37 protein-coding genes and 1 pseudogene are annotated in these 46,814 nt (G+C 71.0%); 20 read left to right on the top strand and 18 right to left on the bottom strand.

Features of this window, described 5'->3' with window-relative positions; genetic code table 11:
• Positions 1-91: 91 nt before the first annotated feature.
• Positions 92-760 (bottom strand): TetR/AcrR family transcriptional regulator, encoded by a 669-nt coding sequence (locus tag ACFU5K_RS20735; RefSeq protein ID WP_384063680.1) that lies wholly within the window; start codon positions 758-760, stop codon positions 92-94.
• A gap of 162 nt (positions 761-922) precedes the next feature.
• Between ACFU5K_RS20735 and ACFU5K_RS20740 the strand changes: the two genes are divergently transcribed.
• A complete protein-coding gene (locus ACFU5K_RS20740; RefSeq protein ID WP_384063682.1) occupies positions 923-1,735 on the top strand; it encodes a phosphatase PAP2 family protein in 813 nt (270 codons plus the stop codon).
• The gene (locus ACFU5K_RS20745; RefSeq protein ID WP_384063684.1) at positions 1,732-2,742 is read left to right on the top strand and encodes a hypothetical protein; all 1,011 of its coding nucleotides are present in this window, start codon (positions 1,732-1,734) and stop codon (positions 2,740-2,742) included. Before ACFU5K_RS20740 ends, ACFU5K_RS20745 begins: the two co-directional genes overlap by 4 nt.
• Here the strand turns inward: ACFU5K_RS20745 and ACFU5K_RS20750 are convergent.
• Both ACFU5K_RS20750 and ACFU5K_RS20755 read right to left on the bottom strand, forming a co-directional pair.
• The gene (locus ACFU5K_RS20750; RefSeq protein WP_384063687.1) at positions 2,698-3,270 is read right to left on the bottom strand and encodes a PadR family transcriptional regulator; all 573 of its coding nucleotides are present in this window, start codon (positions 3,268-3,270) and stop codon (positions 2,698-2,700) included. The genes ACFU5K_RS20745 and ACFU5K_RS20750 overlap by 45 nt on opposite strands.
• Positions 3,271-3,305: 35 nt before the next feature.
• Positions 3,306-5,321, bottom strand: coding sequence for an FAD-dependent oxidoreductase (locus tag ACFU5K_RS20755; RefSeq protein WP_384063776.1), 2,016 nt, complete (start codon positions 5,319-5,321; stop codon positions 3,306-3,308).
• 229 nt (positions 5,322-5,550) lie between these two features.
• Here ACFU5K_RS20755 and ACFU5K_RS20760 point away from each other — a divergent pair, with 229 nt between their 5' ends.
• Positions 5,551-6,093: a DoxX family protein gene (locus ACFU5K_RS20760; protein WP_384063690.1), complete on the top strand. Its 543-nt coding sequence runs from the start codon at positions 5,551-5,553 to the stop codon at positions 6,091-6,093.
• 91 nt (positions 6,094-6,184) lie between these two features.
• Positions 6,185-7,027, top strand: coding sequence for a DUF1206 domain-containing protein (locus ACFU5K_RS20765; RefSeq protein ID WP_384063692.1), 843 nt, complete (start codon positions 6,185-6,187; stop codon positions 7,025-7,027).
• A 21-nt stretch (positions 7,028-7,048) separates the two neighbouring features.
• On the opposite strand, the gene ACFU5K_RS20770 is transcribed toward ACFU5K_RS20765, so the two are convergent.
• From ACFU5K_RS20770 to ACFU5K_RS20785, 4 genes are all read right to left on the bottom strand, one after another.
• A complete protein-coding gene (locus ACFU5K_RS20770; protein ID WP_384063695.1) occupies positions 7,049-8,428 on the bottom strand; it encodes a cryptochrome/photolyase family protein in 1,380 nt (459 codons plus the stop codon).
• On the bottom strand, positions 8,425-9,933 hold the full coding sequence (locus tag ACFU5K_RS20775) for an SDR family oxidoreductase (RefSeq protein ID WP_384063698.1): 1,509 nt from the start codon (positions 9,931-9,933) through the stop codon (positions 8,425-8,427). Before ACFU5K_RS20775 ends, ACFU5K_RS20770 begins: the two co-directional genes overlap by 4 nt.
• A 189-nt stretch (positions 9,934-10,122) precedes the next feature.
• Positions 10,123-10,362, bottom strand: coding sequence for a Sec-independent protein translocase subunit TatA (tatA, locus tag ACFU5K_RS20780; protein WP_384063700.1), 240 nt, complete (start codon positions 10,360-10,362; stop codon positions 10,123-10,125).
• A gap of 191 nt (positions 10,363-10,553) precedes the next feature.
• On the bottom strand, positions 10,554-10,718 hold the full coding sequence (locus tag ACFU5K_RS20785) for a hypothetical protein (protein WP_384063704.1): 165 nt from the start codon (positions 10,716-10,718) through the stop codon (positions 10,554-10,556).
• Positions 10,719-10,826: 108 nt separating this feature from the next.
• Between ACFU5K_RS20785 and ACFU5K_RS20790 the strand changes: the two genes are divergently transcribed.
• The 3 genes and pseudogenes from ACFU5K_RS20790 (at position 10,827) to add (ending at position 14,543) form a co-directional block, all read left to right on the top strand.
• Positions 10,827-11,321: a MarR family winged helix-turn-helix transcriptional regulator gene (locus ACFU5K_RS20790; protein ID WP_384063706.1), complete on the top strand. Its 495-nt coding sequence runs from the start codon at positions 10,827-10,829 to the stop codon at positions 11,319-11,321.
• A gap of 106 nt (positions 11,322-11,427) precedes the next feature.
• A complete protein-coding gene (locus ACFU5K_RS20795; protein ID WP_384063709.1) occupies positions 11,428-13,566 on the top strand; it encodes an MMPL family transporter in 2,139 nt (712 codons plus the stop codon).
• 9 nt (positions 13,567-13,575) lie between these two features.
• Positions 13,576-14,543, top strand: a pseudogene (gene add, locus ACFU5K_RS20800) (adenosine deaminase).
• 140 nt (positions 14,544-14,683) lie between these two features.
• Here the strand turns inward: add and ACFU5K_RS20805 are convergent.
• Entirely contained in the window at positions 14,684-16,168 is a 1,485-nt protein-coding gene (locus ACFU5K_RS20805; RefSeq protein ID WP_384063712.1) for a SulP family inorganic anion transporter, read from the bottom strand.
• A gap of 199 nt (positions 16,169-16,367) precedes the next feature.
• Here ACFU5K_RS20805 and ACFU5K_RS20810 point away from each other — a divergent pair, with 199 nt between their 5' ends.
• The 4 genes from ACFU5K_RS20810 (at position 16,368) to ACFU5K_RS20825 (ending at position 20,909) form a co-directional block, all read left to right on the top strand.
• Positions 16,368-16,604 (top strand): hypothetical protein, encoded by a 237-nt coding sequence (locus ACFU5K_RS20810; RefSeq protein ID WP_384063715.1) that lies wholly within the window; start codon positions 16,368-16,370, stop codon positions 16,602-16,604.
• An 899-nt stretch (positions 16,605-17,503) separates the two neighbouring features.
• Positions 17,504-18,172: a GNAT family N-acetyltransferase gene (locus ACFU5K_RS20815; protein WP_384063718.1), complete on the top strand. Its 669-nt coding sequence runs from the start codon at positions 17,504-17,506 to the stop codon at positions 18,170-18,172.
• Positions 18,169-19,881, top strand: coding sequence for an ABC transporter substrate-binding protein (locus ACFU5K_RS20820; protein ID WP_384063721.1), 1,713 nt, complete (start codon positions 18,169-18,171; stop codon positions 19,879-19,881). The genes ACFU5K_RS20815 and ACFU5K_RS20820 overlap by 4 nt, the downstream gene beginning before the upstream one ends.
• A complete protein-coding gene (locus ACFU5K_RS20825) occupies positions 19,878-20,909 on the top strand; it encodes a GNAT family N-acetyltransferase (RefSeq protein WP_384063724.1) in 1,032 nt (343 codons plus the stop codon). The genes ACFU5K_RS20820 and ACFU5K_RS20825 overlap by 4 nt, the downstream gene beginning before the upstream one ends.
• Here ACFU5K_RS20825 and ACFU5K_RS20830 read toward each other — a convergent pair.
• The 4 genes from ACFU5K_RS20830 to ACFU5K_RS20845 are packed head-to-tail and all read right to left on the bottom strand — an operon-like array spanning position 20,861 to position 24,643.
• Complete coding sequence (locus tag ACFU5K_RS20830) at positions 20,861-21,850, bottom strand: EamA family transporter (RefSeq protein ID WP_384063727.1); 990 nt, start codon at positions 21,848-21,850, stop codon at positions 20,861-20,863. The genes ACFU5K_RS20825 and ACFU5K_RS20830 overlap by 49 nt on opposite strands.
• The gene (locus ACFU5K_RS20835; protein WP_384063730.1) at positions 21,847-23,166 is read right to left on the bottom strand and encodes a serine hydrolase; all 1,320 of its coding nucleotides are present in this window, start codon (positions 23,164-23,166) and stop codon (positions 21,847-21,849) included. Before ACFU5K_RS20835 ends, ACFU5K_RS20830 begins: the two co-directional genes overlap by 4 nt.
• A 35-nt stretch (positions 23,167-23,201) precedes the next feature.
• Complete coding sequence (locus ACFU5K_RS20840; RefSeq protein ID WP_384063732.1) at positions 23,202-23,414, bottom strand: ferredoxin; 213 nt, start codon at positions 23,412-23,414, stop codon at positions 23,202-23,204.
• Positions 23,411-24,643 (bottom strand): cytochrome P450, encoded by a 1,233-nt coding sequence (locus ACFU5K_RS20845; protein ID WP_384063735.1) that lies wholly within the window; start codon positions 24,641-24,643, stop codon positions 23,411-23,413. The genes ACFU5K_RS20840 and ACFU5K_RS20845 overlap by 4 nt, the downstream gene beginning before the upstream one ends.
• 244 nt (positions 24,644-24,887) lie before the next feature.
• Between ACFU5K_RS20845 and ACFU5K_RS20850 the strand changes: the two genes are divergently transcribed.
• Both ACFU5K_RS20850 and ACFU5K_RS20855 read left to right on the top strand, forming a co-directional pair.
• On the top strand, positions 24,888-25,631 hold the full coding sequence (locus ACFU5K_RS20850) for an SDR family oxidoreductase (protein WP_384063738.1): 744 nt from the start codon (positions 24,888-24,890) through the stop codon (positions 25,629-25,631).
• Between the two features lie 176 nt (positions 25,632-25,807).
• Positions 25,808-27,280 (top strand): LysR family transcriptional regulator, encoded by a 1,473-nt coding sequence (locus tag ACFU5K_RS20855; protein ID WP_384063740.1) that lies wholly within the window; start codon positions 25,808-25,810, stop codon positions 27,278-27,280.
• Between the two features lie 48 nt (positions 27,281-27,328).
• Here ACFU5K_RS20855 and ACFU5K_RS20860 read toward each other — a convergent pair whose 3' ends face one another.
• The gene (locus ACFU5K_RS20860) at positions 27,329-28,990 is read right to left on the bottom strand and encodes an ABC transporter substrate-binding protein (RefSeq protein WP_384063743.1); all 1,662 of its coding nucleotides are present in this window, start codon (positions 28,988-28,990) and stop codon (positions 27,329-27,331) included.
• A 229-nt stretch (positions 28,991-29,219) separates the two neighbouring features.
• On the opposite strand from ACFU5K_RS20860, the gene ACFU5K_RS20865 reads away from it, so the two are divergent.
• Positions 29,220-33,290: a NocE gene (locus ACFU5K_RS20865; RefSeq protein WP_384063746.1), complete on the top strand. Its 4,071-nt coding sequence runs from the start codon at positions 29,220-29,222 to the stop codon at positions 33,288-33,290.
• Positions 33,291-33,355: 65 nt separating this feature from the next.
• Positions 33,356-33,649 carry a transporter gene (locus tag ACFU5K_RS20870; protein WP_384063748.1) on the top strand — a complete coding sequence of 98 codons (294 nt, stop codon included), beginning with the start codon at positions 33,356-33,358 and terminating at the stop codon, positions 33,647-33,649.
• Between the two features lie 61 nt (positions 33,650-33,710).
• Here the strand turns inward: ACFU5K_RS20870 and ACFU5K_RS20875 are convergent, their stop codons facing one another.
• The 3 genes from ACFU5K_RS20875 to argJ form a co-directional block, all read right to left on the bottom strand.
• Positions 33,711-34,499 (bottom strand): BTAD domain-containing putative transcriptional regulator, encoded by a 789-nt coding sequence (locus ACFU5K_RS20875; protein WP_384063751.1) that lies wholly within the window; start codon positions 34,497-34,499, stop codon positions 33,711-33,713.
• 642 nt (positions 34,500-35,141) lie between these two features.
• A complete protein-coding gene (locus ACFU5K_RS20880; RefSeq protein WP_384063753.1) occupies positions 35,142-36,146 on the bottom strand; it encodes an MBL fold metallo-hydrolase in 1,005 nt (334 codons plus the stop codon).
• A 129-nt stretch (positions 36,147-36,275) separates the two neighbouring features.
• On the bottom strand, positions 36,276-37,454 hold the full coding sequence (gene argJ / locus ACFU5K_RS20885; protein ID WP_384063756.1) for a bifunctional glutamate N-acetyltransferase/amino-acid acetyltransferase ArgJ: 1,179 nt from the start codon (positions 37,452-37,454) through the stop codon (positions 36,276-36,278).
• A gap of 213 nt (positions 37,455-37,667) precedes the next feature.
• Between argJ and ACFU5K_RS20890 the strand changes: the two genes are divergently transcribed.
• The 5 genes from ACFU5K_RS20890 to ACFU5K_RS20910 all read left to right on the top strand — a co-directional run bounded on the left by ACFU5K_RS20890 (position 37,668) and on the right by ACFU5K_RS20910 (position 44,787).
• Positions 37,668-39,383 (top strand): thiamine pyrophosphate-binding protein, encoded by a 1,716-nt coding sequence (locus tag ACFU5K_RS20890; protein WP_384063759.1) that lies wholly within the window; start codon positions 37,668-37,670, stop codon positions 39,381-39,383.
• The gene (locus tag ACFU5K_RS20895) at positions 39,383-40,915 is read left to right on the top strand and encodes an asparagine synthase-related protein (protein ID WP_384063779.1); all 1,533 of its coding nucleotides are present in this window, start codon (positions 39,383-39,385) and stop codon (positions 40,913-40,915) included. The genes ACFU5K_RS20890 and ACFU5K_RS20895 overlap by 1 nt, the downstream gene beginning before the upstream one ends.
• 56 nt (positions 40,916-40,971) lie before the next feature.
• On the top strand, positions 40,972-41,922 hold the full coding sequence (speB, locus tag ACFU5K_RS20900; RefSeq protein ID WP_384063762.1) for an agmatinase: 951 nt from the start codon (positions 40,972-40,974) through the stop codon (positions 41,920-41,922).
• Positions 41,919-42,893, top strand: a complete 975-nt coding sequence (cs1, locus tag ACFU5K_RS20905; protein WP_384063765.1) for a clavaminate synthase Cs1 — start codon at positions 41,919-41,921, stop codon at positions 42,891-42,893. Before speB ends, cs1 begins: the two co-directional genes overlap by 4 nt.
• A 223-nt stretch (positions 42,894-43,116) precedes the next feature.
• Positions 43,117-44,787, top strand: coding sequence for a penicillin-binding transpeptidase domain-containing protein (locus ACFU5K_RS20910; RefSeq protein ID WP_384063768.1), 1,671 nt, complete (start codon positions 43,117-43,119; stop codon positions 44,785-44,787).
• Positions 44,788-44,991: 204 nt separating this feature from the next.
• Here the strand turns inward: ACFU5K_RS20910 and ACFU5K_RS20915 are convergent, their stop codons facing one another.
• Complete coding sequence (locus ACFU5K_RS20915; RefSeq protein WP_384063770.1) at positions 44,992-45,570, bottom strand: fasciclin domain-containing protein; 579 nt, start codon at positions 45,568-45,570, stop codon at positions 44,992-44,994.
• Positions 45,571-46,124: 554 nt separating this feature from the next.
• Entirely contained in the window at positions 46,125-46,370 is a 246-nt protein-coding gene (locus tag ACFU5K_RS20920; RefSeq protein WP_384063773.1) for a hypothetical protein, read from the bottom strand.
• Positions 46,371-46,814: the final 444 nt, after the last annotated feature.

Genomic DNA, 46,814 nt, shown 5'->3' on the forward strand with positions numbered 1-46,814 from the left:
GGAAACCGCCGGCCTGCCGTTTGTGCGCCGACCCCGTCCCCACGGTGCGGCGCGGTGGGCCGTCGTCATCCGCTGGAGCGACGGCCCACGTTCATCGTGCCCCGCTCTCCAGGGGGTCGGTCGGGCAGTTCGGGGGGCTGGTCGGGCAGTTCGGGAGCCCGAGGGAAGGGAGTACGGCGCATTCGATGAAGCGGGTCAGGAAACCCGCGTCCGGATAGCGCCCCTCCAGCAGGGGCATGCTGCGCATCGCTCCGATCACCTGCGCGGCCACGAAGTCCGCGGCGGGGTTGTCGGCCGCGATCTCGCCGCGTCGCACGGCGCGCTCGACCATCGTGTCGATCGCGGCGATCGACGGCGCGATCAGCGTGGAGCGGAGTGCGATGAGGAGGTCGGGATTCTGGAGCGCGGCGTGACCGAGCGCGTGCATCAGGGCCGTGTCCTGGCCGGACGCCGCGTCCACAGCCCGGGCGGCCTCGTGCAGGTCGCCTGCCAGGCTGCCCGTGTCGATGTCCGAGAGCAGTGTTTTGCGGGCGCAGCGCAGGGCGGCGACGACCAGTTCCGGCTTGGACCCCCACTGCCGGTAGAGCGTGGACTTCCCGCACCGTGTGCGCGACGCCACGCCCTCCATCGTCAGCGAGTCGTAACCGCTCTCCCGGAGCAGGTCCAGCACTGCGGCGTACAGCTCTTGCTGGCGCTCCGGTGTGATCTTCGACCGGCGTGACGCGAGTGATGTCTCCTGTGCGGAACCGGGCGACGGCATCTGTTTCCCTCTCAGCAGCTGCGGCGGGACCCTCGGTACGCCAGTGTACCGATACGCGCGTGTACCGATACGCCGACGTATCGGTACACTGGCGTATCGATGCGGCACGGACTGGCCATGCCGACGCGATGACAGCACACCGTCAGCAAAGGGGCACGGGTGATGTACACCCGCAGCGAGCCTGCGGACCGGGAGCCGGACACCTCAGCCCGACCGCCCCTCGTCCGCGAGCTCCTTCTGGTCGCAGGACTCTTCCTCGTCTACAAACTCGGCCGCCAGGCCGTGAACGGACACGTCGACGAGGCCTTCCGCAACGCCGGACACGTATGGAACTTCGAGCGGGCCGCCGGCCTCCCCGACGAGGGGAGCGTGCAGGGTCTGCTCATGCACGGCCGTCACCTCGTCGAGGCCGCGAACACCTACTACGCGACGGTGCACTTCCCGGTGACCCTGGCGTTCCTGGTCTGGCTGTACCTGCGCCGGCCGCGCCACTACGTCTGGTCACGCCGCATCCTTACCGCGCTCACCGGCGCGGCGCTCGTGCTGCACCTGACCTTCCCGCTCGCACCGCCGCGCATGCTGCACGCGGCCGGCCTCGTCGACACCGCTCAGGTCTACGGCCCCTCGGTGTACGGGGACAGTCCCGCGCACGACTCCGTGTCCAACCAGTTCGCCGCGATGCCGTCCCTGCACTTCGGCTGGGCACTCGTGGTCGCCGTCGGAATCATCGTCGCCACCCGCTCCAGGTGGCGCCTGCTCTGGCTGCTGCACCCGTTGATCACCCTGTTCGTCATAGTGGGCACAGCGAACCACTACTGGCTCGACTCGCTCGTGGTCGCGGCCCTGCTCTCCCTGGCCTACGCCGCCCTCCAGCTGCCGCGCACCGAGGGCCCCGCCCACCTGCCGTGGCCGGGTGCCGTCCCCGCCCAGGCGTACGCCTCGCCCGCCTTCGCACGATCGGGGATACGACGATGAACGCCACACTGATCGCCGTCGCTCTCTCCCTGGTCTCCGCCGCCGCCTACGCCTCCGCCGCAGTGGCACAGGCCCGCCTCGCCGCCAGGACCGACCCCTCCACGGGGACGCTGCGCCTGCTGGGCCGGGGTGCCTGGTGGTCCTCGGTCGGCCTGAACGCGGGTGGGGCACTGCTGCACGTCGCCGCCCTGAAGTACGGCCCGCTCACCCTCGTCCAGCCGCTCGGCGCGCTCACCCTCGTCGCCGCGGTGCCGCTCGGCGCGCGCTCGGCCGGCCGCCGGGTCAGCCGTACGGAGTGGCGCGGCACGCTCTTCACCCTCCTCGGCCTCGGCGCACTGCTGCTGGCCGCAGGCGGTTCCGCACCGCACGACACCCTCAGCCTCCCCGAGGTCCTGGGCGTCGGTGCGGTGACGACGGCGCTGATCGCCACGCTCAGCCGCCCGGGAGCCCGCCCCGGCCTCCGGCACGCGGCGGCTTCGGGCATCACGTCGGGAGTGGCCTCCGCCCTCACCCAGACGCTCACCGTCGCGGCCACCGATCACTCCGGCCCGCTGCTCAGCTGGCGACTGGTGAGCGTGGCACTGCTCGTCTCCTTCTTCGCCGTGGGTGGCCTGCTGCTCTCCCAGACCGCCTACCGCGGCGGCCTCGGTGCCCCGCTCGCCGTGGTCACGCTCGCCAACCCGCTGGCGGCCGCCGCGATCGGGCTCGTCCTGCTGGGTGAACGTCTCCAGGGCGGGGTGGCCGGACTGGTCCCCGCGCTCGTCGGCGGCCTCGCCGCCGTGTGGGGTGTGGTCCTGCTCAGCCGCGCGCAGGCGGCGAGCCCGGCCGAGGAAGCGTCGGTACTGCCCGTTCCGCCCACACCGTCGAGGATCGTCATCTCCAGACCCACACCCGTCGCTCCGCGAGCCGCAGAGCAGGTCGCCCCGCGGCCGAAGCCGGCACGGGTGCTCAGGAGGCGTCCGCTAGAGACCGTCGGGCACGGGGCCGGACGCGACCGGCGGGACTGAGCCGTCCAGCTCGTCGATCGCCCGGCTCAGCCAGCCCGTCCAGAACGTCTCCAGGTCGATCCCTCCCCGCAGCACCAGGTGGCGCAGCCGGTCCTCGTCCGCGGTCCGCTCGGGAGGGAAGTCCCGCTCCTCGATCCGCAGATACTCCGCCAGCTGCTCGCGGTGCAGCCCGAGGTGCCTGCGCAGTTCCCCGGCCAGCCCCTGGGTCCCGACCACCGCCGCGGCCCGCATCCTCAGCAGTAGCGGATCGCGGACAGGCTTCGGGTCCTCGGAGAGCCGGACCCAGGCCGACAGCTCCTCGCGGCCCGCGGGCAGCACCTCGTACTCCTTCTTCCGCCCGCGGGCAGGCTGCGCCGCCGGCAGGACCCGGATGTGCCCGGCCTCTTCCAGCCTTCCCAGTTCGCGGTAGATCTGCTGGTGCGTGGACGGCCAGAAGTAGCCGATCGACCGGTCGAACCTCCGCGTCAGCTCCAGCCCTGACGAGGGCTTCTCGAGCAGAGCTGTGAGGATCGCGTGCGGGAGTGACATGGACTGCATCCTAGGGACGGCCGCGGGGGAAACCGTCACAGCTCCGCGGCGACCTCAGTGCCCTGGCGGATCGCGCGCTTGGCGTCCAGCTCGGCGGCCACGTCGGCCCCCCCGATCAGGTGCACCGGCCGGCCGGCGGCGCGCAGCTCCTCGTACAGGTCGCGGCGCGGTTCCTGCCCGGCACAGAGCACCACGGTGTCGACCGCGAGGAGGTGCTGCTCGCCGTCCACTGTGAGGTGCAGGCCCTCGTCGTCGATCAGGTCGTACGAGGCGCCCGCGATCATCGTCACCCCGCGGTGACGCAGCTCGGTGCGGTGGATCCACCCGGTGGTCTTGCCCAGTCCCGCACCGACCTTGGTGGCCTTGCGCTGGATCAGGTGCACCGTGCGTCCCGGCTTCGGACGCTCCGGGACCCGCAGCCCACCCCGGTCCGCGTAATCGGTGTCCACGCCCCACTGCCGGAAGAAGACCTCCGGGTCCAGGCTCGCCTCGCCGCCCCCGTCGGTCAGGAACTCCGCGACGTCGAACCCGATGCCGCCCGCGCCGACGATCGCCACCCGGTCACCGACCTGGGCGCCGTCGCGCAGCACGTCCAGATAGCTGACGACACTGGGGTGACCGGCACCCGGGATCGCGGGGGATCGCGGCTCGACGCCGGTGGCCAGGACGATCTCGTCGAAGTCCGCGAGCGTGGTGGCCGTGGCGCGGGTGCCGAGCCGGAGTTCGGCGCCCTCCTCGGCGAGCCGGGTGCGGAAGTAGCGCAGGGTCTCGTTGAACTCCTCCTTGCCGGGGACCCGCCGCGCGACGTTCAGCTGGCCGCCGATCTCGTCGGCGGCGTCGAAGAGCGTCACCGTGTGCCCACGCTCCGCGGCGGTGACCGCGCAGGCCAGACCCGCGGGACCGGCTCCCACCACCGCGACGCGCTTGCGGACACGGGTCGCCGAGAGCACGAGTTCGGTCTCGTGGCAGGCACGCGGATTCACCAGGCACGAAGTGATCTGCAGGCTGAAGATGTGGTCCAGGCAGGCCTGGTTGCAGCCGATGCAGGTGTTGATCGCGTCGGCCCGGCCCTCGGCCGCCTTGCTGACGAAGTCCGGGTCGGCGAGGAAGGGACGCGCCATCGACACCATGTCCGCGCGGCCGGAGGCCAGGATCTCCTCCGCGAGCTCGGGGGTGTTGATGCGGTTGCTGGTCACCAGCGGCACGGAGACCGCGCCGCGCACCTTCTCGGTCACCCAGGTGAAGGCCCCGCGGGGGACGGAGGTGGCGATGGTCGGAATGCGGGCCTCGTGCCAGCCGATACCGGTGTTGATGATGGTCGCTCCGGCCGCCTCGATCTCGCGGGCGAGGTGGACGACCTCCTCCAGCGTGGAACCGCCCGGCACCAGGTCGAGCATGGACAGCCGGTAGATCAGGATGAAGTCAGGCCCGACGCGCTCACGGACCCGTCGCACGATCTCGACGGGGAAGCGGATGCGGTTCTCGTACGAGCCGCCCCAGCGGTCCTCGCGGTGGTTGGTCGCGGCGACGATGAACTCGTTGATCAGATAGCCCTCGGAGCCCATGATCTCGACACCGTCGTAACCCGCCTGCTGTGCGAGCTCCGCAGCGCGGACGAAGTCCTCGACGGTCGCCTCGACCTCGTCGTCCGTCAGCGCGTGCGGAGTGAAGCCGCTGATCGGGGCCTTGAGCGCGCTCGGTGCCACCAGATCCGGGTGGTGGGCGTAGCGTCCGAAATGCAGGATCTGCATCGCGATCCGGCCACCCGCCGCGTGGACGGCAGCGGTGACCCGGGAGTGCTGCTCCGCCTCGGCCACGGTGGTCATCTTGGCCCCGCCGGGAAAGGAGCACGCCCGGTCGCTCGGCGCGATCCCCCCGGTGACGATGAGGCCCACCCCGCCGCGCGCGCGGGCCGCGTAGAAGGCCGCCATGCGCTCGAAGCCGCGCTCGACCTCCTCGAGACCGATGTGCATCGACCCCATCAGCACCCGGTTGGGGAGCGTGGTGAATCCGAGGTCGAGCGGGCTCAGCAGGGTGGGATACGGGCTCATCCGGGTCTCCTCGCAGGTGTCGTCGAGCCAGTTGTAGACCACCCGAAGGGCTTTATGCAACTAGTTGCACAATGGCGTACGTCGCAGTCCCGGGCAGGCCTGCGCCGTAGTCCCCGCAAGGGTGGGCCACGAATGGAGTAACCCCATCGACCGCCCGCGCCCGAGGCCGAGGAGAGTGGATCGGGTACGGCCCCGCGCCGTCGTTCCTCCTCGTCGACAGGAGAAACCCATGAGCTGCAGTTGCATCAACCGGCGTGACCTCGGCCTCCTCGTACTCAGGGCAGGTACGGGCGCCGTCCTGGCCATCCACGGCGTCCAGAAGCTGAGCCACCTGTTCGGCGGCGGGGGGCTGGAGGGGACCACGGCGGCCATGGAGTCCATGGGCTTCCACCCGCCGAAGCACAGCGCCCTGGCAGCCGGACTGGGCGAGGCGGGCGGCGGGGTCCTGCTGGCTCTCGGCCTCGCCACTCCCGCGGCGGGTGCCGCCGCGGCCGGCACGATGGCGGGAGCTGTCGCCGTACACGCCCCCGCGGGCTTCTTCTGGACCGGCGGCGGCTTCGAGTACCCGGCCTTCCTCGGCTTCACCGCCGCCGCGATCGGGCTGACGGGCGCCGGACGCTACTCCCTGGACCACGCCAGCCGCCATGTGTTCGACCGGTCGTGGTTCGTGGCGCTCACGTTCGCGAGCAGCGCTCTTGCCGCTGCCGCCGCCGTCGGCCGCCGGGCCAAGGGACAGGCCGCGCAGGGCGAGGCGGCGGACGAAGGCGCGTAACGCGCCGAGCGGCCGGCGCGGCAGGCGGGCGGCCGCTCCCGCGCGGTAGTCCCCCTGCATTGATCGCCGTTTCAGGGGCATCAGGCAGTGCATGAATGCGAACGCACTGCCGACGAACGCACGAGGTCAGGCGAGAAGAGCCGCGCGGAGCCGTGCCATGGACGTGGGGGCCCGCGCGGGTTTCGTCGCGCGCGGGGTGATCTACCTCTTGGTGGGGATCCTGGCCCTCCGCATCGCCTTCTCCGACGGGGGCGGGAAGCAGGCCGACCGAGGCGGCGCCATCGCGGAGATAGCCGAGAAGCCCTTCGGGAGCGTCCTGCTCTGGGCGCTCGGCGTGGCGCTGGTGGGCATGGCCCTGTGGCGGCTCTCCGAAGCCCTGTTCGGCCAGGCGGGCGAAGACGGCGACAAGCCGCGCAAGCGCGCCATGGCGGCAGGGCGGTTCGTCTTCTACGGCTTCGTCTCGTACTCCGTGCTCTCCTACGCGGCCGGCGACAAGTCGAGCGGCAGCGGCTCCAGCGACCGCCAGACCGACGACGTCACCGCGCGTGCTCTCGAATGGACCGGCGGCCAGTGGATCGTGGGGATCGCCGGAGCCGTGGTGACGGGTGCGGGTCTCTGGATCGCCTACCGCGCTCTCGCACGCAAGCACCACAAGCATCTGAAGATGGCCGAGATGGCGAGGAGTACCCGTCAGGCGGTGGACGTCGTGGGCGTGTTCGGCGGCACCGTCCGGGGTGCGGTCTTCGCCACGGCGGGTGGATTCGCCATCGCCGCCGCGATCCAGCACGAACCGGGCCGGGCCAAGGGCATGGACGACACCCTGCGCTCCTTCACCGAGACGCCCGTCGGACCCTGGCTGCTCGTCCTCATCGCACTCGGGCTGGCCGCCTTCGGCCTGTTCTCCTGGGCCAACGCCCGCTGGCGCGAGGTCTGACCGGAAGGCTGTCACGGCCCGTCAGCCGAGGCCCCTGGCCTCCTTGAACCGGGCCAGCCCCTCCGACAGCCCGACCACCGGCTCCGGGTAGCCGGAGCCGGACCGTTCCCCCGCCGGGAGTTTCCACGGCTCGAACACCGCGGAACCGGTGACCCCCACCAGCTCGGGCACCCAGCGCCGTACGTACGTCCCGTCCGGGTCGTACCGCCTGGCCTGCGTCACGGGATTGAGTACCCGGTTGGGCCTGCTGTCCGTCCCGGTGCCCGCCACCCACTGCCAGTTGAGCTGGTTGTTGGCGATGTCCCCGTCGACGAGCAGATCCAGGAAGTGACGAGCGCCGGCCCGCCAGTCCACGTACAGCGTCTTGGCGAGGAAACTCGCCGCGATAAGCCGCCCCCGGTTGTGCATCCAGCCCTCGTGGCGCAGCTGCCTCATGGCCGCGTCCACCAGCGGATAGCCCGTGCGGCCCTCCTTCCAGGCGTCCGTGTCGCCCGCCACCGCCTCGTCTGTGCGCCAACGGTCCTGCCGAGGGCGGTAGTCCGAACGGGACGCGGCCGGGCGTGCGGAGAGGACCTGGTGGTGGAAGTCCCGCCAGCACAGCTGCCGTACGAACGCCTCCGCGCCCGGGCCTCCGGCGGCGCGGGCACGGTGCACCAGCTCGACGGACGACACGGTGCCGAAGTGCAGGTGGGGCGAGAGCCGGGAGGTCGCGTCCCCCGCCAGGTCGTCGTGGAGGTCCTCGTACGAGGCGATTGCGCTGCGCCGCCACGCGGTGACGCGCTTGCGGCCTTCCACCTCCCCGCCCTCGGCCAGGCCGGGGGACAGTCCCTCGACCCCGGTCCGCGACGGGAGCGCGGCGGACCCGGGGGCCTCCGGCACACGCACGCCGCGCGGGGCCGGGAACGGCTCGCGCAGCCCCTCGGCGGACCACTTGCGGAAATAGGGCGTGAACACGCCGAAGTGGTCTTTCCCCGAGCCCGAGGGGACCAGGGCTCCGGGCGCGACCGCGGTGATCACCGCGTCGTGCACCCGCAGGCCGCAGCCCGTGGACCCGAGTGCCTCGCGGAGCCGTTCCTCGCGGCGCTGGGCGAAGGCGCTCACGCCCGCCGCCATGTGGACCCACGCCGCGCCCGTCTCGGTGACGACGCGGCCCACCTCCTCGGCCACGTCGCCCTTCCGGACGATCAGCCGTCCACCGCGCTCACGGAGCCCCGCGTCCAGGTCCCGGAGGCAGTCGGCGAGGAACGCGCGCCGGTTGGGGACGTCGAATCCGGCGGCCCCCACGGCCTCGTCGAGGACGAACAGCGGCACCACCTCGTCTGCCGACGCGAGGGCCGCGTGCAGCGGGGGATGGTCGTGGAGACGGAGGTCGGAGGTGAAGAGGACGACGGCCGTGGTCATGCCGGACCACCCGTCCTTCCCTGATTCGCCGCCCGTGCGATGTTGCGGGCCATTCCGCCGAAGACCACCGCGTGGAACGGTGACACGCTCCACCAGTAGGCATGGCCGAGGAGTCCGCGCGGATGGAAGATGGCCCGCTGCCTGTAGTGCGACCGGCCGTCTTCACCCGGCTCCGCGTACATCTCCAGCCAGGCGAGGCCGGGCAGACGCATCTCGGCACGCAACCGGAGCAGACGGCCCGGCTGGATCTCCTCGACCCGCCAGAAGTCCAGCGAGTCCCCGACCCGCAGCCGCTGGGCGTCGCGCCTTCCCCGGCGCAGGCCCACCCCGCCCACCAGCCGGTCCAGCCAGCCCCTGAGGGCCCAGGCCAGGGGGAACGAATACCAGCCGTTGACCCCGCCGATCCCCTCGACGACCCGCCAGAGGGCCTCGGGCGATGCGTCCACGTCGAGTTCGCGGACGTCCGTGTAGAGACTGCCGCCCGCCCAGTCCGGGTCGGTCGGCAGAGGGTCGCTGGGAATGCCCGGGGTGGCGGCGGAGGACCACCGCGTGGTCACGTTGGCCTCGCGCACCCGCTTCAGAGCCAGGGTCAGGGCCTTGTCGAAGGAGAACGGCTGCCCCGGGCCGTCCGGGACGTACTGGGCGATGTCGTGTTCACTGCACACCACCTCGTACCTCAGCGACTCGGCCAGCGGGCGGGCGAGTTGGCGGGGGACGGGAGTGACCGCCCCGATCCAGATGCTGGACAGCCCCGGACTCAGCATCGGCACCGGAAGGATGAACCGGCGGAGGCCGGCCACCCGTGCGTACTGCTCCATCATGTGGCGGTACGTGAGGACGTCGGGCCCGCCGATGTCGAAGGCGCGGTTCACGTCGGCGGGCATGCGCGCGCTGCCGACGAGGTACCGCAGGACGTCCTCTACCGCGATCGGCTGGATCCGGGTGGACACCCAACTGGGGGTCACCATCACCGGCAGCCGTTCGGTGAGGTAGCGCAGCATCTCGAAGGACGCCGAGCCCGAACCGAGAATGACCGCCGCGCGCAGCACGGTCGTCGGCACGCCGGAGTCGAGCAGGATGCGCCCGACCTCCGCACGCGAGCGCAGATGGGGCGACAGTTCCCGCGCCGGTACGTCGTCGGGGGTGAGCCCGCCGAGGTACACGATGCGTCCGACGCCCGCTGCCCGCGCCTGTTCGCCGAAGATGCGGGCGGCCTCGCGGTCGGTCTTCTCGAAGCCCGGCCCGCCGGCCAGCGCGTGGACCAGGTAATAGGCGACGTCGATGTCGCGCATCCCCGCAGCGACCGAGTCCGCGTCGGTGACGTCCCCTCTGATCACCTCGGCGTCGGCCGCCCACGGGTAGTCGCGCAGCTTCTCCGGGCTGCGCGCCAGGCAGCGCACCTGATGGCCTGCCTCCAGGAGCTCGGGCACGAGCCGGCCCCCGATGTATCCCGACGCGCCTGTCACCAGACAGCGCAGTCCGCCGCTGTCGTCCTTGCTCTCCATGGCCCCTCGCTCCGGCTCGTGTGTCCTGCGTCCACCGTGTCCCGGTACGGAGTGTTCCGCTTGTCGATGGCAGTCCAACACGCCGAAGCCCACCCCAGGGATGGTGGAGTGGACATCAGTGCGGGTGGGGACGGATGCGAGTCCGTGGAATCGTACGGGCGCCGGCGAGGGTCGCCGAGTCCGTGCCCGTCAGCTCGGGCCGTGCCTCTCGGTCGCGGTGCCCCGGATGACGCGGGGATTCTCCCCGTCGGCGGCCTGCCCGTCCGCCGCGGTCACGGGCGAGCTGCCGTCGGACTTCAGGGCGCGCGCCTCGCTCTTCAGGATCCGTGCCGACTTGCCCAGTGAACGGGCGAGTTCGGGCAGTTTCCTGGCGCCGAAGATCAGGACGACGATGACGAGGAAGATCGCGATCTCGCTTATTCCGAACATGACGGCTGTCTACTCCCTGATCGATGCGGGGTGCGCACCGGACGGTCCCGAGGGGGGCGGGCATTCCCGAGGGTTGCCCGGCGGTTCCGAGGGTGCCGGAACCGTTCGCGCGCGGGCAAATCTACAGCACTGTAGAGGCGGTGCGCGGTGCGTCGCAGAGGGGCGACGCACCGTGCGCCCCGCCCGTGCTCTCAGCCCATCCGGCTGTCCATCTCGGCGGTCCAGCCGCGGTCGTGGGCCTCGTGGTGGCCGACGGCGAATCTGCTGAGGGCGTCGCCGCCCTCCGGGAGGCAGCCCCCTCGCTCGTCCGCCTCCAGCGCGAACTCCAGTCCGCCGGGTCCGGCGATGAAGGTCACCTTGATCTCGTTGACCGGGTCGGAATGCCGGATGAGCTGCGCAAGCGCTCTCTGTGTAGGCCGGCCGAGGAAGTCCGGAAGGTACTGCGCCCGGCCTACTATGGGGCGGTGGACAGTGCAGACGACCCTCGCGACGGACCGCGTTCGGGAGCGACCGGGGCGTCGGACCTCCAGGCCTTGGCCGTGGAGTTGCGCCGGATGAACGGCGAGATCAACCGTCTGGTCCACGCCTTCGCGCACGCGCAGGGTATCCATGCCACCGACGTGCAGGCACTCGGTGCGATCCTCGACTCGGAGGAGCCCCTGACTCCCGGCCGGCTGCGCGAGCACCTCGGCCTCACCTCCGGTGCGGTCACCGCGTGTCTGGACCGTCTCGAACGCGCCGGACACATCCGGCGCGCACGCGACAGTGCCGACCGGCGGGTCGTGCATCTCCACTACGAGGCCGGGGCCAAGGCGGCCGCCCGTTCCTTCTTCATGCCCCTCGCCGAAGCGGCCTCGGGTGCGCGTTCCGCGGCGGAACCGCACGAACTCGCGGCGGCGCTGCGATTTCTCGGCCGTATGAACGAGGAACTCTCCGGGATGCAGGTTCCTCGGCGCTGAGGCCGCGCCGTTCGGGGTAGGCGGTGCGAAGGCACCAGGCTCTGCATGTAATCTCAATCATTGAGATACATCATGATCAAGAGATCGCGGCCGACCCTGGAGTGCCATGTCCACCGCATCGAAGCCGGTTCGCCGGCTGGTTCTTGTACCCGTCTTCTTCGTCCTCGCCTGGCTCGTCGTAGGAGGAGCGTTCGGCTCGTACGCCGGGAAGCTCGGGGAGGTCGCCACCAACGACCAGGCGGCTTTCCTGCCGCAGAGTGCCGAGTCCACGCGTGTCATCGGCGCCCAGAAGGCGTTCAGCAAGCAGGAGACCGTCCCCGCCATCGTCGTGTGGACGTCCGACAACGACGGCGAGCGGCTCGGCCCGGAGCAGCGGGAAGCGGCGACCGCCGCGCTCGCCTCGGTCGAGGGCGGGCCAGGAGTGGCCGGCAAGGTCAGTCCCGCGCTGCCGTCCGAGGACGGCGAGGCGCTTGAGGGCGTCGTGCAACTACGGCCCGACCTGGGGGACGAACTCCCCGACGCACTCGCGGACATCCGGACCGCGGCCGACCGCGTCCCGGGGACCGTGGTCCAACTCGCCGGCCCCGCCGCCTCCCAGGCCGATCTGTCGGACGCTTTCGCGGGCATCGACGGACTGCTCCTCGGTGTCGCCCTGGTGACCGTGCTCGTCATCCTGCTCCTGGTCTACCGGAGTGTCCTGCTGCCCCTGATCATCATCATCGGCGCGGTCTTCGCGCTCGGTGTCGCCTGCGCGATCGTCTACGTGCTGGCCGACCACGATGTGGTGCGGGTCGACGGGCAGGTCCAGGGCATCCTGTCGATCCTGGTCATCGGCGCCGCGACCGACTACGCACTCCTGCTCACCGCCCGGTTCCGCGAGGAACTGGGACGCCTGCCCGACCGGTGGACCGCGATGCGCGCCGCCCTGCGCGAGTCCGCCGGCCCGATCGTGGCAAGCGCCGCGACCGTGGCGCTGGGGCTGCTCGCCCTCCTGCTCAGCGACCTGACGAACAACCGGGCGCTCGGGCCCGTGGGTGCGATCGGCATCGTGTGCTCCGTCCTGAGTGCCCTCACCTTCCTGCCCGCAGTGCTGGTCCTGCTCGGCCGGGCCGCGTACTGGCCTTCCGGTCCGAAGAAGGGGGAGGCGGAGCCCGAATCCGGTTCGAAGGGCATCTGGTCGCGGATCGCGGCGCTGGTGGACCGCGCCCCGCGCAAGGTGTGGGCCGTCACGCTGATCGGCCTGCTCGCGTGCGCGGCGTTCGCGCCGACCCTGAACTCCAAGGGCGTGCCCCTGGAGGAGATCTTCGTCAACGACGCTCCGTCCGTCGCCGCGCAGGAGACGCTGAGCCGCCACTTCCCCGGCGGTTCGGGCAACCCCGCCGTCATCATCGCCGACGCGGACCGGTCGCGACAGGTCGTCGAGGCCGCCGAGAAGGTGAACGGTGTCGCGAGCGCCTCCGCGCTGACGGTCTCGGGCCGCCCGGGCGTCGGGGAGCCGCTCGTCGTGGACGGCCGGGTGCGTATCGACGCCACGCTGTCCGCCGCGGCCGACAGCGACGCCGCCAAGAAGACGGTCACACGACTCCGCGAGGCGGTGCACGCCGTACCCGGTGCGGAGGCGCTCGTCGGCGGCTACACCGCCCAGCAGTACGACACCCAGAAGACCGCCGAACACGACCGCAACATCATCGTGCCGGTCGTGCTCGCCATCATCCTCGTCATCCTGATCGGCCTGCTGCGGTCCCTGCTCATGCCGGTGCTCCTGGTGGCGACGGTGGCCCTCAACTTCCTCGCCACCCTGGGGATCTCGTCGCTGGTGTTCCGCCATGTCTTCGGGTTCACCGGCACGGACTCCTCCGTACCGCTGTACGGATTCGTCTTCCTCGTCGCACTCGGCGTCGACTACAACATCTTCCTGATGTCCCGGGTGCGCGAGGAGTCACTGATCCACGGGACCCGGCAGGGAGTGCTGAGGGGACTGACCACCACGGGCGGGGTCATCACATCGGCCGGCGTCGTCCTGGCGGCCACCTTCGCCGCCTTGGGTGTCATTCCGCTCGCCTTCCTGGTCCAGATCGCCTTCATCGTCGCCTTCGGCGTCCTCCTGGACACCCTCGTCGTGCGGTCACTCCTGGTGCCCGCTCTGGTCAGGGACATCGGACGCACCGCCTGGTGGCCCGGCGCGTTGAGCAGGGAAGACAAGGAGACACAGGCACCTGACGGGGTGGCGAAGCCCCTGACGTAGCCTGGCCCGATGCCGACAGGGAAGATCGAACTGCACGTCCATCTCGAGGGTGCGATACGTCCGCCCACGCTGCTGGAGATCGCCCGGCGCAACGGGGAGGCGCTGCCCGCGGACACGGTCGAGGGCCTTGCCGCGCTGTACAGGTTCACCGACTTCCGCCACTTTCTCGACGTGTGGCGGATGACCACCAACTGCCTGCGCACGGCGGACGACTTCCGCCAGGTGGCGGTGGACTACGCACGCGAGGCGAGCAGCCACGGCGCGGTGTACGTCGAGGCCATCTTCTCGCCGGCCGAGCGCGTGGAGTCCCACGGCATCGCGTGGGACGAGATGTACACGGGCTACGCCGAGGGCGCCGTCGAGGCCCGGGAGAGGTTCGGGGTGACCATGACGTTCACTCCGGACCTCTACCGCGGCTGCCCGGTGGAACTGGCCGAGGAGTGCGCCGTGGTCTCCGCGCGCTACCGGGACCGGGGAGTGGTGGGAATCGGGATCGGAGTGATGAGCGGCGAAGCCCGCTCGCCCCGTACGCGGCCGCCGTGCGGATCGCGCGGGACCACGGGCTCGCGTTCGTTCCGCACGCGGGCGAGGTCGGCGGGCCGGAGTCCGTGCGGGAGGCACTCGAACTGGGTGCCGTCAGGGTGCGGCACGGCATCAGGGCGGCCGAGGACCCGCACCTCCTCGCTGAGATCGCCGAGCGCGGAGTCGTGCTCGACGTCTGTCCGACGTCCAACCTCCGCACCGGTGTGGTCGCGGACCTCTCCGGACATCCGCTGCCGCTGCTGCGCGCGGCGGGAGTGCACTGCTCGATCAGCACGGACGACCCCGCCATGTTCGGCACCGATCTCGGCCACGAGTACGAACTGGCCTCGCGGCTGGGCGTTGCCGCCGAGGACGCCCATGCCGCAGGCCTCGCGGGCGCGTTGTGCGACGAGGACACCCGGGCGGCGCTCCGTGGTGAAGGAGCCGCGGCCTGACCCGGCGCCCTCTCGCGCACTCCGTGCGAGCGCCCTGCCCACGGCCGGCGCCGCGGTGTCTGTCACTCCGGCATCGCAGTGATGAGCTGGCCCGCCGGGCTTCCGTTCGGGCTGTCCCGGCGGGCCGTCCGTCCGCACACTCAGGGAGCCGCCGTCACCGCGTCGGTCCGGGTCAGCCGCACCGGCTCGGTGCCCGACGCGCTGTGCCGTTCCGCCCAGTTCTCCAGAGCCGTACGGCAGGCGTGGTCGAGGTGGGTCAGGCCGGAGAGGTCCAGTGAGATGGGCCGGTCGTCGGGGAGGGCCTCCAGGCTGTCGAGTATCTTCGGCAGACGCAGGAAGGTGGCGTTGCCCGACAGCCGGGCCCTGACGCAGCCGCCGCTGCTGTCGACCACCTCCAGTTTGATGTGGGAGGCGTCCCACGCGGCCTTGGCCACCGAGAGCGCCAAGCCGGTCAGGACTCCTTCGAACATGTTCACCGCCACGATGGCGACGGCGGTGACGACGAGGATCAGTGCTTCGCCCCGGTGCTCGCGCCACAGCGTCACGATCGCGCGCAGCGGGATCAGTTTCCATCCGGCGTGGATGAGGATGCCGGCGAGTGCCGGAAGGGGGATGAGCCCGAGCGCGGAGGGCAGCAGCGCCGCGAAGAGGAGCAGCCACACCCCGTGCAGCACGCGCGAGGCCCTGGTCCGCGCACCCGCCCGCACGTTGGCGGAGCTACGCACGATGACGGCGGTCATCGGTAGGGCGCCCAGCAGCCCGCACACCGTGTTCCCGGTGCCCTGTGCCATCAGCTCCTTGTCGTACCGGGTACGTGGTCCGTCGTGCAGCCGGTCCACGGCGGCCGCACTGAACAGGCTCTCCGCCGAGGCGATGAGGGTGAAGGCGGCGACGGTTCCCAGGAGTGCGAGCACGGCCGCCCCGCCGATGTCGCCGAAACCGGGGACCTGGACGGCGTCGAGCAGGCCCTGGACCCGCACCGTGGCGACGGGCAGGCCGAACACCAGCGTGAGCAGCGTGGCCAGTACGACCGCGGCGAGGGCGCCCGGAACGGCACGCACCCGCTTCGGCGTCCTGTTCCACGCCACCACCAGTGCGATGGTTCCGGCGCCCATGGCCAGGGACGTGAGCGCGGGCGTGCTGGACGCCGCTTCGGTGAGCATTCCGGGAATTCCGGCGATCTTGCCGGTCCCGGTGCGCGGAGCCTCCACTCCGGCGGCGGCGTAGAGCTGACCGGCGATGAGGACGAGGCCGATGCCTGCCAGCATGCCTTCCACGACGGAGACGGAGATGGCCCGGAACCAGCGGCCGAGCCGCATCGCACCCATGGCGAGCTGGAGCAGCCCCGTCGCCAGCACGATGACACCCAGTGCGGCCGGTCCGAACGACTGCACCGCTTCGAAGACGAGCACGGTCAGACCGGCGGCAGGCCCCGAGACCTGGAGGCTGCTGCCGCGCATGACGCCCGTGACCAGCCCGCCCACGATGCCGGTGATCAGGCCCAGCTCCGCGGGAACCCCGGACGCCACGGCGACGCCCACGCACAGGGGCAGAGCGACGAGGAAGACGACGATGGACGCGGCGAAGTCCTGCCGCAGGTAGGGGAATTTCGTTCCACGGCCCATGGCGGCCCTCACCCGGTGGCGAACGGCGCCGGGCGGACGCCACCGGGCGGGCTTGCCCAGGCGGCGGTGTCGCTGAGGCGTGGGACCTCTGTGTCAGGGGGATCGACGAGATTCTGCATACCAGTGGTTCCTCCTGGCGCGCCGAAGGACGGCGCGTCGGTGTACGTACGAACTGGGGCTCGGGAGGGCCGGGAGACAGGTGCCCGCACCGACGCGTCACAGCGGACGCCGGCAGGGGCGGATCTTCGGGCGCCTCGGGTCAGCTCAGCAGCGGAACACTTGGAGTACGGGCGAGGAGTGCGCGGTCGAGGATCTGGAAGTGCGCCGCGCGTCGCCCATCGCCGAGACGGAGGCGGGGGCGAACATGCCGGCCGTGTCGTTCGCGACGGCGGACCGCTGCGGTGCGTCGATGGCGGAGGCGCTGGTGGACCGATGACGGTCCCGTTGGCGCAGGAGGCCGCTCGGCTCACCCCGGCGATCGGGCGCGCCGCAGGTGCCGTATTCCCGGTGCGGCTCCTCGGGAGCCGTTTCAGCGAGCCTGTCCGTCTTGATCGCCGTAGCGGACACATGGGCATGGGTGCCGGGTGTACCGGAGAGAGGGAGCTGTGGTGCCAGGAGGAGGCTCATAAGAAGAGCGAGCACGAACCGGACCGCCGCCGCTCGCACCATTCTCCTCCTCCCGTACTCCATCTCTCCTTCGTGACGCTAACAGGCAAAAGCGCTTATGGAGTTAACCCTTTGTGAAGAGTCCGGAAGTCGACGTGCGAACGAGTTGCAATGTGCGCCGGGGCGCCGATGGCCTGCGGAAGTACCACCGGACCCGCCCTCGGTACGCGGCGACGTGTGAGACCGGCGTCGATGTGCGTGGCCACTGAATCCGGAGGTGAGTGGAATGCGAGTTATTCGCACATCGGTTCGGCGGTGTACGGGGAGCGGTCGCCGCAGAATGGCGGACGCGCAATGAGGGACCGGTGGCCTGGAACGTCCGAACTTGAATTCGTCATCTAATGCCTACTGCAAACCCGGCGCCATGGCCGGAAATACATGGGGGTGCTCGGCCCTCGTCGGGCACGTCCACTTCCGCCGGAGGCGCCTCGGCGGAGTTACGCGGCCCACAGCGCCTGGCACTGGCCCTGTGGGATGCTGGCCTCGTGAACCTGGAGGACCTCGTCCGGCTCCGCCGGGCCCGTGACCGGATGGACCGCGACTACGCGAACCCACTGGACGTGCCCGTCCTCGCAGCCACGGCCCTGATGTCGCCCGGTCACTTCTCCCGCAGCTTCCGGGCCGCCTACGGGGAGACGCCGTACAGCTACCTGATGACGCGCAGGATCCGTGCGGGACACGTCCCTGGTCGCGCTGCTGGAGAGCCGCGGCTACCACCACCATCCCTCGGACCACTACGCCTGGCTGGACATCCCGCAGGGCGGCTTCGAGCAGTTCGTCCAGGAGATGAGCGCCCACCGCCGCCGCCGGGTGCGCCTGGAGCGCCGGGCGCTGGCCGAGGCGGGCGTCGAGGTGAACGTCGAACCGCTGACCCAGGCGCTCTGCCCACGCCTGGGGCAGCTCGACGCCAACCTCCTTCGCAAGTACGGCAATCCGGCGAGCGACGAGGGCTCCGCGCGCATGATCGGCCGGATCGCCGAGATCATGGGCGACGACGTCCTGGTGTCCGTGGCCCGGCAGCAGGGCACCGTCATCGGCTTCGGCATGGTGCTGCGCTCCCGGGCCCGCGGCGTGGAGCAGTGGTACGGCCACCGCGCCGGCTTCGACTACGAGGCCCAGGGAAAGCTGCCGCTCTACTACGACGTCCTGTACTACGAGGTGCTGGACGCCGCCGCGAAGGAGGGTGCGACCGTCCTGCACGCCGGCATCGGCAGCGTCGACGCCAAGCTGGCCCGTGGCTGCCGGGTCAGCGAACAGCGTTCCTACCTGCGGCCGTTGCCCCGCACCGAAGACACCGCGGACACGCTCGCCGAGCACCGGGAGACGTCGACACCATGAGTTCCGCAACCGGCTCCCAGGAGGGCGGCGGCTGGAACGCCGCCGTCGGAGCGAGCGTCAATCCCTCGGACCGGCGCGGGGGTACCCTGCGGCTGGTCTCCTCTGCCGATGTCGACTCCCTCGACCCCGCCCGGACCTACTACGTCTGGGTGTGGCTGCTGCAACGGCTGCTGAACCGTACCTTGATGGCCTACCCCACCGATCCGGGGCCGGCCGGCCTGGTGCCCGTTCCCGACCTCGCCGAGGCGCCGGGGGTGGCGAGCGACGGCAACCGGACCTGGACCTACCGGCTCCGTGAGGGCGTCCGTTTCGACGACGGCACCCCGGTGACGTCGGCGGACGTACGGTACGCCGTGCAGCGGATCTTCGCGCAGGACGTGCTCCCCGGCGGCCCGACGTATCTGGTGCCGCTGCTGGACGACCCGGACCGCCCGTACGCCGGTCCCTACCGGGGCGATGACGGCGGTGACGACGGCCTGCCCGCCGTGCTCACCCCCGACGCGCGCACGATCGTGTTCCGGCTGCGCACCCCGTTCTCCGACTTCGACCACCTGATGGCCCAGCCCTGCGTCTCCCCCGTGCCACGACAGGCGGACACCGGTGCGCGCTACGGCGACGACCCGCGCTGCACCGGCCCCTACCGGGTCGCCGAACACCGGCCGGGCAGCCGGCTCCTGCTGGAACGCAACCCGTACTGGGAGCGGGCGACCGACCCCGTGCGGCCGGCTCTCCCGGACCTGGTGGACGTCACCATCGGCCTCGGCCTGGACGACATGGACGAGCGGCTGACCGCCGGGGAGTTCGACATCAACCTGGAGGGGCGCGGCCTCCAGCACGCCGCCCAGGCCCGCCTCGCGGACGACCCGGTGCTGCGCTCGCGCACCGACAACCCGAAGACGAGCTTCCTGCACTTCGTCTCGCTCCAGCCGCACATCCCGCCGTTCGACAACGTGCACGTGCGGCGGGCCGTGCACTACGCGGCCGACAAGATCCTGCTCCAGGAGGCCCGCGGCGGTCCGGTCACCGGGGGCGATCTGACCACCGCGCTGTTCCCGCCGAAGCTCCCCGCCCATCAGCCGCTCGACCGGTACCCGACCGGCCCCGGGCTGCGCGGCGACCTTGACGCGGCCCGCGCGGAGCTGGCCGCCGCCGGGCTGCCCGACGGCTTCGACGCCGTCATCGGCACCCAGCGCGGCAAGTTCAGGCTGGTCGCCGACGCCGTCGTGAAGTCGCTCGCCCGGGTCGGCATCCGGCTGACCGTCAAGGAACTGGACGTCGCGACGTACTTCAGCCAGGGCGCGGGCTCGCCCGAGACGATCCGCAAGCACGGGCTCGGCCTTGTCGTCACCGACTGGGGCGCCGACTTCCCCACCGAGTACGGCTTCCTGGCCCCTCTGGTGGACGGCCGGCTGATCCGTCCCGGCGGCGGCAACTGGAACATCGCCGAACTCGACGACCCGGAGGTCAACGAGCTGATCGACACCGGGCTGCACACCGCCGACCCCACCGCGCGCGCCGAACTGTGGCGCGAGGTGGAACGGCGGGTCATGGACCACGCGGTCATCCTCCCGCTGGTCCACGACAAGACCCTGCACTACAGGGGCCCGCGCACGACCAACGTGTATGTCCACCCCGCCTTCGGCCTGTACGACATCCAGGCCATGGGCGTGACCGATACCCGCACCGACCGGGAGTACGACGACGTATGAACTACGCAGCAGCGGACATCCGCTTCGTCCCGCTGGACGCCGACGACCCGGCCACGTCGGACGCCTGGCTCCGGCTGACCACGGAGGGCGCCGAGGACGTCCCGCTGTCCGCCGCCCCGCCCTGCGCGGCGGACCTGACCGGATCGGTGCGCTTCGCACCCCCGGACACCGCTCTGGCCGACGAGGTCGCCTTCCTGGACGGGCAGGCGGTCGGCGCACTCCGGCTCGTGCTGCCCGACGGGGCACCGGTCGCGGTCGTCGACCAGTTGCTGACCGCGCCGAAGGAGCGCCGCCAGGGCATCGGGACCGCCATGTTCCGGCGGGCCCGCGCGCTGGCCGGACAGCACGGCCGCACCCTGCTGGTGGGAGATGTGGTGGAGGCGCTGCCCGGAGGGCCGGTACGGCACGAGGGCCCCGCGGCGTTCGCCGCCGCGCTGGGGGCCACCAGGTCCGACCGCCCCGAGGGAGTCCACCAGTGGCTCGACCTCGACCGGCACGACCCGTCGGCCGGCGGCATCCCCGAGGTCCCGGCCGGCTACCGGCTCCAGCGGTGGGGCACCGTCACGCCCGACGCGTTCGCGATCGCGGTGTCCGAGCTGGGCCAGTCGCTGGGCGAGAGCCTGCCCGAGACGTGGGGGGAGGGTCCCGAGGCGGTCCGCACCAGTCATGTGCGGCGGTACGAGCGGATGCGGGTGGGCCGCGGGCGACGCGCGTACCACGTGGGGGCCGTCCACGAGGAGACCGGTGAACTCGCCGGATTCACCAGTGCTTCCAAGACGACCGGCAATCCGCAGCACCTGCTCCAGGGCATGACGGTGGTGGCCCGGCGGCACCGCGGTCACGGCCTGGGGCTGCTCCTCAAGCTCGCGAACCTCGCCCATGTGCGGGAGTACGAGCCACGGGTCCGCCTGATCGAGACGGCCAACGCCGATGACAACAGCCCGATGATCGCCCTCAACCGGGCGATGGGCTTCGTCCCTCAGGAGCGTCTGGTCTCCTGGGAGGCGCCGGTCGCCCCGGCCGGCTGACCGCCCGGCGGCCGTCCTCCGCGTCCCTCGGGCTGGCGGGGGGCGGCCGTCGTACTGTTGCGGTCCCGCAGGAACCGCGGCAGCCAGCCGGTGCCGAGCAGCACCCCCGCGACCACGGCGATCGCGCCTGCCAGCGCCCAGCCGGTGGGCCGTTCGTGCAGCGCCAGCCAGGCACCGGCCATGCCGACCACCGGCACCAGCATCGAGAACGGCGCCACCACACCCGCCGGGTAGCGCTTGAGCAGCGCCGTCCAGATCCCGGAGCCCACGACACTGCCCAGCACCGCGATGTAGACGAGCGCGACCAGGCCCGGCCAGCCGTCCGGGGTGAAGGCCGAGCCGAGGGCCCGCCATCCCGTGGCCGGCCCCTCCATCACCGCGGACAGCGCGAGCAGCGGCAACGGCGGGATCACCGCCATCCACAGTGCGAAGCGCAGCGGGTACTCGGGCTTCGCCTGCCGGCTCGCCAGGTTGCCGACCGCCCAGCCGAGCGCGGCCAGCACGGTCAGCACCAGCGGCAGCAGTGGCGCCGTACGCGCCCGGTCCACCGCGATCACGGCCATGCCCGCCACCGCCAGCCCGATCCCGCCCAGTTGCCGTCCGGTCACACGCTCACGCAGCAGCAGCGCCCCGAGCAGCACGGTGAACGGCGCCGAGGCCTGCACCACGACGGACGCCAGCCCCGAGGGCATGCCCTGCTCGATGGCGAGGAACAGCAGCCCGAACTGGGCCACGCCGAAGCCGAGTCCGTATCCCAGCAGCCAGCGCAGCCGCACTCCCGGGCGTGGCACGAAGAGGACCACCGGCACCGCGAGGACCAGGTAGCGGAGTGCCGCCAGGAAGAACGGCGGGAAGTGGTCCAGGCCGACCCGCACCGCGAGGAAGTTCAGCCCCCAGAGCACGGCCACCAGGACGGCCAGCGACCGGTCCCTGGCGGTCACCGGGGGGTACCGTCGAGCAGGCCGGACGCAATGACGCGACCGCCCATGCCCCTCAGGAACTGTCCGTCGCCGATGAGCTTCTGGTCATCGGCACACTGCTGGAGCACCAGCGTGCAGCGGACGCCGTCGGGGTCCTCCAGCAACCAGCAGAACATCATGACGCCGGGGCACGAACCGCCCTTGAACACCACCCGCGGCCAGCGTGCGGAGTCGACGGGAACCCCGGGATACGCCGCCAGGATGTCGTCGACGATCCCGCTCGTGTCCCGTACCCCGTCCTCGGCCAGGGCGCCGAGCACCCGCGTCACGTCCCAGGCGCTCATGTGCCAGTCCAGGCCCAGCTGGTGCACGGTCGGGCCGAGGTCCGACCCGCGCACGGTCATCGGGCCGTCGATCCGCTCCAGCAGACACCGGCGGCCGTTCTCGTCCGCGGTAGCCCACCGGGCCCGCAGCCGGGGGTCGCCCCAGCCGATCTCGAAGACCTCATGGCTCGTCAGGAACGGGCGCAGAAGTGACGGATCGCTGTGCCCGCCCTCCGCCACGGCCCGTTCCACCGCATCCCGGCCCAGCAGGTCCTGGATCAGGTCGGCGGCGGTGTTGTCGCTCATCGCGATCATCTTGTACGCGGTCTCGCGCACCGCGACCCGGGTGCCGTCCGGCAGTTCCTGCATGTCTCCGGTGGGCAGACTGCGCAGGGCCGGGGTGACCGTCACCTCGTCGTCCCACCGGACGGCGCCGGCGGCGACCGCCTGTGCCAGCGCCCGCATCAGGTACAGCTTGTACGAGGAGCCGTTGGGCATCGGCCGGTCGGCGTCCTTGGCGTACAGCGTCCTGGTCACCCCGCCCTCTTCACGCGTCACCAGGGCCGACCAGGTCACGCCTGGCTGCTCCAGCGCCCGCGCCAGGTCATCCCACCCGTGCACCGGTGGCGTGACCGTCTCGGGCCCGAGGTGCAGGACGCGTATCAGCCCGGTGGAGTCGAGGGTCAGCGAAAGGGTGGAGCGGACGCCCGCCGGGCCCTCCAGGGTGACCCATGACTTGTGGGCCACCGGCTGGTAGTCGGTGACGGTGAACGGGCCGAGTTCGCGCCACTGTTGGAGCGTCGCGGCGAATCCCTGGGGAAACCGGGCGAGGAAGACGGAAACGAAGTTTCCGGACAGGTCCTCGTCCCGGGGCGCCGCGGGGGCGGTGAGCAGCTTCACCGCCCAGCGGGTGCGCTGCCCGAGCGGGGTGCCGTCCCCGTCGAGCGCGGCCTGCACGTCCGGGTGGACACTGGCGTCGGAACCGGGCAGGCCGGAACCGGGCAGATCGATCATCATCGCTCCTCGACGGCCGTTGCCGACCGGTGGTGTCAGTCCTCGGTGACAGTGATGGCCGTGCAGGGGCAGAGCTCGGCGCACAGCCGGACCGTCTCGTGCAGTTCGGGCGGCGGTTCGGCCACGAGAAGAATCACCGTGCCACTTTCCGGGTCCTGGTCGAAGACCAGCGGCTCGGTCGCCGCGCACCGGCCCATCGCGCAGCAGGCGTCCGTGTCCACGGCCACGGTCAGCCGGACGGCGCTCACCAGGTCACCGGCAGTGCGGCGAGCCCGTAGCTGGACACCTCGTGCCGGAAGTCCAGTTCGCCGAACGGCACGGCCAGCCGGGCGCCGGGCATCCAGCGCAGCACGCCGGCGAGCATCTCCTCCAGTTCCACCTTGGCCAGCCACTGGCCGAGGCACTGGTGGATGCCGTGGCCGAAGGCCAGATGGCGCCGGGCGTCCCGGCCGGGGTCCAGTGCGTCGGGGGCGGGGAAGACCGACTCGTCGCGGTTGCCGGCCGAGAGCGACACGACCACGCCCTCGCCCGCCCGGATCGTCACGTCGCCGAGCTCCACGTCCTCCAGTGCCGCGCGGGCGAGCCCGTTCTGCACGATGGAGTGGTAGCGCAGCAGTTCCTCGACCGCCTTCGGCAGCAGTTCGGGGTCCTTGGCGAGCGCGTCGGCCAGGCCCTGGTCGGTGACCAGGCTCAGCAGGCTGAGGCTGGCCTGGCTGGTCGTCGTGCCGTGACCGGCCACCAGCAGCAGCCGGCACATCGGGACCATCTCCTCGACGGTCAGTGTGCCCTTGCGCACCTGGTCGACGACCAGCCTGCTCAGCAGGTCGTCGCCGGGCTCGGGCATCCGCATGCGCTCCTCGACCACCTCGCGCAGCAGGCCGTCCAGTTCGTCGCGCGCGGCGGCGACCTGCTCGGGCCGGTAGCCTCGGTCGATAAGAATTCCTGCGCGGCTCTCGATCAGTTCGCGCTGCTCGTCACAGACGCCGAAGAGCAGGGCGATGACCCGGGAGGGAACGGGAATCGTCAGCCCGCGCACGAGGTCCACCGGGCGTTCGCCCTCGGCCAGGGCGCCGAGCATCTCGTCCAGGTGCTCCCGCAGGACAGGCCGCATCGCCTCCGCCCTGCCGTGCAGGAAGTCGCGGGTGAGCATGGACCGCAGCCGCGAGTGGTCGGGGTCGTCCATGCGGATGAAGGAGGCTGTGTGCGGCTTGTCCCGTACGAGGACGGACGTGGTCGTCATCATCGGGAAGCCGGGCGCACTGGTCACCGCGGTGAACCTGCGGTCGGCGAGCACCGCGCGGACGTGGGGGTGCGCCGTCACGAGCCACACCTGGCTGCCGTCCCACATCGTGATGCGGCTCGCCGCCGGGCCGGACCTCAGCAGGGCGAGCGGTGGCGGCGGATCGATCGGGGAGACGCGCTCCATCGGGTAGGACGGTGCGGCCGTCACCTTCGGGGATGCTGCGTCCTGCGTCATGGGTCCCACCTATCGCTGCACGGGCATGCCGACGTGAAGTAGCGGCCCCATCCTCACCGCCCGCCGCCCGGCCTCCCCTTCGGGGGGACCCGACCCGCATAACAAGCCATCAACGCACATAACAGCGGCCGCCGAAGGCCGTTCACCGCGCGTACACCGGGCTGGTACGGTCGGCGCGCCGTACCGTCGGACGCTTTTCGGCCGGATTCCCGGTCCGGCCCAACACCCCGAGAACGAGGACCACATGAGTTCATCGCTACAGGGACACGTCGCGCTCGTCACAGGAGCGGGATCAGGAATCGGCCGTGCCACCGCACGCGCCCTTGCCGGCGCCGGGGCCTCGGTCGCCGTCGCGGGACGGCGCCTGGACCGCCTCGAGGAACTGCGCACCGAACTGGAGGCGAAGGGCGCGACCGTCCTGGTCCTCGAACTGGACGTCACGGACGAACAGGCCGTGGCCGCGGCCGTGCGTTCCACCGTCGGGACACTCGGCCGGCTCGACATCCTGGTGAACAACGCGGGGCTGATGCTGCTGGGGCCGGTGGAGGACGCCGACACCACCGACTGGACCCGGATGATGGACACCAACGTCATGGGCCTGATGTACACGACCCACGCCGCTCTCCCGGAACTGATCAGGAACCAGGGCACGATCGTCCAGATCTCGTCGATCGCCGCCCGGGTCGTCGGACGGGGATCCGCCGTCTACAACGCCACCAAGTTCGCCGTGAACGGCTTCAGCGAAGGGCTGAGGCAGGAGGTGACCGAACGCGGGGTGCGGGTGGTGGTCATCGAGCCGGGAACGGTGGAGACCGAGCTGCGCGAACACATCACGCACGCGCCCTCCAAGGCGGCAATCACCGAACGTGTCGCGAAGATACGGCAGTTGCAGAGCGAGGACATCGCCGAGGCGGTGCTGTACGCAGTCACCGCTCCCCCGCACGCCACGGTCAACGAGATCTTCATCCGCCCCACCGATCAGGCCTGAGACACACCTCCACGGCGGGCACCGCGGTGCGCGGTGCCCGCCTTCGTGCTGTCCGGGGCCGCCCGGGCCGCTCCGGGCGAGAGGAGCGAGCGAAGAGAACGCCTGCCTAACGTGAGCCGCATCAGGCCGTCACAGGTGAAGAAGAGGCGTCATCCATAACCGTAAGGAAGCCGTCCGTGCCTTCTGCGATACACGTGCCCTCCGTTACCGACCGGCTCACGCGCCTGCCCCTGTCGCGTCCGGATCTACGGCTGCTGGACGCGATCGGACAGTGCGCCGACCTGGCCGAAGCCGCTCGCAGGGCGGGGCTGAGACCGTCGGCCGCCCAGCGCCTCCTGGACCGGCTGGACCACACCACGGGGCTGAGACTGACGCTGCGGGACGCGCGTACGGCGCGGCTGAGTCCGGACGGCGCACGGGTGCTCGTCGCGGGGCGGCGCTTCTTCCGCCAGGTCGATCAGGCCGTGCAGACCGACATCTACGGGCGGGGCGCCGAGGCCCTGAACGCCCCCCGCATCCTGAACATCGCCACCGCCGAACCGCTGATGGAGGATCTGGTCGAGGACGCGGCGGACTCCCTCGGCATCCTCCTGTCGGTCAGTCACGACACACCCGGCCAGGTGCTCCGGCAGCTCGACGGGTACCGGGTGGACGCCGCGCACACATGGGGGCTGAACACCCTCTCGCACGGGGTCGAGCGCACCGTGCGCACGTACGAGGTCCTGGACGACCCGCTCTGGGTGACACTCCCCCTGGGGCATCCCCTGGCGGGCCATGACGCTCTCTCCCTCGCCGATCTGCGCGACGAGAACTGGGTGTCGGAGGCCGGGCCCGAGGCGGAGGTCCTGGTGAGCGGGGTCTACCGGTCGGCCGGTCTCACCCCGCCCGCCCGCATCCAGGTCACCGGCGCCTCGGTCGCGCGGGGGATGCTGCGGCGCGGCGACGCGGTCGGCCTGGGCTCACCGGCCTGCCCCGCCGTGTTCGCCCCGTCGCTGGTGCGCCGCTCGCTCGTGGAGCGGCCCCGGCGGGCCGCAGCTCTGCTGGTCGATCCCTCCGTCGTCCCCGGCTCGCTGGCCCAGCAGCTGGCGGCGCTGCTCACGGCCCGCTGTCTCAGCAGGTTCACCGCGCAGCACGGGGACATGCTCCGCGATCCGTGGTGGGGGGACTGGCTGCGCGGGCAGCGTGCGGGGCTGGAGCGGCGCACCGATGCCGCCGCCCACGGTCCCCAGGCACCGCCGGCGCTGCCCGACGAGTCGGTCCAGGTCGACGTGGAGGACCTTCATCTGCTGCGCGCGGTGGCCGACCACGGCAGCATCAACCGCGCCGCGGCGGTCCTCTCGATCAGCCAGTCGGCCCTCACCCGGCGCATCCACCGTCTCGAACTCAGGCTCGGGGCCCGACTCTTGCTGCGCAGTTCACGCGGCACCGACCTGACGGCGCCGACCCGGCAGTTCCTGGCCGGGCTGGCCGGCTTCGAGGCCGAACTCCGGGCGGTGGGCGCGGGACCGGGAGATGCCGCACCGGCCACCGAACCGTCCGCCGGTGCGCAGCGCCGGGTGCACCGGGCGCCCCGGGGTGGCGCGGTGCGCCCGGGACGGGCCGCGCCCGACCGCACGGCGGTGCGGCCCGCGGTCGCCGGCCGGAGCTGAGGCGGCGGTGCGGCCGGCGCGTCCGCAGCCGGCCGCACCGCGCTGTGGTCAGCGCGCGCCCAGTGCCGCGTAGTCGTACATCCCGAAGGAGCCCGTGACGAACGCGTTGCGGACGTCCGGGTGGCGGTAGAGCAGGGAGCGCGGGTAGAGGTAGGGCACGATGACGGCGTGGTCCATGGTCAGCCGGTCGATACGGTGCCAGATCTCCGCGCGTTCCTCCGGGTCGGCGCTGACGGCCCCCTGGTCGAGGAGGCTGTTGATCTCCGGGTCGTCCAGTTCGCCCATGTTCTGGTTGCCGCGCTCCTTGATGGCGCGTCCGTCGACGATCTGCTGGAAGAAGCCGTAGCCGTCGGGGAAGTCCGCCCCCCAGCCGAACATGATGATCCCGATGCCGTGCTCGCGCAGGTACTCGGGGCTGCCGCCGTACCGGTCGAAGTAGTCGCCGGACGGGAAGTCCAGCACCTCGGCCTCGATGCCGACGCGGGCCAGTCCGGCCGACAGCGCCTCGGCCGCCCGGTACTCCTTCAGGCGGTCCTTGCGGGCGGCGATCTTCGTGCGGAACCCGTCCGGCATGCCGGCGAGGGCCAGTTCGGCGCGGGCCGCATCGAGGTCTCCGGTGCCGTCTTCGCCGACCGGGTAGCGGTCGAAGGGCCGGTAGCCGTCGATGGTCGGCGGCAGGATCGTGGTGGCGATGTCCCCGCCCACGGACCCCCCGTAAGCGGCCTGCATGGCCGCCTTGTCCGTGGCGAACTGCACCGCGCGGCGGCAGTGCACGTTGTCGAACGGGGTGATCCGGCTGGACAGGCAGTAGATCCAGGTGAAGCCGGTCAGCGGGTTGTCCGCGTTGGCCCGCAGCGCGGGATCGGCCAGGATGCGCTCCTGGGCCGCGGGCTGCACCCCGAAGCCCGCGAGGTCGATGTGTGCCTCGCCGGAGAGCAGCATGAGGTCCACCTCGTGCGGGTCCTTGCCCAGGTGCACCTCGATGCGCTCGGCCCGCTGCCGGCGTACGGGGTCGGTCTCAGGGTCCCAGTGCGGGTTGCGTTCCAGAACGACGAGCTTGCCGCGTTCGTAGGACTCGACGCGGTACGGACCGGTCGCGACGGGGCCGAGCCGGTAGCCGATGCCGGTGTCGCGGCGCTTCGGGACCGGTGTGGTGCTCGGCATGGTGGCGAGCAGGTCCATGCCGGCGAAGGGTTCGGTCAGCTTCAGGACCAGGGTGCGGTCGTCGGGCGTCTCCACGGTGACCGGGCCGTCCACCTCGGGTTCGCGCCAGGGGCCGCCGTAGTCGGTGCCCAGCAGGTGGCGGAAGTAGGTGGGGCCGACGCCCAGCACGTCCGTACCGTAGTTGCTCCTGGCGATCGCGTACTTCACGTCGGCCGCGACGACGGGCGTGCCGTCCTCGTAGAGCAGACCGGGGCGCAGCCGGTAGGTCCAGGTCCTGCCGCCGTCCGAGCTCTCTCCGAGCGACTCCGCCAGGTCGGGGACCAGCCGCTGGCCGTCCTTGCCGGGCGCGGTGTCGAAGGTGACCAGGGTCCGGCCGATCAGACGCAGGAAGTTCCAGGTGTAGGCGTAGTACGTGTTGCCGGGATCGAGCGAGTCGAAGTCGTCGGTGCGCACCAGACGGAGGGTCCCGCCCAGCTTGTCGGTGGGGGCGAACACGCCTTCTACGGCGGCGTCGAAGCCGGTGCTGCCCGACCGTTCGGTCTCCATGTCCCAGCCCTTCTCGCGGTGATTTCCGCGCCATTCTGCGGTGGCGCGGGGCTTCGGTGCGCCGCGACGAGGTACGGGCGCATAGCCGACCGCGGGTCGGTATAGCGGAAGAGACGGGTGAGAGGGGGTGGAGAGGCCCGGCTGATGTGCTCGCGTCCCCCACGCGCGAAGCGGACGCCCGCTTCCCCTCACGCGCGACGCGGGTGTACGCAGGAAAGGCGAGCCGAACGTGCCCCGAAGAAGTAAATGGCATGCACCCGTCATAACCATCGCCGCGACGGCACTACTGGCGGGCTACCCGTCGGTGTCGATAGCGAAATCCCCCACCCCTCCCCCGGGCGCCGCCCAGGGCTGGAACCAGAAGGACCGGGCGGACGCCGCGAAGCCCGGTCCCGCCGAACTCCCCGAAGCCGTCCCCGCCGACGACCGCACGGCACTCCTCGGCTCCGGATACCGCGCCTCCGACGACCTGGCATGGACCACGTCGGGTGACGCCACCGGCTTCCACGTCATGGTCGCCGCCGCCGAGGACGGCTACCGGTGGCGGACCGCCGCGACCCTGTCCGAGCCGGGCTTCGACACCGACACCTGGATCGGCAACGCCTGCATCACCGCGTCGGGAAAGCGCGCCGCCGTCACCTACGCGCCCCGCACCTTCACCAACAGACCGGCACTGATGACCCGCGGAGCCTTCACCGCGGTGGTGGACCTGACGACCGGCGCGGTCACCAAGCTCCCCGTCCAGTCCAGCCTGAGCTACTTCTCACCCGGCTGCGGCACGACGGAGAAGGCCGTCTTCTCGCAGTTCTCCGACGACGCGTCGAAGCGCAACGAGACCCGTCTCGTCGGAGTGGACACGGCAAGCGGAAAGGCCGCGAAGCCGCTGGACCTGCCCGGCCAGGTCACGTCCGCCGTCCCCCTCGCCGACGGCTACGCCGCCGCGCAGGGCTCCCGCCTGGTCCGGGTCGCGCCCACCGGCGACGTGCGCGTCGCCTCGCGCGCCGGCACCGCCCCCTTCCAGCTCACGGCAGCCGCCGACGGCTCGGTCGTCTACATCGACCGCACCGCCGGAGCCGCCGCGTCCGGGGCCGCCTCCGAGCAGGCCGAGGTCCGGCGCGCCCCGGCGTCACTCTTCGGCGCCGCCGCCAAGTCCGGCGGAAGCACCCGGCGCCTCGCGACCGGCGCGCTCACCGACTTCGACCTGGCCCGCTCGGCCCGCACCGGCACGGTGTACGTCACGGGCGAGGCCAAGGCCGCGGGCACCCTGCCCACGTCCGTGCGCATGCCCGCGGGGGTGGCCAAGGGCGCCGCGCTGTCCACCCGGGGAGAGGCCGCCGTCACCACCTCCTGGGCCGACGGCAAGGACTCCCGGATCTCGCCGCAGGAGGCCGCCTCCGCACGCACCGCGCGGACCTCGATGAAGCTGCTGGAGACCGGCCGCAGCGTCACCCTGGACGCCAGGCCCGGCACGACCGTCGGCTCCACCGCCAGGACGGCGGCGGGCCTCGCGACCTCACCGGCACTCACCCGCGGGACCGGGACGGCAACGGCTTCCCCGCAGCTCGCCGCCGCGTCGCCCACCAACCCCGTCGAGGACGAGCGCTACTGCTCGGTGCCGCGCGGGGACGTCCGCAAGCAGGCCTTCCAGCCGACCCCGCGGCAGGTCGAGTGGGCGGTGGACCAGGCCGTGGTCGGCAAGCTGAACTCGCACGTCTCGCGCGCCGCCAACTGGAAGAACACCGGGATGTCGGCCTACCAGCCGCAGTCCCTCTTCCCGCTCAAGACCATGGCGGGCGACCCCAACGGCACGCCCGACGCGGCCGACGAGTACCACATCCCCGCACAGGTGATGCTGGGCGTCACCGCCCAGGAATCCAACATGTGGCAGGCCACCCGCTTCGCGGTGCCGGGTGTCACGGCGAACACCCTGATCGGCAACTTCTACGGCATCAGCCACGGTTCCGACGGTGAGACCCCGGATCCCTGGGCGATCAACTGGGCCAACGCGGACTGCGGTTACGGCATCGTCCAGGTGACCGACGGCATGCGCAAGGCGGGTCACGAGAAGCCCGGCGAGACCGCGCTGTCCGTGCAGAAGCAGGAGGCCGTCGCCCTCGACTACACCGCCAACATCGCCGCGGGGGTCAACATCCTCGTGGACAAGTGGAACCAGACGTACAACGCCGGAATGACCGTCAACGACGGCGGCCCCTCGTACATCGAGAACTGGTTCTTCGCGCTCTGGGCGTACAACTCCGGCTTCTACCCGCAGTCCAGCGCCGGTTCGCACGGTGGCCACTGGGGCGTCGGCTACACCAACAACCCGGCCAACGCACTGTGGAAGGCCAACCGCACCCCGTTCCTGGAGAACTCAGCCGGCGGGGACGACTACTCCCACGCCGCACACCCGCAGGACTGGCCGTACCAGGAGAAGGTGATCGGCTGGGCCGCCCGCCCGATCTCCGCGATGTTCGCCCCCGGCGACTTCCAGCCCGGCTACCGGGCCGCCTGGTGGACCGCCACGGACCAGCGGACGCGGGCCAAGCCGCCGGTCGGGCAGTTCTGCGACAGCTCCAACAACTGCGACCCGAGCAAGATCAAGGACGGTGACACCGACACGAACGGCGCGTGCCAGCTCAACAACCCGGCCGACGAGTTCTTCCTGCACTGCTGGTGGAACAAGAAGACCAGCTGGAAAAGCTGTGCGGGCGGTGCCTGCGGATACGCCCTGCACCGCTTCGACGCCACCTACCCGGAGCAGCCGGACGGCAGCGCGTACCCGCCGCGGTGCTCCAGCGGCCTGCCCTCGGGGACGTACGTGATCGACGACGTGGCCTCGGGTGTCACACCGGCGGGCTCATCGGGACGAAGCTGCGGGGCGACGACGTCGCCGGGCACCTTCGGCTTCACCTTCACGGCTGACGGCGCCAATTACCCGGGCAAGATCGACACCCATCAGATCGGGGCCGGTTACGGCAACCACTTCTGGTTCTCGCACACCAGGAACCAGGCGACCACCGAGGGCGCCCGGATGCGCACCACCGGCACCTGGACCCTGACCAACGGCATGACCGGCTGGGCCCGGGTCTGGGTGCACCTGCCCGACCACGGCGCCCACACCCGGCAGGCCTCGTACACCGTCTCCGGGACGAACAGCACGAGTCCGGTGCGGGTGCACCCGCAGCGCGTCGGGGAGAACAAGTGGGTCTCCCTCGGGGTGTTCCAGTTCACCTCCACCCCGAAGATCTCGCTCTCCACACACGCGGCCGACGGCAGCGGGTCGGAGGACGTCGCATGGGACGCGGCGGGGTTCCAGCCGCTGTCGGCCAAGCCCAAGGACATGGTCGTCGCGATGGGCGACTCCTACTCATCGGGTGAGGGCGCATCGGCCGCCGGCGGGGTCGACTACTACAAGGAGACGAACTACCGGGACGCGAGCAACCCCTCGACGCGGGACGCCTGCCACCGTTCGACCAAGGCGTGGTCGCGCCAGGCCACGATCCCGGGACGCTCGGCGTCCGTGGGATCGATGGACGACAGCAGGTCGGCGGCGATGGACTACCACCTGATCGCCTGTTCCGGGGCCCGGACGTACAACATCGCGAGCGTCGGTGAGAACGGCGAGCTGCCTCAGCTGTCCAAGGGCTACCTCGACCAGAACACCACGCTGGTGACCATCTCGATCGGTGGTAACGACGCCCGGTTCGCCTACATCATCCAGAAGTGCATCTTCGGCGGTGTGGGCTGGCCGACGCTGTGCCAGAACCAGAAGTTCGACGACGACGACTCCCGGGTCGACGACGCCGCGTACCAGGGGCTGGACATCGGCGTGGCGGCAGAACGCCTCGCCAAGGAGCGGGTGCGGCCGGCCATCACCGACGCGCTGAAGAAGATCCAGGCGAAGGCGCCCAACGCCAAGATCGTGCTGATGGGGTACCCGCCCCTTCTGGAGCGGTCGGGGTCGTGCATCCCGGGCATCGGGACCGAGGAGGCTCCCTGGCTGAACGGCATGGCGGGCACCCTCGCCACCGAGATGCAGGGCGCCGTGGACGACGCCAAGGCCGCCGGCACCAAGGCCTGGTACTCCAACCCCGCGCAGAACTTCGCGGGCAAGGCCGTGTGCGGTGACCCCGAGCAGGTCCACGGGATCGTGCTGGACCTGGTGGAGAGCGACGAGCCCGCGATCGACTGGCCGATCCTGCAACTCGGTGCGTCCGCCCAGTCGTTCCACCCGAAGGTCGGAGGAGCCCGGCTGTACGCGGACTCCCTGGAACGGACGATGCAGGGCATGGGTCTCTGACCCACGACATCCCTTGTGCCCTCCCCGCGCGGTGCGGGGAGGGCACCCAGGACCGGAGGTGGGCGATGAGGCGGGTGTCCCGCCGCGGCGACATGGGGGCAGCCCTGCTGCTGCTCCTGCTGGACGCCGTACTGCTGGTGGTACTGCTCTTCGGGGTCGTCGTCTCCGGCGGGCTGACGGGCAGTCCGGACCGGGTCGCCGCCGGCCGTGAAGCCTCCCGGGCCGCGCTGGTGTGCCTGGTGGCCCTGCTGGTATCGGGTGGGATCGCATTCGCCGTACGGGCCTGGGTCGCCGCAGTGGTGCAGGTGGTCGTCCTGGGAGGCGGGGCGGTTCTCGCACTGGCGGTCCTCGGCACCTGACACGCCGCCGCGCCCCCTGCCCGGATGGCGGGTGGCGCGGCGGCGTGCGGTCTGATGCGGGTCAGCGGCGGGCCATGCCGGGAACCGCCGCGAGCATGTCGGCGTCCTGACGGAGGATCGCCCGCTCCAGGGTGGTCAGTCTGGGGCCGGGGTAGATGCCCAGCTCATCGGTCAGGGTGTTCCGGGCCCTCCGGAACACGGCAAGCGCGTCGGCCTGCCGCCCGGAGAGGTAGAGGGCCTGCATCAAATGCGCGTATGGCTCTTCACGCAAAGGGTGGAGGGCGATGAGGTCGGTGAGTTCACCGATGGCCTCCTCGTATTGACCCAGCGTTATCTCCAGGCAAATGCGCTGTTGAAGTGCGGCGACGCGTTCTTCTTCCAGTCTGGCCGCGCGGGTCTGCAGCGCACTGCTCGAAATCGTGGCCAGGGCCGGCCCCCGCCATAGGGCGAGCGCCTCCTTGAGCAGGTCGAGCGCCTCTTCCTTGAGGTCGGCACGTACCATCTTCTTCGCCGTGGCGACGTTACGCCTGAAAATGTCGCTGTCGATCTCGCAGAGTGCCGCATCCAGCTGGTATCCGGAAGCAGTCGACAGGACGGTGTCCTGCGGCGCACCGACCGCGGCCAGCGCGCGGCGGATCATCCACACACTGGTCTGGAGCTGGCCAGGGGCGGTCCGCGGTGGACGCTCACCCCAGAGGTGGGTGATGAGTTCGGGCGTGCTGACCGCCCTCCCCGATACAAGTGCGAGGGCCGTGAGCACCCGGAGCTGCCGTTGTCCGGCGAGCGGGACCGGCATGTTCCGGGAAAGCATGGAGATCGGACCCAGTATGCGAATCTGCACGCCGGCCATAGGGGTCTCCCGTTCTGCCTGTCCATGACCTAATTCCCCTGCCATGAACTGCTGGATTTTCGCACGCGATGTCTTTGGATGCGCTGGTCGATGGAGCGAATGCAGTGGTCGTGGCTGCGGCCACTACGCGCGTAGCAGGCCTTCTACCTCATCGATTCGGGACAGTAATAAGCCATCCGGACGGCGTCAACGAGGCCCGGATGGGCACGGCTGAAAACTGTCGTACCGATGCGAGACAAAATGAGGACACGGGAAGATCGCGGATAACGGCTGCGGGGGCGGGTGGCCGGGCATCCATGATCACGGATGGCACGGAGTGACCATCGGCCGGCACCGACCGGCACACGCGGCCGGTGACAACCCCCGGAACGTCACGCCCCTGCGGAAGACGTGCGTCCGATGCGAAGAAGATGAGGACTCGGCATGGAGCGTATTGTTACCCAGCGCACCGATCCGGACGCGGAGCGGCAGCTTCACCGGTCTACACCAGTGATGGCAGAAACCGTACGCCGCTTCGATCGTGCGAACGGGCGGGTGCACCGGAATCCGGTGGCCGGATACCAGGATCTGGCATCTACGCGGCTGAAACGGGCCCTCAAAAGCGGCGCAATACAGTGGAACCCACCGCCGATGCGGCCGGGCTCACGCACTTCCGGTGACGTCGAGCAGCTCCAGATGCCGGGGGGCCAGCACACGCGTGCCGGCGCCGGGCGCCCGGCGCTCGGCCGCACGCGCGAGCGCCGTCACCGCGTCGGGGGACGACGTACGCGAGATTCCCGCATCGCCCAGCGGGGTCACCATGTCGTCGTGATGGCAGGGCAGGAGCACCGGGGGTGACCCCAGTGCGGCAAGCAACCGGTCCGGGTATCCGTGGACGGCCGCGTGACCACTCATGCCGATCACCGCGATGTCCGGCCGCGCGCCCGCCACTTCGCGCTCGGCAACGTTGCTGGTGCCCGTCAGCAGCACGGACGGACCCCCCTCGAGGGACACCTGGAAGGCCAGCGTCCGTCCTTCCACCATGTCGCCGAGGGTCCGGGGCCGCAGTGGAACGGCGTCCCGCTCCCCGGGAGCGAAGGAGGTGTAGTCGTCCTGCCTGCTGTGCAGACTGCGGAACACCTCCACGCTGTAGCCGTCGAACTGGAGGTGGTCGCCCCCGTCCACCGCCACCACGTCCGCCATGCGGTGCGCGGGGGTGCCCATCGCGGCCAGCAGATGGCGCGACGTGGTGTCGCAGAGTGTCCGGACACGCCGGCCGGCCCACCCCGGCCGGGACAGCAGGTGCGGGACGTCGGCGAGATGGTCGAAGTGACCGTGGCTGACCAGGATCAGCTCCGGCGCCCCGGTCAGCTCCTTCTCCGCCACGTGCTCCACCGCGTCGGGATCCAGGCGCAGGGGCAGCGTCGGATCGAGTGCGCCACCCTCGCCCGCGTAGGGCATCCGACTCAGATACGGGTCGAAGAGCACGCTGCGGCCCGCGAAGGACAGCTCCCATCCGGCGACGCCCAGCCAGCGCAGCCCGAGATCGGTGCCCTTGGGCACCCGGCGCTGCTGCGCTGCCGGCACGGGGGCCGCGCCGCCGACCAGCAGCCCCGCCGCCCCGGCACCGAACGCGCCCTGCAGAACCGACCTTCGCGACTGACCCATGCGCCACCTCGTTCACGTTGTGCTGATCACACGTCACACTACGGAGCGATGCGGACGAGGCGGCACATTTGAGTCAGCGGCGTCCGGGCGTGGCGGATCGGGTGCCGCGTCCGGGTCCCGGCCCCTGGGTCAGGTCGTGTACTCGGAGTTCAGACGCACGTACCCCTCCGTCAGGTCGCAGCCGTAGACGGTGAACTCGCCATCCCCGATGCCCAGTCCGATGCCGATCACCACCTCGTCACCGCGCATGTGCTCGGCGACGGCCGCCCGCAGTTCGGCGTCGCCGGGGCCGTCCGCACGCTGCGGATAGACCAGGGTCCCGCCGAACTGGACGGTGACCTTCTCCTGGAGGATGTCGGTGTCGTCGGTGCACTTGCCGATCGCCATCGTCACCCGGCCCCAGTTGGGGTCGCTGCCGTGCACCGCGGTCTTGACCAGCGGTGAGTTGACGACGGTCTTGCCGACCCGCTTGGCCTGTGCGGTGTCCCGCGCCCCGGTGACCCGCACCTCGATGAGCTTGCTCGCCCCCTCGCCGTCCGAGGCGATGTTCTTCACCAGGGCCAGCGCCACCTCGTGCAGGGCCTCCTCGAACTCCACCGGATCCACGTCGCCGGCCAGGCCGTTGGCGAACAGCACCGCCGTGTCACTGGTCGATGTGTCGGTGTCGATCGAGACGGCGTTGAACGTCCGGTCCATGACACTGCGGAAGACCCGGTCCTGCACGTCCCGGGGCAGCCTGGCGTCGGTGGCGAAGAAGGTCAGCAGGGTCGCCATGTCCGGCTCCAGCATCCCCACACCCTTGGCGATGCCGACGAGTGTCGCCTCGCCGCACCGCACCCTGACCTCCTTGGGCCGGGTGTCGGTCGTCATGATGGCCCGCGCCGCCCGGTCGAAACCGCCCTCGGGAAAGGGCCAGGAAAGCGTCTTGATGTGATCGCGGATCTGTTCCATGGGGTACTGGAGGCCGATGACGCCGGTGGAGGCGATCAGCAGCTCGTCCTCCGGGAGCCCGGTTGCGGCGGCCACGGAGTCACGCACCTCACGAGCGTTGCTGTCACCCTCGGGGCCGGTGGCGACGTTGGCGTTACGGGCGATGACGACCACCCCGCGCGCCTGCCCGTCGGCCGCCGCGGCGCGGCTGAGCACCACGCTCGGGCCGGAGAAGCGTGACTTGGTGAACACCGCGCTGACCTGCGTCGCCACGGTCGACGCCAGCACGGTGAAGTCGTCCCGCCCATCGCCCGAGAGTCCCACCGGAGCGGTGTGCACCACGAAACCCGCGGGGCCCCGGGTCGTCGTACCGGTCATGATCTCCTTCTTCCGTCAGCGGTTTCTTTATGCGTTCAACTGTATGCCTATTCATCTATCACAGGAGGCGGGTGCACAGGGCGGGAACCGGCCGCGGGGCACCTCGAAGCGCACTACAGCGCGGTCGGATAGGCACTGGAGAGGAGGTGGAGAGAGGCCACCGGCACGGTGACGGCATTCCGCATCCCGTCGACATCCTGGAGACGACGCCGCATGTCCCGTGTATCGACCAAGCCCAGCAACAACCCGACGGCCGCACACGCGCTGCTCAAGCGTCTGAACGAGCACGGCGTGGAGACGGTGTTCGGTGTCGTCGGCCGTGAGGCCGCCTCCATCCTCTTCGACGAGGCGCCGGGGATCGACTTCGTCCTCACCCGGCACGAGTTCACCGCCGGCGTCGCCGCCGACGTCCTGGCCCGCATCACCGGCCGGCCGCAGGCCTGCTGGGCCACGCTCGGCCCCGGCATGACGAACCTCGCCACGGGTGTGGCCACCTCGATCCTGGACCGCTCGCCCGTCATCGCACTGGCCGCCCAGTCCGAGTCGCACGACATCTTCCCGAACGACACGCACCAGTGCCTGGACTCGGTCTCCGTCATGCGCCCCATGACGAAGTACGCGGTCGAGCTCCAGCGCCCCGACGAGATCACCGACCTGGTGGACTCAGCCGTCGCCGCGGCGATGACCGAGCCCGTGGGACCCAGCTTCATCTCGGTGCCCGTCGACCTGCTCGGCGCCGACATCGACGCCTCGGTCGTCCACCCCGCCGCGCACACCCCGGCCAAGCCCACCGGCGCCGTTCAGGCCGGCTGGGAGGCCACCGCCGACGAGGCGGCCGCGCTGGTCTCCGGTGCGGAGCACCCGGTCTTCGTCGTCGGCGCCGCGGCCATCCGCTCCGGCGCGGTGCCCGCGATCCGGGCCCTGGCCGAGCGCCTGGACGTCCCGGTCATCACGACGTACATCGCCAAGGGCGTCCTGCCGCACGGGCACCACCTCAACTACGGTGCCGTCACCGGTTACATGGACGGCATCCTGTCCTTCCCCGCCCTGGAGACCCTCTTCGGCCCGGCCGACGTCGTCGTGACCCTCGGCTACGACTACGCCGAGGACCTGCGCCCCTCGATGTGGGCCCGCGGCGGCGAGAAGAAGACCGTGCGCGTCTCCCCGACCGTCAACCCGATCCCCCGCGTCTACCGTCCGGACGTCGACGTCGTCACCGACGTGCTGGCCTTCGTCGAGCACCTGGACGCCGCGACCGCCGACCTCGCGAAGAAGACCCCGCACGACATCACCCCGCTGCGCGAGCGCATCGCCGAGTTCCTGGCCGACCCCACCGAGTACGAGGACGGCATGCGGGTCCACCAGGTGATGGACTCCATGAACACGGTGATGGAGGAGACCGCCGCCGCCGGTGAGGGGACGATCGTCTCCGACATCGGCTTCTTCCGGCACTACGGGGTGCTCTTCGCCCGTGCCGACCAGCCCTTCGGCTTCCTCACCTCGGCCGGCTGCTCCAGCTTCGGCTACGGCATCCCCGCGGCCATCGGCGCCCAGATGGCCCGCCCCGGCCAGCCGACCTTCCTCATCGCGGGCGACGGCGGTTTCCACTCCAACAGCGCCGACCTGGAGACGATCGCGCGGCTCAACCTGCCCATCGTGACGGTCGTCGTCAACAACGACACCAACGGGCTGATCGAGCTCTACCAGAACCTCGGCCACCAGCGCTCCCACGACCCGGCCGTCAAGTTCACCGGTGTCGACTTCACCGAGCTCGCCCGCGCCAACGGCGTCGAGGCCGTCAGGGCCAACTCCCGCGAGGACCTGCTCGCCGCTCTGCGCAAGGGGGCGGGGCTCGGCCGCCCGTTCCTGATCGAGGTCCCGGTGAACTACGACTTCACCTCCGGCGGCTTCGGTGCCCTGAGCATCTGATCATGGCGCACACATTCCCCGCCGCCACGGGGTTCCTGGTCTCCGCCCAGCAGGGCGGGGGCCGGGCCCCCCGGCCCGTCTTCGCCACCCGGGGCCCCCACGAGACCGTGGCCGAGGCCCTCCGCTCCCAGACCCTGAACGCCGTGCTCGTGCACTCGGGTTCGGCCGGGGACGCCGTGGCCCGCTCCGGCGACACGGCCCTCGTCCTGGCCGGCGAGCTCTACAACCGGGAGGAACTGCTCCCCCTCCTCCCGTCCGGCGCCGACGCCCGCACGGACGCGGCGCTGGTGCTCGGCCTGCTGGGCGTCTACGACCTGCACGCCTTCCGGCTGCTCAACGGCCGGTTCGCGGCGGCCGCGGCGCTGGACGGCCGGGTGCTCCTGGCCACCGACCACGCGGGCTCCGTCCCCCTCTACACCCTTCCGGCGCCGGGCCGTGTCCTGGCCGCCACCGAGATCAAGGCCCTCGTCCCGGCGACGGCCCAGGCCCCGCTGTCCGGCCGGCCCGTCGCCGACGCACGCCGGATACGCCGGGTGCCGGGGGTCCACCAGGTCCCCGCCGGCACGGTCCTGGACCTCGACGTCCGCACCGGCACGGCCGCGCCCTCGCGGACCTGGACCCCGCCGGTGTCCCGGCGGATCCTCTCCGAGGCCGACGCGACCGCCGCCGTGCGCGAGACGCTGGGGCGAGCCGTCCGGGCCCGCACCGGCAGCACCGCGCCCCTGGTGGTGCTCTCCGGAGGAATCGATTCCTCGGGCGTCGCCGCACTGGCGGCCGCACACACCGATGGCCCCCTGGAAACCCTGTCCATGGGCACCGACGCCTCGGACGAGTTCACCGAGGCGCGCGTGGTCGCCACCCATCTCGGCTCCACGCACCGGGAGATCACGGTCCCCACGGCGGACCTGCTCGGCCAGCTCCCGTACGCGATCTGGGCGTCCGAGTCCGTCGACCCGGACATCATCGAGTACCTGCTGCCGCTCACCGCCCTGTACCGGGCGCTCGACGGGCCCGCCCGCCGCATCCTCACCGGATACGGCGCGGACATCCCGCTCGCCGGCATGCACCGCGAGGACAGGCTGCCGCAGCTGGACACGGCGGTGGCGTTCGACATGGCCACCTTCGACGGCCTCAACGAGATGACGCCGGTACTCTCCGGCATCCAGGGCCACTGGTCGACCCACCCGTACTGGGACCGCGACGTCCTGGACCTGCTCGTGTCGCTGGAGGCCGGCCTCAAACGACGCCACGGCCGCGACAAATGGGTCCTGCGCGAGGCGATGAGCCCCCTGCTCCCGCACGAGACGGTCACCCGGCCGAAGCTGGGCGTGCACGAGGGCTCCGGGACGACGTCCTCCTTCAGCCTCCTGCTGATCGACGCCGGAGTGCCCGAGGCGGACGTCCACCGGGCGAAGTCGCTGGTGGTCCGGGAGATCTTCGACCGGGTGGTCGTCGAGGGGCTGTCGCCCGCCGAGGTGAGCACCGCCGACACCGTCCACCAGGTGGCCGCACGGCTGAAGGAGACCGAGTGAACCGCGCCCTACTCCGCACCGGCCGCCCGCGGCCCATCCGACAGGAGGGATGACTCGTGGAACGTGTCGACACCACGATCTCGCCCCGTTACGCGCAGATCCCCACCTTCATGCGCCTGCCGCACGACCCCCGGCCCACCGGCCGCGACGTCGTCGTGATCGGGGCGCCCTACGACGGGGGCACCAGCTACCGGCCGGGGGCCCGCTTCGGCCCGCGCGCCATCCGCAACGAGTCGGGCCTGATCCACGGGGTCGGGATCGACCGGGGACCGGGCACCTTCGAACTCATCGACTGCGTGGACGGCGGGGACATCGACCTGACCCCGTTCAACATGCACATCGCGATGGAGACGGCCCACCGCCATCTGCGCGGCCTCCTCCAGGACAACGCCGCATTCCTGATGCTCGGCGGCGACCACTCGCTCACGCTCGCCGCCCTGCGTGCCGTGTCCGAGCAGCACGGCCCCGTCGCCGTGGTCCACCTTGACGCGCACTCGGACACCAACCCGGCCTTCTACGGTGGAGAGTTCCACCACGGGACCCCGTTCCGGCACGGCATCGACGAAGGCCTCATCGACCCCGCGCGCACGGTGCAGATCGGCATCCGGGGCCACAACCCCCAGCCCGACTCACTGGACTACGCCCGCGGCAAGGGGGTGCGTGTCGTCACCACCGACGAGTTCGTGGAGACGGGTGTCGCCGGGACCCACGCCCTCGTCAAGGAGCTCGTCGGCGACCGCCCCGTCTACGTGTCCGTCGACGTCGACGTGGCCGACCCGGCCTTCGCCCCCGGCACCGGGACCCCCGCACCCGGCGGGCTCTCCTCCCGCGAGGTCCTCGCCCTGCTGCGCTGCGTGGGTGAGCTGCGGCCGGTCGGCTTCGACGTCATGGAGGTCTCGCCCCTCTACGACCACGCCGGGATCACGTCCGTCCTGGCGACCGAGATAGGCGCGGAGCTGCTCTACCAGTACGCCCGCGCTCACATCAAAGAAAGGAACGACGCGTGACCGTCATCGACTGCTCCGAACTCCGCGACGAACTCCTGGAACTGGCCTCGCGCCTGCCGGCGGTGCCGCGCGCGGACCTCCCTGCCTTCCTGGAGGCCGCCAAGGCGGCGTCCCGCGACCTCCCGGCCCCTCTCGCCGAAGCGCTCGACGCCTTCAACGTGTCGGGCAACGAAGACGGTTACCTCCTGCTGCGCGGACTGCCCGTGGAGCCCGAGGAACAGCTGCCCCGTACCCCCGAGTCGACCCCCGCCCCGGTGGAGCGCCCGCTGCTCACGATGGAGGCGATGCTCGGCGTCGTCGGCCGCCGGCTCGGCCTGCACACCGGTTACCAGGAACTGCGCAGCGGCACCGTCTACCACGACGTGTATCCCTCCCCCGGCGCGCACCACCTGTCCTCGGAGACCTCCGAGACCCTGCTGGAATTCCACACGGAGATGGCGTACCACCAGCTCCAGCCCAACTACGTGATGCTGGCCTGCTCCCGGGCCGACCACGAGCGCAGGGCCGCGACCCTGGTGGGCTCGGTCCGCAAGGCACTGCGTCTGGTGCCGGAGGGCTTCCGCAACCACCTCTTCGACCGCAAGGTGCCCTGCTGCGTGGACGTGGCGTTCCGCGGCGGCGTCGAGGACCCGGGTGCGATAGCCCAGGTGAAGGCGCTCTACGGCGATGCGGCCGACCCGCTGCTGGGTTACGACAGGGAGCTGCTGGCCCCGGAGGACCCCCGGGACGTCGAGGCCGTGGAGTCGCTCTCCAAGGCACTGGACGAGGTCACCGAGGCCGTGCACCTGATCCCCGGTGACGTCCTGATCGTCGACAACTTCCGTACGACGCACGCCCGTACGCCGTTCACACCGCGCTGGGACGGGGCGGACCGGTGGCTGCACCGCGTCTACATCCGCACCGACCGGTTCGGACAGCTCTCCGGGGGTGAGCGCGCGGGCGACGTGGTCGCCTTCACCCCCCGCGCCTGACCGGATTCCTTCACTGCCGGAGGGCCGGCGGCGTTCCGCGACGGTGCGGGGCGGCCACCGGCCCGCTGTCGTGCTGCCCGCTCGGGGGCCGCTCTCCTCTCACTCTCCCGCCGCTCTCCGGGGTGGCCCGGGGCCCGGGGACAGCGGTTAGCGTGTCGGACAGGTGACCGGAGCGGGCCGGTCGCGGGAGAGGTATCCGCAGCAGACGAGGAGAGAGCGCCAAGTGTCGGACCCCACGTTGCAGCAGATGGCGAGTCACGACCGCGCGGGTCGTCGCCGACCACGCGGAGCACCGGTCCTGGGCGTGGCGGTGGCGGTCGTCCTGGCGGCGGGCGCGGGCTGGTGGGGGTACCGGGCGTGGTTCGGGGACGGGGCGGGGCAGGACCCCGAGGTGAGCGCCGCCACCGAACGGCTGCAGTCGTTCCTGGACGCGTGGGGCGCCGGGGAGGCGGCGAAGGCCGCGGCGCTGTCCGACTCCCCTGAGAACGCGGAATCCCTGCTGACCTCGGTGATGACCAACCTGAAACCGACGAAATCAACGCTGGCGGCGGGGGACGGCGAGAAGAACGACAAGGGCGAGGTGACCGTCCCGTACACCGCGCGGTTCAGCATCCCGGCCGTCGGCAGGTTCACCTACGAATCCGAGGCGACGCTGGTCAGGAAAGCGGGCCAGTGGACCGTGGAGTTCGCCTCCCCGATGATCCACCCCCGGCTGAAGCCCGGTCAGACGCTCGCCCTGAAGACGGTGGCCGAGCGGGCCGCCGTGCTCGACACCAATGGCGACGACCTGCAGGCGGCCTCCTTACGCGGCTCGGTGGACGAACAGGGAAAGGGCGTGTTCGGGCTCGAGGCACGCTACGACAAGCAGTTGCGGGGCGGCGGGGGCGCGGCCACCAGTGAGGTGGTGATCGCCGACCGGCAGTCGGGCCAGGCGGAGGCCTCCCTGACCAAGAGCTCGGCCGAGCCGGGCAAGCCGGTGAGGACGACCATCGACCCGAAGGTCCAGGGAGCGGCGGCAGCCGCCATGGAGGGACTGAAGGTGAACGCGGCGCTGATCGCCGTGGAGCCGTCGACGGGAAACATCCTGGCCGTCTCGAACCGCCCCGCGGGCGGGCTGAACCGGGCACTGGCCGGGCAGTACCCGCCGGGGTCGACGTTCAAGGTGGTCACTGCGGCGGCGATACTGAAGGCGGGGATGAAGCCGTCGGACGTGGTGGAGTGCCCCAAGTTCGCACACGTCGACGGTCAGAGGTTCGAGAACCAGAACCAGTTCACACTGCCGGCCGGCTCGACCTTCAAGGACTCGTTCGCTAAGTCCTGCAACACCATGTTCGTCGGGCACCGTGCGAAGGTCGGTGGCTCCGCGCTGCACGACGCGGCTGCGGCCTTCGGGATCGGCGGAGTCTGGGACGTCGGTGACACGACGTACGACGGCTCGGTGCCGGTGAACACGTCGGACAACGACCTCGCGGCATCGACCATCGGCCAGGCCCGGGTGCAGGCCTCGCCCCTGGTGATGGCTTCGATCGCGGCGACGGTCAAGGAGGGCACCTTCAAGCAGCCGGTGCTGGTGCCCGAAGCCGTGAAGAGGAAACACGAGGCGACGGCGAAGCTCGACCCGTCGGTGACGGGCGCCCTGCGCGACATGATGCGGGCGACGGTGACGTACGGGGCGGGCAGCGCCCTGACGGGGATCCCCGGGGAGCCGCACGCCAAGACTGGTACGGCCGAGTTCGGCGAGGAGAAGCCGCCGCGCACCCACGCCTGGATGATCGGGTACCAGGGCGGCAGCGACCTGGCCTGGTGCGTGATGCTGGAGGACGGCGGTTCGGGCGGCGCCGACGCCGGACCGGTGGCGGCCCGGTTCCTGAAGAGCCTGAGCGACGCCGGCTGAGCGCCGCAACTGCGTGGCCGGCCTCGCGGCAGGGTGTCGGGCATCCATGTGCCGTGCCAACACGGGTGCGGTGCTCGGCCTACGGCAGGATGGTCGCGGGGTGAGCGGTCCGATAGGCGCCGACACCAACCACTCCGGGGGCGGCCCAGCACCCTGCCCTCTCCGTGCGAAGGCAGGGTGCTGGTGGTCCTGCTTCCCTGCCAACTACTCAGGCATCAGGACTGTGTCGATGAGCTCCACCGTGGCATTGGCGGTGGGAATGCCGCCGCAGACGATCTTCGCGGAGTCGTTCACCGTGAAGGAGTCACCCGACCCTGAGGTGGTGAGGTTGCTGCCCTCGAGGGTCTTGAAGTCGCCCTTCGCGAGGTCGCTCTTGGTGATCTTCTCGCCCACGACGTGATACTTGAGGACCTTGGCCAGCTGGGTCTTGTCGGCCAGCAGAGCGTCCAGGTCCGCCTTCGGGATCTTCTCGAACGCCGCGTTGGTCGGAGCGAAGACCGTGATGTCCTTCGAGTTGTTCAGCGTGTCGCCCAGGTCGGCCGCCTTCACCGCCGCAGCCAGCGTCGACAGTTCGGGGTTGTTGGATGCCGCGGTGGCCACCGGGTCGTTGGCCATGCCGGCAAGGCTGCCCTGGCCATCCGCGGGTAGCGACGAACAGCCGGGGCCGAATGGCTGCGTGCCGTTGTCGGCAGATGCCGTGGGCGCAGCGATTCCCATCACTGCGGAGAAGACCACTGCCGCTGATGCGGCGAAGACGGAGCGGTGGATCCGGGTGACGTTCATGGGATGTCTCCTCGTCCGGGAGGTCCGTGCCTCGACGGAGCCGGGATTCGGCCGGCGCGCGAGCCCGTCCGACAGCGCTGTCGATACGCGATCCCGCGCACACATCCTCCAGCGTCACACAGATCTTCCATAGCCGCTCAGGGAGCCTGTCGGGTGGCCGGGAAGGCGGGCCGTGCGGGCTGGATCGGGCTGCCCGGATCTCCTGCGTCAACGTATGGGGCCGGTTGCCCAAGGCGCGAGGCGCACCCGCGACGGAAACACCGATCACCGCCGTGGTGCCTCGTTCGCAGGGAGTGAAGGGTGCTCACCCCGTCGTCTTCCACTGCGAGGGGAGAGGGGACTGGGCTGGTGCTGACGGGAGCTCGCGGTTGGGAGAGAAAGGGTCTCGTCAGCCGGCCGGCAGAGTGGTCTTCACGGCCGCTCTCCTACGCTTCCGCATGGCCGGGCGCCGCGGACCGTCATATGCCTGGACTGCGACGCCCGACTCCATGCCGTCTCTCCGGACCTGCATCGACCGGACCGCCGGCCGAACCGCCGGCGATGCAGGGCGAGGGCTATCCGTGTTTGTGACCCTCCACGAACGGGAGCTCCTCCTTCTCGTAATTGGCAAGTGCGAGTCCGAGTGCGAAGAACGTGGGGGCCCATTCACCTACGAAGATGCCCCAGCGGTCCGCACGCTCGATGTTCTCCTGCTTGTTGGACGCGAGCCACGAAACCAACGACAGCCCGATCGAGCCGAAAGCGGCCACGTACGCGTGTTCGCTCTTCAGACCGGCCTCGTGCAGCTTCTTGACGATCATCTCGGTTCCCCTTCTCGATTACCCGGACCAAGGGCTGTCCCGCAGTTCCTGGTGGATCGGCGCGTGGCGTCAGATGCGGTTCATCGCAAGGCGGAGGGGCGCACGCGTACTGGATGTATTCGGGCGTTCCGACAAAGCGGCGAGGCGCCGCGCTGTCGTCGTGCGCCCGCCAGGGATCACGGGACGGCTCTTGGAGCCTTGCCTACTCATTCCTGCCGCGCATCTCGTAGGATGCGGGCTGCGCGGTCGACGCCGGGCTCATGCACCAGCCCGAACGCCCGCGACAACAGGACTTCGGCCGGGCGACACCGCCCGGCGAGAGACGCAGGCGAAGGGGCCAGTCGAGCCAGAGGTGTCCCCCGGAGTGTGGACACGGGGGTTCATGCTGCGAGTGTGAGTGTACGTGCTCTCTGTTGTTGCTGTTCGAATTCGGCTGGTGAGAGG

Origin of the sequence: Streptomyces sp. NPDC057428 (genome assembly GCF_042803195.1) — a bacterium.
GTDB lineage: Bacteria > Actinomycetota > Actinomycetes > Streptomycetales > Streptomycetaceae > Streptomyces.

Excerpts from the sequence above, each read along its gene's own strand:
- ACFU5K_RS20920 (WP_384063773.1), bottom strand. The coding sequence starts at position 46,370 with ATGATCGTCAAGAAGCTGCACGAGGCCGGTCTGAAGAGCGAACACGCG.
- ACFU5K_RS20835 (WP_384063730.1), bottom strand. The coding sequence starts at position 23,166 with ATGATCGATCTGCCCGGTTCCGGCCTGCCCGGTTCCGACGCCAGTGTC.
- tatA (WP_384063700.1), bottom strand. The coding sequence starts at position 10,362 with ATGTTCGGAATAAGCGAGATCGCGATCTTCCTCGTCATCGTCGTCCTG.
- ACFU5K_RS20850 (WP_384063738.1), top strand. The coding sequence starts at position 24,888 with ATGAGTTCATCGCTACAGGGACACGTCGCGCTCGTCACAGGAGCGGGA.
- ACFU5K_RS20860 (WP_384063743.1), bottom strand. The coding sequence starts at position 28,990 with ATGGAGACCGAACGGTCGGGCAGCACCGGCTTCGACGCCGCCGTAGAA.
- ACFU5K_RS20735 (WP_384063680.1), bottom strand. The coding sequence starts at position 760 with ATGCCGTCGCCCGGTTCCGCACAGGAGACATCACTCGCGTCACGCCGG.
- ACFU5K_RS20770 (WP_384063695.1), bottom strand. The coding sequence starts at position 8,428 with ATGACCACGGCCGTCGTCCTCTTCACCTCCGACCTCCGTCTCCACGAC.
- ACFU5K_RS20765 (WP_384063692.1), top strand. The coding sequence starts at position 6,185 with ATGAATGCGAACGCACTGCCGACGAACGCACGAGGTCAGGCGAGAAGA.
- ACFU5K_RS20755 (WP_384063776.1), bottom strand. The coding sequence starts at position 5,321 with ATGAGCCCGTATCCCACCCTGCTGAGCCCGCTCGACCTCGGATTCACC.
- ACFU5K_RS20760 (WP_384063690.1), top strand. The coding sequence starts at position 5,551 with ATGAGCTGCAGTTGCATCAACCGGCGTGACCTCGGCCTCCTCGTACTC.
- ACFU5K_RS20825 (WP_384063724.1), top strand. The coding sequence starts at position 19,878 with ATGAACTACGCAGCAGCGGACATCCGCTTCGTCCCGCTGGACGCCGAC.
- ACFU5K_RS20875 (WP_384063751.1), bottom strand. The coding sequence starts at position 34,499 with ATGGCCGGCGTGCAGATTCGCATACTGGGTCCGATCTCCATGCTTTCC.
- ACFU5K_RS20805 (WP_384063712.1), bottom strand. The coding sequence starts at position 16,168 with ATGGGCCGTGGAACGAAATTCCCCTACCTGCGGCAGGACTTCGCCGCG.
- ACFU5K_RS20745 (WP_384063684.1), top strand. The coding sequence starts at position 1,732 with ATGAACGCCACACTGATCGCCGTCGCTCTCTCCCTGGTCTCCGCCGCC.
- ACFU5K_RS20890 (WP_384063759.1), top strand. The coding sequence starts at position 37,668 with ATGTCCCGTGTATCGACCAAGCCCAGCAACAACCCGACGGCCGCACAC.
- ACFU5K_RS20750 (WP_384063687.1), bottom strand. The coding sequence starts at position 3,270 with ATGTCACTCCCGCACGCGATCCTCACAGCTCTGCTCGAGAAGCCCTCG.
- ACFU5K_RS20740 (WP_384063682.1), top strand. The coding sequence starts at position 923 with ATGTACACCCGCAGCGAGCCTGCGGACCGGGAGCCGGACACCTCAGCC.
- ACFU5K_RS20880 (WP_384063753.1), bottom strand. The coding sequence starts at position 36,146 with ATGGGTCAGTCGCGAAGGTCGGTTCTGCAGGGCGCGTTCGGTGCCGGG.
- ACFU5K_RS20820 (WP_384063721.1), top strand. The coding sequence starts at position 18,169 with ATGAGTTCCGCAACCGGCTCCCAGGAGGGCGGCGGCTGGAACGCCGCC.
- ACFU5K_RS20915 (WP_384063770.1), bottom strand. The coding sequence starts at position 45,570 with ATGAACGTCACCCGGATCCACCGCTCCGTCTTCGCCGCATCAGCGGCA.
- ACFU5K_RS20795 (WP_384063709.1), top strand. The coding sequence starts at position 11,428 with ATGTCCACCGCATCGAAGCCGGTTCGCCGGCTGGTTCTTGTACCCGTC.
- argJ (WP_384063756.1), bottom strand. The coding sequence starts at position 37,454 with ATGACCGGTACGACGACCCGGGGCCCCGCGGGTTTCGTGGTGCACACC.
- ACFU5K_RS20845 (WP_384063735.1), bottom strand. The coding sequence starts at position 24,643 with ATGACGCAGGACGCAGCATCCCCGAAGGTGACGGCCGCACCGTCCTAC.
- ACFU5K_RS20775 (WP_384063698.1), bottom strand. The coding sequence starts at position 9,933 with ATGGAGAGCAAGGACGACAGCGGCGGACTGCGCTGTCTGGTGACAGGC.
- ACFU5K_RS20870 (WP_384063748.1), top strand. The coding sequence starts at position 33,356 with ATGAGGCGGGTGTCCCGCCGCGGCGACATGGGGGCAGCCCTGCTGCTG.